The sequence below is a fragment of the Vibrio sp. 2132-1 genome, from assembly GCF_033344315.1.
The window spans coordinates 1-57,671 of sequence record NZ_JAWPON010000019.1 but is presented as its reverse complement, the minus strand read 5'-3'; the positions used below and the strand labels follow the sequence as shown (position 1 = coordinate 57,671).

Annotated in this window: 54 protein-coding genes (1 of these 54 running past the window's edge); 26 read left to right on the top strand and 28 right to left on the bottom strand. The window is 39.8% G+C overall.

The genetic code is table 11. The annotated features are described in order from the left end of the window. The 12 genes from R8N47_RS19280 to R8N47_RS19225 all read left to right on the top strand — a co-directional run. Window positions 1–96: the 3' end of a hypothetical protein gene (locus tag R8N47_RS19280; protein ID WP_025636820.1), read on the top strand. It extends 114 nt beyond the left edge of the window; only the last 96 of its 210 coding nucleotides appear in the window; the start codon falls outside the window, past its left edge; it ends in the stop codon at window positions 94–96. 475 nt (window positions 97–571) lie between these two features. Beyond that, on the top strand, window positions 572–1,162 hold the full coding sequence (locus tag R8N47_RS19275) for a hypothetical protein (protein ID WP_077202324.1): 591 nt from the start codon (window positions 572–574) through the stop codon (window positions 1,160–1,162). Further along, complete coding sequence (locus tag R8N47_RS19270) at window positions 1,159–1,356, top strand: hypothetical protein (RefSeq protein ID WP_025636691.1); 198 nt, start codon at window positions 1,159–1,161, stop codon at window positions 1,354–1,356. Before R8N47_RS19275 ends, R8N47_RS19270 begins: the two co-directional genes overlap by 4 nt. 1,228 nt (window positions 1,357–2,584) lie before the next feature. After that, a complete protein-coding gene (locus R8N47_RS19265) occupies window positions 2,585–3,115 on the top strand; it encodes a hypothetical protein (RefSeq protein ID WP_025636817.1) in 531 nt (176 codons plus the stop codon). A 468-nt stretch (window positions 3,116–3,583) separates the two neighbouring features. Continuing rightward, on the top strand, window positions 3,584–4,765 hold the full coding sequence (locus R8N47_RS19260; protein ID WP_025636717.1) for a DGQHR domain-containing protein: 1,182 nt from the start codon (window positions 3,584–3,586) through the stop codon (window positions 4,763–4,765). Between the two features lie 579 nt (window positions 4,766–5,344). Then, window positions 5,345–5,683, top strand: a complete 339-nt coding sequence (locus R8N47_RS19255; RefSeq protein WP_025636798.1) for a hypothetical protein — start codon at window positions 5,345–5,347, stop codon at window positions 5,681–5,683. A gap of 10 nt (window positions 5,684–5,693) precedes the next feature. Further along, window positions 5,694–6,068: a hypothetical protein gene (locus R8N47_RS19250; protein WP_025636800.1), complete on the top strand. Its 375-nt coding sequence runs from the start codon at window positions 5,694–5,696 to the stop codon at window positions 6,066–6,068. Between the two features lie 540 nt (window positions 6,069–6,608). Then, window positions 6,609–7,049, top strand: coding sequence for a hypothetical protein (locus R8N47_RS19245; RefSeq protein WP_025636794.1), 441 nt, complete (start codon window positions 6,609–6,611; stop codon window positions 7,047–7,049). A 72-nt stretch (window positions 7,050–7,121) separates the two neighbouring features. Beyond that, window positions 7,122–7,367 (top strand): hypothetical protein, encoded by a 246-nt coding sequence (locus R8N47_RS19240; protein WP_025636793.1) that lies wholly within the window; start codon window positions 7,122–7,124, stop codon window positions 7,365–7,367. A gap of 523 nt (window positions 7,368–7,890) precedes the next feature. Further along, the gene (locus R8N47_RS19235) at window positions 7,891–8,316 is read left to right on the top strand and encodes a hypothetical protein (protein WP_025767165.1); all 426 of its coding nucleotides are present in this window, start codon (window positions 7,891–7,893) and stop codon (window positions 8,314–8,316) included. A 1,873-nt stretch (window positions 8,317–10,189) separates the two neighbouring features. Next, window positions 10,190–11,275, top strand: coding sequence for a ParM/StbA family protein (locus R8N47_RS19230; protein ID WP_025634167.1), 1,086 nt, complete (start codon window positions 10,190–10,192; stop codon window positions 11,273–11,275). Between the two features lie 9 nt (window positions 11,276–11,284). Continuing rightward, window positions 11,285–11,941 (top strand): hypothetical protein, encoded by a 657-nt coding sequence (locus R8N47_RS19225; protein WP_025634166.1) that lies wholly within the window; start codon window positions 11,285–11,287, stop codon window positions 11,939–11,941. A gap of 70 nt (window positions 11,942–12,011) precedes the next feature. Here the strand turns inward: R8N47_RS19225 and R8N47_RS19220 are convergent, their stop codons facing one another. Further along, entirely contained in the window at window positions 12,012–12,731 is a 720-nt protein-coding gene (locus R8N47_RS19220; protein ID WP_025634165.1) for a hypothetical protein, read from the bottom strand. A 172-nt stretch (window positions 12,732–12,903) separates the two neighbouring features. Here R8N47_RS19220 and R8N47_RS19215 point away from each other — a divergent pair, with 172 nt between their 5' ends. From R8N47_RS19215 to R8N47_RS19205, 3 genes are read left to right on the top strand one after another with little or no spacing between them, the layout of a single operon-like run. Then, on the top strand, window positions 12,904–15,147 hold the full coding sequence (locus R8N47_RS19215) for a hypothetical protein (RefSeq protein WP_025634164.1): 2,244 nt from the start codon (window positions 12,904–12,906) through the stop codon (window positions 15,145–15,147). Window positions 15,148–15,167: 20 nt separating this feature from the next. Then, window positions 15,168–15,485: a hypothetical protein gene (locus R8N47_RS19210; protein WP_025634163.1), complete on the top strand. Its 318-nt coding sequence runs from the start codon at window positions 15,168–15,170 to the stop codon at window positions 15,483–15,485. Beyond that, complete coding sequence (locus tag R8N47_RS19205) at window positions 15,478–15,921, top strand: hypothetical protein (RefSeq protein ID WP_025634162.1); 444 nt, start codon at window positions 15,478–15,480, stop codon at window positions 15,919–15,921. The genes R8N47_RS19210 and R8N47_RS19205 overlap by 8 nt, the downstream gene beginning before the upstream one ends. 66 nt (window positions 15,922–15,987) lie before the next feature. Here R8N47_RS19205 and R8N47_RS19200 read toward each other — a convergent pair whose 3' ends face one another. Genes R8N47_RS19200 through R8N47_RS19175 form a run of 6 tightly spaced genes read right to left on the bottom strand, consistent with a single transcriptional unit; the run spans window position 15,988 to window position 27,189 of the window. Next, window positions 15,988–16,764, bottom strand: a complete 777-nt coding sequence (locus tag R8N47_RS19200; RefSeq protein WP_025634161.1) for a prepilin peptidase — start codon at window positions 16,762–16,764, stop codon at window positions 15,988–15,990. A 2-nt stretch (window positions 16,765–16,766) separates the two neighbouring features. Further along, on the bottom strand, window positions 16,767–22,931 hold the full coding sequence (locus tag R8N47_RS19195) for a hypothetical protein (RefSeq protein WP_077202327.1): 6,165 nt from the start codon (window positions 22,929–22,931) through the stop codon (window positions 16,767–16,769). Window positions 22,932–22,939: 8 nt separating this feature from the next. Beyond that, entirely contained in the window at window positions 22,940–24,424 is a 1,485-nt protein-coding gene (locus R8N47_RS19190) for a hypothetical protein (protein WP_025634158.1), read from the bottom strand. A gap of 2 nt (window positions 24,425–24,426) precedes the next feature. After that, on the bottom strand, window positions 24,427–25,548 hold the full coding sequence (locus R8N47_RS19185; protein WP_025634156.1) for a hypothetical protein: 1,122 nt from the start codon (window positions 25,546–25,548) through the stop codon (window positions 24,427–24,429). Then, the gene (locus R8N47_RS19180) at window positions 25,538–26,563 is read right to left on the bottom strand and encodes a hypothetical protein (protein WP_025634155.1); all 1,026 of its coding nucleotides are present in this window, start codon (window positions 26,561–26,563) and stop codon (window positions 25,538–25,540) included. Before R8N47_RS19180 ends, R8N47_RS19185 begins: the two co-directional genes overlap by 11 nt. Beyond that, window positions 26,560–27,189, bottom strand: coding sequence for a hypothetical protein (locus R8N47_RS19175; RefSeq protein ID WP_025634154.1), 630 nt, complete (start codon window positions 27,187–27,189; stop codon window positions 26,560–26,562). Before R8N47_RS19175 ends, R8N47_RS19180 begins: the two co-directional genes overlap by 4 nt. Before the next feature lie 72 nt (window positions 27,190–27,261). Here R8N47_RS19175 and R8N47_RS19170 point away from each other — a divergent pair, with 72 nt between their 5' ends. Beyond that, window positions 27,262–27,768, top strand: a complete 507-nt coding sequence (locus R8N47_RS19170) for a hypothetical protein (RefSeq protein WP_025634152.1) — start codon at window positions 27,262–27,264, stop codon at window positions 27,766–27,768. Between the two features lie 90 nt (window positions 27,769–27,858). Here the strand turns inward: R8N47_RS19170 and R8N47_RS19165 are convergent, their stop codons facing one another. From R8N47_RS19165 to R8N47_RS19150, 4 genes are read right to left on the bottom strand one after another with little or no spacing between them, the layout of a single operon-like run. Then, on the bottom strand, window positions 27,859–29,166 hold the full coding sequence (locus R8N47_RS19165; protein WP_025634150.1) for a hypothetical protein: 1,308 nt from the start codon (window positions 29,164–29,166) through the stop codon (window positions 27,859–27,861). 2 nt (window positions 29,167–29,168) lie between these two features. Then, window positions 29,169–30,488 (bottom strand): toprim domain-containing protein, encoded by a 1,320-nt coding sequence (locus R8N47_RS19160; RefSeq protein WP_025634149.1) that lies wholly within the window; start codon window positions 30,486–30,488, stop codon window positions 29,169–29,171. A 1-nt stretch (window position 30,489) separates the two neighbouring features. Next, a complete protein-coding gene (locus tag R8N47_RS19155) occupies window positions 30,490–31,281 on the bottom strand; it encodes a hypothetical protein (RefSeq protein ID WP_025634147.1) in 792 nt (263 codons plus the stop codon). Then, entirely contained in the window at window positions 31,274–31,726 is a 453-nt protein-coding gene (locus R8N47_RS19150) for a hypothetical protein (protein ID WP_203347289.1), read from the bottom strand. The genes R8N47_RS19155 and R8N47_RS19150 overlap by 8 nt, the downstream gene beginning before the upstream one ends. Before the next feature lie 141 nt (window positions 31,727–31,867). Between R8N47_RS19150 and R8N47_RS19145 the strand changes: the two genes are divergently transcribed. From R8N47_RS19145 to R8N47_RS19110, 8 genes are all read left to right on the top strand, one after another. Beyond that, the gene (locus R8N47_RS19145; protein WP_025634145.1) at window positions 31,868–32,191 is read left to right on the top strand and encodes a hypothetical protein; all 324 of its coding nucleotides are present in this window, start codon (window positions 31,868–31,870) and stop codon (window positions 32,189–32,191) included. A gap of 11 nt (window positions 32,192–32,202) precedes the next feature. Then, a complete protein-coding gene (locus tag R8N47_RS19140; protein ID WP_025634143.1) occupies window positions 32,203–33,351 on the top strand; it encodes a hypothetical protein in 1,149 nt (382 codons plus the stop codon). Between the two features lie 2 nt (window positions 33,352–33,353). Further along, window positions 33,354–33,974 (top strand): hypothetical protein, encoded by a 621-nt coding sequence (locus R8N47_RS19135; RefSeq protein ID WP_025634142.1) that lies wholly within the window; start codon window positions 33,354–33,356, stop codon window positions 33,972–33,974. 8 nt (window positions 33,975–33,982) lie between these two features. Further along, complete coding sequence (locus tag R8N47_RS19130) at window positions 33,983–36,544, top strand: DotA/TraY family protein (protein ID WP_025634141.1); 2,562 nt, start codon at window positions 33,983–33,985, stop codon at window positions 36,542–36,544. Window positions 36,545–36,557: 13 nt separating this feature from the next. Next, window positions 36,558–37,556 carry a hypothetical protein gene (locus R8N47_RS19125; RefSeq protein WP_025634139.1) on the top strand — a complete coding sequence of 333 codons (999 nt, stop codon included), beginning with the start codon at window positions 36,558–36,560 and terminating at the stop codon, window positions 37,554–37,556. Then, complete coding sequence (gene rdgC / locus R8N47_RS19120; protein WP_025634137.1) at window positions 37,549–38,562, top strand: recombination-associated protein RdgC; 1,014 nt, start codon at window positions 37,549–37,551, stop codon at window positions 38,560–38,562. Before R8N47_RS19125 ends, rdgC begins: the two co-directional genes overlap by 8 nt. Window positions 38,563–38,644: 82 nt before the next feature. After that, window positions 38,645–39,049 carry a hypothetical protein gene (locus tag R8N47_RS19115; RefSeq protein WP_138058895.1) on the top strand — a complete coding sequence of 135 codons (405 nt, stop codon included), beginning with the start codon at window positions 38,645–38,647 and terminating at the stop codon, window positions 39,047–39,049. Window positions 39,050–39,059: 10 nt separating this feature from the next. Then, window positions 39,060–39,410, top strand: a complete 351-nt coding sequence (locus R8N47_RS19110) for a hypothetical protein (protein WP_025634133.1) — start codon at window positions 39,060–39,062, stop codon at window positions 39,408–39,410. Window positions 39,411–39,598: 188 nt separating this feature from the next. On the opposite strand, the gene R8N47_RS19105 is transcribed toward R8N47_RS19110, so the two are convergent. The 13 genes from R8N47_RS19105 to R8N47_RS19045 form a co-directional block, all read right to left on the bottom strand. Beyond that, the gene (locus R8N47_RS19105; protein ID WP_025634132.1) at window positions 39,599–40,096 is read right to left on the bottom strand and encodes a hypothetical protein; all 498 of its coding nucleotides are present in this window, start codon (window positions 40,094–40,096) and stop codon (window positions 39,599–39,601) included. 64 nt (window positions 40,097–40,160) lie between these two features. Continuing rightward, window positions 40,161–41,576 carry a hypothetical protein gene (locus tag R8N47_RS19100; RefSeq protein WP_139351514.1) on the bottom strand — a complete coding sequence of 472 codons (1,416 nt, stop codon included), beginning with the start codon at window positions 41,574–41,576 and terminating at the stop codon, window positions 40,161–40,163. Window positions 41,577–41,687: 111 nt separating this feature from the next. Further along, window positions 41,688–42,272, bottom strand: a complete 585-nt coding sequence (locus tag R8N47_RS19095) for a hypothetical protein (protein WP_025634129.1) — start codon at window positions 42,270–42,272, stop codon at window positions 41,688–41,690. Between the two features lie 101 nt (window positions 42,273–42,373). Then, window positions 42,374–43,462 carry a hypothetical protein gene (locus tag R8N47_RS19090; RefSeq protein ID WP_025634128.1) on the bottom strand — a complete coding sequence of 363 codons (1,089 nt, stop codon included), beginning with the start codon at window positions 43,460–43,462 and terminating at the stop codon, window positions 42,374–42,376. A gap of 3 nt (window positions 43,463–43,465) precedes the next feature. Further along, window positions 43,466–45,289 (bottom strand): GspE/PulE family protein, encoded by a 1,824-nt coding sequence (locus tag R8N47_RS19085; protein ID WP_025634126.1) that lies wholly within the window; start codon window positions 45,287–45,289, stop codon window positions 43,466–43,468. A gap of 7 nt (window positions 45,290–45,296) precedes the next feature. After that, complete coding sequence (locus R8N47_RS19080) at window positions 45,297–46,037, bottom strand: hypothetical protein (RefSeq protein WP_025634125.1); 741 nt, start codon at window positions 46,035–46,037, stop codon at window positions 45,297–45,299. Then, the gene (locus tag R8N47_RS19075) at window positions 46,027–47,589 is read right to left on the bottom strand and encodes a hypothetical protein (RefSeq protein ID WP_025634123.1); all 1,563 of its coding nucleotides are present in this window, start codon (window positions 47,587–47,589) and stop codon (window positions 46,027–46,029) included. The genes R8N47_RS19080 and R8N47_RS19075 overlap by 11 nt, the downstream gene beginning before the upstream one ends. Before the next feature lie 17 nt (window positions 47,590–47,606). Further along, window positions 47,607–49,244: a hypothetical protein gene (locus tag R8N47_RS19070; RefSeq protein WP_025634122.1), complete on the bottom strand. Its 1,638-nt coding sequence runs from the start codon at window positions 49,242–49,244 to the stop codon at window positions 47,607–47,609. Next, on the bottom strand, window positions 49,244–49,891 hold the full coding sequence (locus tag R8N47_RS19065) for a hypothetical protein (RefSeq protein WP_025634121.1): 648 nt from the start codon (window positions 49,889–49,891) through the stop codon (window positions 49,244–49,246). Before R8N47_RS19065 ends, R8N47_RS19070 begins: the two co-directional genes overlap by 1 nt. A gap of 376 nt (window positions 49,892–50,267) precedes the next feature. Continuing rightward, a complete protein-coding gene (locus tag R8N47_RS19060) occupies window positions 50,268–51,410 on the bottom strand; it encodes an ATPase, T2SS/T4P/T4SS family (RefSeq protein ID WP_025634117.1) in 1,143 nt (380 codons plus the stop codon). An 8-nt stretch (window positions 51,411–51,418) separates the two neighbouring features. Then, window positions 51,419–52,348, bottom strand: a complete 930-nt coding sequence (locus tag R8N47_RS19055; protein ID WP_025634116.1) for a type IV secretory system conjugative DNA transfer family protein — start codon at window positions 52,346–52,348, stop codon at window positions 51,419–51,421. Continuing rightward, the gene (locus tag R8N47_RS19050) at window positions 52,345–52,869 is read right to left on the bottom strand and encodes a hypothetical protein (protein WP_077202328.1); all 525 of its coding nucleotides are present in this window, start codon (window positions 52,867–52,869) and stop codon (window positions 52,345–52,347) included. Before R8N47_RS19050 ends, R8N47_RS19055 begins: the two co-directional genes overlap by 4 nt. Beyond that, complete coding sequence (locus R8N47_RS19045; RefSeq protein WP_162781067.1) at window positions 52,856–53,380, bottom strand: J domain-containing protein; 525 nt, start codon at window positions 53,378–53,380, stop codon at window positions 52,856–52,858. Before R8N47_RS19045 ends, R8N47_RS19050 begins: the two co-directional genes overlap by 14 nt. A gap of 344 nt (window positions 53,381–53,724) precedes the next feature. Here R8N47_RS19045 and R8N47_RS19040 point away from each other — a divergent pair, with 344 nt between their 5' ends. After that, the gene (locus R8N47_RS19040) at window positions 53,725–54,216 is read left to right on the top strand and encodes a hypothetical protein (protein WP_025634112.1); all 492 of its coding nucleotides are present in this window, start codon (window positions 53,725–53,727) and stop codon (window positions 54,214–54,216) included. Here R8N47_RS19040 and R8N47_RS19035 read toward each other — a convergent pair. Both R8N47_RS19035 and R8N47_RS19030 read right to left on the bottom strand, forming a co-directional pair. Next, a complete protein-coding gene (locus R8N47_RS19035) occupies window positions 54,213–54,650 on the bottom strand; it encodes a hypothetical protein (protein WP_025634110.1) in 438 nt (145 codons plus the stop codon). The genes R8N47_RS19040 and R8N47_RS19035 overlap by 4 nt on opposite strands. A gap of 3 nt (window positions 54,651–54,653) precedes the next feature. Continuing rightward, complete coding sequence (locus R8N47_RS19030) at window positions 54,654–55,016, bottom strand: hypothetical protein (protein WP_025634109.1); 363 nt, start codon at window positions 55,014–55,016, stop codon at window positions 54,654–54,656. A 178-nt stretch (window positions 55,017–55,194) separates the two neighbouring features. On the opposite strand from R8N47_RS19030, the gene R8N47_RS19025 reads away from it, so the two are divergent. After that, entirely contained in the window at window positions 55,195–55,917 is a 723-nt protein-coding gene (locus R8N47_RS19025) for a hypothetical protein (RefSeq protein ID WP_025634107.1), read from the top strand. On the opposite strand, the gene R8N47_RS19020 is transcribed toward R8N47_RS19025, so the two are convergent. Together R8N47_RS19020 and R8N47_RS19015 are read right to left on the bottom strand one after the other, a co-directional pair. Continuing rightward, complete coding sequence (locus R8N47_RS19020; protein WP_025634105.1) at window positions 55,914–57,071, bottom strand: tyrosine-type recombinase/integrase; 1,158 nt, start codon at window positions 57,069–57,071, stop codon at window positions 55,914–55,916. The two genes, R8N47_RS19025 and R8N47_RS19020, sit on opposite strands and share 4 nt — an antisense overlap. 308 nt (window positions 57,072–57,379) lie before the next feature. Beyond that, window positions 57,380–57,592, bottom strand: a complete 213-nt coding sequence (locus R8N47_RS19015; protein WP_203347288.1) for a hypothetical protein — start codon at window positions 57,590–57,592, stop codon at window positions 57,380–57,382. Between the last annotated feature and the right edge of the window lie 79 nt (window positions 57,593–57,671).

Below are 57,671 nucleotides of genomic sequence, written 5' to 3'. Positions count from 1 at the left end.
GAGCTTTCAGTATATGACCAACTGGTAGATATTGAGCCAGAAATTGCCACATTGGCTGAAAGCGGTACGGAAGTAATAAACCTAAGTGTTTACTAATTAATGGGTACTTGACCCCAGGTAAGCCGCAATGAGTAAACATTGCGGCTTACCTGCTCTCCACTAACAGGGGTTCCCCCTAGTCGCCACCGAGGCCCACCCGCCGGACTTACCCTTGCAATGCTAGGTCTCGTGCCTCGCCAAGTATTGCCGCTCAAGGCTGTTGTCCACCAGCGCCAGGACATTGCCAACAAACCCCCGTTGTCACCGTCCTAGCAGAATGCTGGTGGCCATTAGAATCGCCTTCGGCGAGCTAAAAGCATTTGTATCGCTTTTCTTAACGGCTTCGCCTAAAAAGCTGACCCTCTGTCGAGCCCCATTGTGTCGCCTTTGTCCGAGGTAAAGTCAATCAATATAGTTAAGTATATTTAACCATATTAGGTGTGTGAATGTGGTATCTTATGGCATGTTTTAGTATAATTTCTTTAATTGCTAATGTAACAATACATTTGAAAAACAATTGCTTGGGGGCAATATGACCAAAACAATAAGCAGCTTATCTATAAGCAAGAGAAAGAAGTACATAACTACCTGCGGAAAGACCATATCGTTGTGCCCTGAAATGCACATCTGTAACTATAATTACATGGATCAATATGGTACTCAGATTGCGAGAAGGAAAGAGCTGTTCCAGAAGAATGAAAATGCATATCTCTATTTTTCATACAATCTGGAACCAGGCAGTCCAGTGTATTACTTTTCGAATGGTTACAATGGGATTCACATCGATGACGTAGACCGGGAGGACTGTCTATTCTTCGGTATTATCCTCACTACTCAGATCATAGAAACGGACCTACTCATCATTTTTTTAATGTCTAAGATGCTGGTCAAAAAGAAAATCAGAGAAGGGACATATGTCTATGGCATTCATGACAAGACACTACCAGGACAGCTAGCACACCACGAAGTCGTATGGGATAAGCGCAAACAACTTTTCAACGATCATTCTGAAGTAATTAAGAAAATAAATGAGATTCATAGCTACCTTACAAGCAAGGAGATATTAGAACTCCATAAGGAGGCCGTTCATCATTCAATCACTGCTAGTAAGGAGAATGTATGAGATTAGTAGGATTAAAGGTATTCAATAAAGATAAAGTATTAAAAGGGAAGGTTACCCAGCAATACACATCCAGTACTGATGATAGGGAGGTGCTACTAATCAACGATGATTATGAGATCTGTATAGAGCAGGTTGATTACATACTCTTCACTCTAAAGCCGGATGAGCGTGGTGAGCATCTAAGAATAAAATAACCTTATGATAGCGGCTCAGGTCCGCTATCGAGCCTTAAGCCAGAAGAAAACATAATATCAGTCTCTTTCAATATCAAAGCTCTCAATAGACTACCAAAATTACATGTGTATAAATGTGGTATTTAACTCGGCCACTTGCTATAATATATAATAGTTGTTAGCAATTGCTTGGGGGCAATATGAAATTTAGAGAAATTGATGGAAAGCAACAGGTTTGTTTCGAACTGGAGGACATTCCAAGTTTTGGCAGTGACATCTGGTTTCAGGTCGAATGCTTAGATGGTCTGTATTGTTTGCTTCTTAGTTACCTACGAAATTGCGGACCAACAAAGCAAGAAGAGACGATAAATAAAAAACGTAGACTCGCATTGCTACACATAAGAAAAGCATGGTGGATAATAAAAAGACAGAGATTACCTTTAGATGTCGTCAAAGGATTTAGTGTGTCAAACAAGTTTGCAAAACTTAAAGGCTTTACAGTTCTAGGATAGATTAAACTACAAGGTAATTGAGTGATGACTGATACAAGTGATCTACGACATGTGTATAGGCTAACACAGCTTGGCAGTGGTACATGTAAGTTTGGCGACTGTGAAGTTTGCAACGAGCATTTTGATACCGGTTACTACCTAGTTCAAATGAGAGTGTATCTGAATAGATTTACCGGGAATGAACATTTGACATATTCAGGGTGTTTTACACTATTTGGTCATAAAGAGTGCTTGATTACTCAAACATGACTATATCGATGATTTTTATCATACGCTAAAAAGAGGCTCCCAAGGGAGCCTCTTTTTATTAGGTGGGTTTGTGAGATTTTAGCTCTCCACTAAGAGGGGTCCCCCCTAGTCGCCACCGAGGCCCACCCGCCGGACTTACCCCTGCATCCCTAAGGCTCGTCCCTCACCAAGTTCTGCCGCTCAAGGCTGTTGTCCACCAGCGCTAGGACGATGCCAACAAACCCCCGTTGTCACCGTCCTAGCAGAATGCTGGTGGCCATATGAATCGCCTTCGGCGAGCAAAAAGAATTTGTATCGCTTTTCTTAACGGCTTCGCCTAAAAAGCTGACCCTCTATCGAGCCCTATTGTGTTGCCTTTGTCCTTCCCAAAGTCAATAAAATATGGGAACAATAATTTATAAAATATTGTGTTATCATATGGTATATTTGTAAGGGTTAGTATATAATAACGCCAGTTTAATCAATTATTTAAATGCTTGGGGGCATGTATGGAATTAAATACTTTTACACATATGGTTACTGGAGAGGAAACTTTTATACCTGCTATGGTATTCATCCCTAACACGAACCAGCGCTTATCAGTGATGTACTGCGAAGAGTTAAAGGCGGTTGTTTGTATCAATGGGGGTTTATTCCTACCAGCTGACACTGAAGCAGCTTGCAATGGAGGCGTTGCTGGTACTCTTCAACTAGCATCGGCTTATGAAGTAGGACAGAAAGAGGACACTAAAAAAACAATCAAGCTAGGCTCATGTGAACCAGGCACAGCAACAGAATTTGGTACTGTTAGTAAGTCAACAAACACAAAACAATATAACGCTATCGTCTTATACAACTCAATAACTGGGAGTATTCATTCAGCGTATGATGACGAAGAAAAGGCAAATAGCGCTTTTGATAAAATCTGGTCATTAACGCAGTTCCCATCAATGAGGCTCAAAAAGCTGACTTACTGGTCAGACATTGGTAAGGCTCATCAATACCTAGAAGGTGTATCAGTAGACTCTTGTTGTGCTTGATATCAACAACCTGCCCAAAGCGGCAGGTTGTTGATTTGCTCTCCACTAACAGGGTTCCCCTAGTCGCCACCGAGGCCCACCCGCCGGACTTACCCCTGCAGCGCTAAGGTTCGTTCCTCACTAAGTGCTGCCGCTCAAGGCTGTTGACCTCCAGCGCTAGGTCGTTGCCAACAAACCCCCGTTGTCACCGACCTAGCAGAATGCTGGTGGTCATAAGATTCGCCTACGGCGAGCTAAAAGCATTTGTATCGCTTTTCTTAACGGCTTCGCCTAAAAAGCTGACCCTCTATCGAGCCCTATTGTGTCGCCTTTGTCGGGGCTAATGTCAATCAAAAAAGGCAACAATAATTATTAAATATTTGGTGTTACAATGTGGTATTTTTTGGGGTGAGGGTGTATAATAAATACATGAAAACAAAGGCATAGTTTTCATGTTAACTGATTTTTAAATAGCTTGGGGGCTAAAATATGTCAATTGATAAAAACTTCGCATACTCACTTCCTTGTACTGTAGGTAAGCAATTCAAACCATTTCATCTAGTGAATGTTCCAGCTTCAGTATTGGTCTCACTACTAAACATCGATAACAAGGGTAGTGTACTTAAACGTAGCCAGCGAGAGGTAAATATGAAGCGAGCGAAAGATTTCGCGAAATACCTTGTGAACAACTATAAGCGTTTTTACATCATCCCAACTATCATTGGTGTGGTTGTGTCGAAGAAAGATAAAAAGCCTGAATTTGAAGAGGTTATGGAAGGAGCGCGAGTTGGTCTACTTCATATATCTATGGATAGTTCCATTAAGCTATTCGATGGCCAACATCGTTCTGTTGGAATCGACTTCGCTCTAGAAATGTTGTGTGATGAACTCGCCGAGTTAGGTTTTGATCTAGAGAACGTAGATGTTCCTATTATGCTATATACGAACTTGACACTTAAAGAGAGGCAGTTGGGCTTTTGTGACATCAACCAAAACTTGGCCAAACCTCAACAAAGTATTTCAGATGCCTTTAATACACGTGACCCTCTTCCATGTTTAGCTCGTTACATAACTGAGAACTGCGTTGCGTTTAAAGACCTGGTTGATATGGAGCACAATACGATCACCAAGAAGTCTGAAAAGTACTTTCCTTTGAAAGCTATCAAAGATATCAACCAAATCCTGCTGGGGTTGAGTAAGGAAGTAAAAGAAATCTCTGATTCAAAGTACCAGCTAGCAAACGAGTTTTGGACTACTGTTTCTAGAGCCATGGGTTGGGGAGGCTTAGCATTCAGCGATACGTCAGCAGAAGAATTCCGTAATACCTGTATTCTAACTCATGTAGCTACACTAAAGGCTGTTGCAGTAGCTGGAAATATCGCAATGAATCACTATGGCTCTCTCGAAGCAGTTCAGTGGGATAAGCTTGAAGAACTTAACTACTCACGCGATCTAGGTACGTCTGACTTTACTGGCCGCATCATAGATGACAAGAGTGGCAATATGTCAGTGAATAAAACTAGCATTGACTTGGCTGCAAATAAACTCCTTACAACCCTGGGTGTACCACTTTCTGAAGCACGGCAAAAGTTAGAGGATCAGTACTTTGGTTCTCAAAGTATGAGCGATGATAGTGGTGACATTAATGGAGCAACAGAACAAGCCGCTTAACCAAGCTTTAATTAGAGAAGCCCTGACTAAGTTCAGGGCTTTTTGTTGCGAGTAAACAATATAACGCATTCACAATTTTCTCTCCACTAACAGGGGTTTCCCCTAGTCGCCACCGAGGCCCACCCGCCGGACTTACCCCTAAGCACTAAGAATCGTTCCTCTTCAAGTGCTTCATTTAATGAAACCCTAGAGCAATCTGATTGCCAAAGAAAAGAATTTGTCATTCAGATTGCTACCCTAGGGTGCAAAAGTTTATCTCGCTCAAGGCTGCTAGACCTCCAGCGCCATAGAAATGCCAACATAAACCCCGTTGTCATTGCTATGGCAGGGTGCTGGTGGTCTAAATGAATCGCCTTCGGCGAGCTAAAAGCATTTGTATCGCTTTTCTTAACGGCTTCGCCTAAAAAGCTGACCCTCTATCGAGCCCTATTGTGTCGCCTTTGTCGGGGCTAATGTCAATCGAAAGGACAATACTTATTTTTCAATACATCGTGTTATTATGTGGTATTTAACTGGGTGGTTTGATATAATAAATACAAGTAAGTTACTGTTTATATTGTTAAATTGCTTGGGGGCATTATGAAGACAGTTATTCAAAACATTGAAAAAGTGACTATTGGTCATATAGTAGGCGGGGTTAAACAGGAGTCAGAAGTACGTCTATTAATCATTGAATCTAAGGACGTTGGCACGTTCGCTACATGTGTAGTAGAGAATGATGAATTTGGTACAAGCTTGTATGAGGTATGTAGCGTCAAAAGTCTAGACAACATTGTTGATGATGTTCAACAAGGCAGAAAGGTCGCGCTTAGTACATGGGAGCCTACCTTAATCCCTAATGTCGAGTATGTAGCGGAGCAGTTTGAGATCGCAGAGCTATTGAGTAACAAACCAAATCACATTAGTTTATTGAAGTAGGGGCACCACTATGAGAACTGAGAAACAGATTGAGCTAATTAGTAAGCACTATAAAGACCAGATCAGTGTATTCAGCGGAGAACCGCATCTAATGGTATGGACAGAAAAAGGAACTGGCTTTGTTTCAGTCAAAGAAATGTCTCAGAATAAATTCGATGAATTCTTGAAGGTTGCCCTTAAGCGTGAAGAAAAAGCTAACAATGAAGTTAAGCTAAAACAGATTTGTGCAGATTTCGGGGTTCTAGAAATACTTCAGTCAACGGCTCAATGGCGGGATTCAATCGAATCATTATTGACCTTGTTTTCTTTTGCGTTACTTCCGACACGCCTTGTGGAGCTAGAGAAGGAGCTTGAAAGAGCAGCGTTGTCATTCGACCATCAATAGATAAATATTGCTCAGATTTACTGGGCAATATTTGCTCTCCACTAACAGGGGTTCCCCCTAGTCGCCACCGAGGCCCACCCGCCGGACTTACCCCTACATCACTAAAGCTCGTGCCTCGCTAAGTGCTGTCATTGAAATTTCATTCAAACCTAAATCACTATGGACGCCAACAAAAATCCGTTGTCATCCATAGTGCAGTGGTAAGGTTTGATGAATTTCAATGTATCGCTCAAGGCTGTTAGACCTCCAGCGCCATAGCAATGCCAACATAAACCCCGTTGTCATTGCTATGGCAGGGTGCTGGTGGTCTAAATGAATCGCCTTCGGCGAGCTAGAAGCTTTTGTATCGCTTTTCTTAACGGCTTCGCCTAAAAAGCTGACCCTCTGTCGAGCCCTATTGTGTCGTCTTTGTCCGGTCTAAAGTCAACTAGAATAGTTAAGTATATTTTACTTTATTGTGTGTTCTAATATGGTATTTATAGTTGCGTTTATTTATAATACATACTCTGAACAAATAAATATCATAGGCTTGGGGGCAGTATGAAATTAGAAGTTATCATCAATAATTACACCATTATTTGCAGTCGTTTATTCGGTTATGTTGGGAAAAACAATGTCGGTTTAGTAGAGGGTAAGTTTATTTCGATTACCTATGAAAAGGTGATCAATGATTCAATATACATGGACTCAGACATAGCTTTTATCTTAGGTACTAACTCGGATATCGACACAAGACATAATATCGTAGAAATCCTAAGTTGCTTATCAGAGGAAGGGCATCGTGGTTCTTCTTTATCAAAAGTAATTTCAATAGGTAAGTTTCTTCTAGGGAAGAAGTTTAATGAACCTAGGTTAAAAGTGATGAAACAGTTTAGGGGAAAGACGGTTTCTACTTATGAATGGGATGTGTCAGGACAACCCTTAATAATCGAACAGACCAATGAGCCAGATTCATTATTATCTAGTTTCAAACTTATCTAGTGATATCTGACATATATCAATTGAACATACTAGCTAATTGAAAAGGAATATATTAAGGGTAGGGGGAACATATTGAATTTAGCAGCATTGTTATTACGCATTTACGCAGTAGCTGACGCTCTAACATTTATTTTTGAGCGTTTGGGTTTCTCAAATGTGGCTGATGCTTTTACAGTATTTGTACTAATTGTTGGGTTTGCAGAGGCTTTCGGTCTAATAGATAAAATTGTAGAAACTATCAAAACGAAAACGAGTACAAAGCAAAGAGTAAAATTGGCGATACTTTTAATTTTAATACTAATAACTATCCAATTGTAACAAGTAAATTTGTTTCAATTGGACGCTCTCCACTAATAGGGGTTCCCCCTAGTCGCCACCGAGGCCCACCCGCCGGACTTACCCCTACATCACTAAAGCTCGTTCCTCGCTAAGTGTTGTCATTGAAATTTCAATCAAACCTAATTCACTATGGACGCCAACAAAAAGACGTTGTCATCCTTAGTGCAGTAATAAGGTTTGATGCATTTCAATGTATCGCTCAAGGCTGCTAGACCTCCAGCGCCATAGCAATGCCAACATAAACCCCGTTGTCATTGCTATGGCAGGGGGCTGGTGGCCTAAATGATCTGCCTTCGGCAGCTAAAAGAAATTTCAACGCTTTTCTTAACGGCTTCGCCTAAAAAGCTAACCCTCTATCGAGCCCTATTGTGTCGTCTTTGTCTGGATAAAAGTCAATAATAATAGTTAAGTATATTTTACTTTTGTTTGTGTTTTAATGTGGTATTTTAATCTGGTTTTGGTATAATGGAAACAGTTGGGAATACTACTGGCGGGACAAAAAATGAAAGTAACAGTTCATAACTTCTACATCACTAACGGCAAGATTATTGGTCAAGTTGGTGATAACGATATGGGTTTAACTCAGGGGAGATTCTTTAGCGCGGAATTTCAGAAAAAAACTCCAAACGCTGTCTACTGTGAACTGGGAATAAAATATGAATTCGGCAAAGCCTCAGAAACACCTATCGGAGACCTTGTGAAAGAAAAGTTGTTCGATCTTCAATTCGAGATTACGCAGGGGTCAATAGTTGCTAAGGCACAAGAGTTACTGAGAGAAACGTTTGGTGTGGAAACTACGCCTTCTGTAATTTCAGAAGTCCAGTACAAAACACGTTTAGTACGTAAATTAGAGTGGTCATTCTTTGGTCGCAAGATCACCATGACAGAGTCAATTGATCACTCTGGATATAGCGAATTATCCATTTAAGCACTTAGGGCTAAAGCCCTAAATGCTTAATTTCCCGCTTCTTGGGGGTCACCCCCGACAGCTCGGCCCCAGCCAACCCGTCATCCCCCGATCACAATGCAATATCAAAGAACTTGACATTGATTATTTCGATCTATATTTTGGCGAAGCCCTTTTAATTATTTTAAATTTAAAAGTATTAAAATATTTTAATTCTAAAGAAGGGTCTGCGTTTTGTTTAACAGACTTGTTTTTCTCCCATATTTGTAAATATCAAAAATTACACTGTCCTTTTGGGCTCCTTTCTATGACCTTTAAGTGTCCGATTACTCTCACTGTGACGTAATGCTTTACTCACTTATTAAATGTCCATCGGGTATATTAGCTTGATTAATGCCATCCAATTGCCATTACAGTCCCACCAAATAGCCACTAATCGGTCAGGACAAAAAAGACCCTTTGCCAGGGCATATCTACAACTGTGAGTAATTAAGTGCTGTGGTGGATTTATCTTAAGTTATCAACTTAAGAGCATGTTTTAGCTTTAGACAGCTCAATGTGTGATGTTGCCAAAGCGATAGGTGCGTCCATTTTTAAGATGTTAAGAGACGTATCTTTTGAAATAATGTGAATATTTTGAGTGAAGGCCAGGGGGATGTTGGGGAGAGCAACTGAGGTCTACTTAGAGCAAGGAGCTCAGAACAATTTACTTTAAAATGAGGTTGGAACCTTAATGATAACCTTCCACCTTTGTATTCAGAAATTGAAAATACTATTTATTATTTGACCTATGTGAATAACGAGGTTGGCAAGCAAATGGCTAGTGTGGCACGTGGGGCCATCGACTGTCATCAACTGACTTAGTGTATAGACAGTCAGAGCCAAGTTGTGTTGTTCCGTTAGAACCTCACAAGCGAATGTTAGCTACAAATCAAAGTATTGAGCTCCCATGATGTTCAGATGATTAGGCAAAGAAAACGTCGGTTGCTTGATTCGGCTCTTGACGTATGTGCTAACGTAGAAGCACCAAACTGGCTTAACTGACTACATAAGCTTCCAATTGTCGAGGGCTTAAATTATATATATTTGCAGCCTAAATCGTCGATTTGACGAAGGCGGTGTTCGCGAACATTTTGCATCACTGTAATACGATTAAAGTCTCGGTCAATCATGGGATTTAGCATCGGTTGAGGTACTCAAAGCTCTGCATGTTCATTAAGTATAAGAGGACATATTAAAATTGCTCTTACACTCTTAGTGTATATTATCTATGTTATGTTAAATTCGCGACGATTGGAATTTTGTACACGTAGTTGTTACCACCTACCAAATATCAATAAGTTAGATACCTCCTTTTGAAAGTTGACTATGTGAAATCTCTTTCCCCTGTGAATTTGAAATTTGTGAGTATTAAACATAATGGCCATTTACCATAAAATAGGTTATCAGAAGATCTATTTAACTAAAGTTAAATAGATCTTCTGATAAAAAATAACTTAGTTTTCGATTACTCTTACTAAGATTCGAAGCAATATTTACTCATTTTATTCTTTGGTAGTTTTACTCTATGTCGTTTTTCAATTAACGTTGATACCTTGCTATTCTGGCAATATTCCCATGTATTTTGTCTAATCACTACATCGACTAGGTCTAAATTTAAACCTAAGTATTTTTGTACATTTGAACTGTCAGAAAATTGTACATATACCATTCGATTCTTTTTCGATATATAGAGAGATGATACTTCTATTTGGTAATTTCTCTCCAAGTTCTCCTTTAACTTCTCTCGCCAGTCTTCAATCAACACCTGCCTCCTAAAGTGAAAATATTTGAGGTTGTCACAGACATGCTATATATTGCATTTATCACTAAAAAACAATAGAGATATTTTACTATGTTTAACGACTGTTCAACACTATTTATTGGGTATGATGACGGTAATGCCCAACATAAGATCTCAGCTGAATCTGTTAAAACCTCCTTTCCTACACACATCCAACGTTCGACTGAACGTTTTGCGGTACTAGATGAAACCTTTTCAGTATCAAGTAATGCTCCTGTTCAAACGAAATTTACTTCTGCTGTTACAGGTAACGCTTACACCATTGGTGAGGTAAAACAACCTATTCCCAGGAACGATGACTTCTCCAATAGTGAAGCAGCTCAGGTTTTACTGCAGCATGGCTTAAATCAATTTGGAGATGAGTTACTCAATAAAAAGTACGTTCTTTGTACTGGAATGCCATTAAGACAGTTCTTTAAAACAGATGGGTCCGTCAACGAAAACAATGTTAAGCAAAAGATGCTCTCTATGCAGAGATCTTTTGATCACTTAGGTACTGACCCGGAATCGAAGCTGCGGAAGTCAAATATTGAAGCTCTACTTGTTCAGCCCGAAGCACTAGCAGCCCTTCGTGTATTCCTATTTAAGAGAGATGATTCAGGGATGTTGGTACATAACCCTGAATACATAGGAAAAACGATCGCAATCGCTGATCCTGGTGGTAAAACAACTGATATAGCTGTGTTTGACGATGGAACTATTGATATGGATCGTTCTGTCACCCAGGACATCGGGTTCAATCAGATTGTCAAAAAAGCATCCAACTACCTTTACGATTTAGGTTTCACCACACCCACACATCAGCAGTGCCGTAAGTTAATTGATGAAGGTATTGTTACAGTTCGGGGGGTTGAAAAAGATCATTCAGAATGGGCAGAGAATGCACGGAAGGAGCTAGCTAGTAAGATTTTTGGCGCAATCACTGATACCTTATCTAAAGCTGTAGATATTGATTTAATCATATTCATTGGAGGTACTATTGCCGCATTGCGTGAAGAAATTACACCTTTAATTGAAGAGTATTACGGTAAAGATAACAACTCATTCCTCATACCAGATGAAGCAGACAAGCTAAACGCTTGGGGCCTTGAGTTGTTTGCAGAGCTTTGGTACCAAAACAACAAAAAGAATAAGTAGGCAAAGGTCATGGGGCGCTTTTCATTAAAAGTGGAAATAAGGATACCAAATGATTACTCAACAGAATGCCGAGAGTTAGCGAATTCAAAATCAATAACTCTCAAATCGTTAGTCGAAGAGTTAATTAGAATTGGGTATTTCATCGAAGAGGGTGAGTTCGATAAGCTTATGTATTATTTTGATAACATCCTCCCTCATGAGATCAGAGACTGGGATTGGTGCCGCAACTTAGGGTTACACATTGATAAAGTAAAGAGAAGAGCTAGCATACACATAACGGATTCTTCTGTGTATCACCAAGGTCTCGTTCATACTTATTTGTCTGCACATTCCGAAAACGATCCCAAGCAAGCTCTTAATGATGTCAACCAACATGCTATCAATATGATGAATTCTGCTATTCATTTCCTTCAAAACCAAAGTAATAAAGAAAGGTTTAAGTGTAATGAGTACAAGACACTCGAAAATGTTGAGCAACATTTGGCTAAAATAGCTTCAAGTATTGAAAAGCTTTCAAACCACCCTATTGGCTTTAGAGCTGTTGAGGGGCAAACTGAACAGCCAGATGCTTTTTCTACGAAAGATGATTATCTTGAAAGTAAAGATGGTGTCTCTGATAGCTTAGCTATTGATAATTTCAACATGGAGTCATTGCTGATAGCTTAAGAAAAATGGGGCTAATGGGGCTTAGCACTGTTTAGTTAAGCCCCACTTTTGAAAGGAGTTGGTAGCGATTTTATTCGTCAAAGAGAGCCTCAATTTGTTCATTGTCTAAGTCCCCTTTCCGACTTTTGAACCTATTAAAACCTTGTTTAACTGTTTCTTTAACTCTTGCTTTAACAGCGTTAAAAAAGTCCTTCCAGTCGATCTTGTAATCTGAGTCCAATGTGTATGCAATAATGCTAGGAATTGAAGATCGTGCAACGCTATCCAGAACAGCCATCTCTTGTGGTGTCGGTTCCGCCTCTTCTAAATGCAATTCAAAAACCTTGATCGTTATGTACCACTTCTCACTATCGTAGTGTACTAAGTCACTATCGAATTTCGAAAGGAGAAATTTAATCTCGTTAGAACTTAGTTTATAGGTAGGGAAACCAACGACAATGTTCATGAATTTTGCAGCCATACCATTGTCTATTATTTTTCTTCCTGGAATCTGGCTAGCACTACCCTTTCTGAGCTCGTTTTTGATGTGTGAAAAACTACAACGCTCTGTGAACTTAGCCCTAAGTTCGACTAGGGTGTGTTTTGCTGCTCTATCTGCAATCGTACTTGCTTCAGTTATACTGATTTTTTTGTTCCTATTTTGTTTTAGCAAAATTGCTGTTTTAAGTCTTCTGGCGTATAAGCCAGGGAAACCTTCTAAGTCACTGTAAGGGTAATCGTATGCTGATTCTAAACATTGTTCATACAGTTCCACCCAAGGGCTTTTTAACTCTTCTAGCTCTACAGTCATTGTGAACTCCACTTTCTATTGTTTATAGTCCATTTATAGCATATATCTAATTTTATTAACACAAAGCTGACTTAACATTTGCTATAATATATAATAGAATTCTTAGCAATATGGTTATTACCGCAATATAATAAATACAAAAGTAGTAAACCTTTGATTTAAGGTGATAAGAATGCCAAAAACCAAAAAGTTACTTATCTCTAGGCTGGCAGACATTGTTCAAAAGATTGAACTACTAGAGAATCCCAAACGCAACGCCCGAATTTTAGAGTTGGCACTAGGGCTAAATGGTGAGGGTCCACATACTCAAGCTCAGATTAAAGAATTTCTTGACGTGGAGTACCCAGAAGCAACTGTTAGTACCGAAAGAATCCGTGTCATCAAGAGTGTACTTGTAGATTCGTTTGGCAAGGAACTAGTTAAATCGTGGGATGAGTTTTTCGAAAATCTGTTTGATTACCTGTACTCTCAGGTCCCAATTGAAATTGGGCTACTTGCCCAACGTTTAGCCGATCCCAAATATCAGAGTTTTAACCCCAAGCTTGGACATCAAGAAGCATTTAGTGAAAAACCATTTAATGTTTTGGGGCTGATGAAAATCCTAGAGTTCAGACCAAAAGTCGACACGAGACAACTCAAAATTAAGAGGCTCTATTTTGAGTTCAATGACACACGTATAAAGGGTCGTGAGAGAAATACTAAAGAGTCTACGCTTTTCCTTATTCCAAACAACTTTAACGTTAAGTTAGAAAACCTTCTTAACCACGCAGAACGAGCTGTAAAGTTCAATGGGATGATACAAGAGCAAATCTTACTACCTCTCATGCCTAAAAAGCTGCCTGTACATAAAAGAGAGGAATTAGCTCACTCTTTGCTTATCTGTCATAAGGATTTCATGTGGCTAGATGAGCGATTAGGCTACTTGACCCTAACTAACTCTTTAGATAATAGGATTACAAGATTTGCAGCTAAGATTTTTAAAGTTGTTGATGAGATTTCAATTGCCCTATTTTCATGCCAAATATCAAGAGCAGTACGGGCCCAAGCTCGCGCATTAAGAAGTGACTCAGATTTAGAGTTTCTACAAGAGCGCTCAAATTTATTGAATAATGTCTCTTATGGTTCTGACATACCTTTCAAAGTGCAAGACGCTTTAATGTATTTCGTTAGAGCGGGATTATGCACGATTGATGAGAGCAATACTCTTCGTCCTACTGAGCTGTTACTGGATAACGTTGATGTTTCTCTTCGTCGTTCAGAAGAAATAATGATGGACGTACTAAAGAATGCACCAAACCAAACGTTAAGTAACTCTGAATTCCGCGAGAAAAGCATAAAAGAGATATCTGAGAGGACAGCAAAGCTGTATGACGAACGTTTTGAAGATTTTATTGCTAAGGACATTATTCTTAAGAAAGACCAGCTCGTGCTTTTTAATAGGGATAGCGTTGACTCTTTAAAGAGATGCACTAGAAGCGCTATTGAATCTCAAAGAAGCATTTATAAAGGCGCTCGACAACCTCTTTATCTAAGACTAATTGAACTTGCCAGTTTATATATTGAACGAGCCAAGAAAGCTAACGCTTCAATTGCATCTAATCGTACACAGTTGAGAAAAGCTAAGGCAGATAAGAAGGTGAAGCTTGAGAAAATCGAATCTCTTGAATCAACCTCTTCTGACTTACGTTTGTTAAAAGCAGAGTGCTCTGATTTCTCGTTAAGAGTTGATAAGTTACAAGAGGAACTGCAACGATTAAACAGAAAAGTTTCTCAGTATGAAAAGGCAGGTGAATCTAGGAGATCTTTGTTGAACTCAGAACTTGAAAGGATTCATATTGCTGAAAGACACATGTCATTCTGCGAGCGATTGCTAACTACAAGAGACTCAATTTATGAAAAATCAATTCAAATCGTTGTCGATGAGCTTTGTTCTACTCTGATGTCACTCAAAAGTAGTGAGGTTGATGAAGAAATACTCAAATCCAAGTCAGACGTTGCTATTAACGATGTTCTCGGCTCAATTCTAAACAGAGTTGAAGGCATCGATTCTGAGTTTTCTAATGATCTCGAGAAGCTTAAATTTACTGATATTCTAATCTACCGTGTGATATCAGATTCGATTTCCTTACTCGATAGACTCGACTCTGAGCTACCAGAACCAAATGATAAATTTTCAGATTTGATATTGAATTTGATTTTGGAGTTACCTGAGGATTCCGATGGTAATAGGAGCACTACGTATAGCGAGTTTAAATCAGCTTTAATCGAAAGAGCTATCGCTGACGAAAGAAACCATGCTGTTGGCCACTTCAACCAACATAATAGCTATAGCCCCCTCTTTGTTCGTGTGAGAAAAGCGGAATACTCGTACGTAGGTACTGAAGCTTCTAAGCATGCTGACTTTGAGTATATATAACTAAGAGATCAGGAGTACAAATGCTAAAGATTTTTAACAAATTTATGATGTTACTTGCCCTATTTGCTACCGTAAGTTTGGTGTCATCAGTTGTTGAAGGAAATGCAGTCTTAGTCTTTATGACGTCGGCATTTGTACTTGGTTTGCTATGCATCATTCATAAGTTCAAAGGTGGAGTACTATCTCCTACCCTCTTAAAGGCCGTTGAGGTTGCAGTGGTAATTGTATCTATTGGATGTTTGCTTACAGCTCCTCCCGGCGAGGGATTTTACGTTTTAGCTTGGTTATGGACGACCGTGTTTTTCACGCTGTATAAAAAGGCCGATACTCATGTCTAATTCATTAAGCAAAAAAGTTAACATACGTGGGCCAAATAACTACCAGTTTTTAAAGTGGATTCTGGATGCTAACGATAATTTTTTGGCACTTAACCACTGCAATGACCCGGATGGTTTTCGTACAACATCTAAAGCAATTCAATCTCAGCTTAATAAAATTGATGAAACGGATGTACAGAAGATTCGGTCTACTTTCATGCAATTATTGGTTTTCTTTCCAGAGTCTAGAGTAGATAAGTTCGTCGGTTTGTTTCATGCTGCGAAATCTCGTGATAAAACTTCAACAACCACAATGGCACTGTCTAAGCTTACCAAAAAAAGGTTTGATTCCTTATGTAAGAGAGTAGCTAAGTCTTCAACGAATGATGAGTTTTTAAATCTGCTACTCGATTTAGCGGAGACAGAATATGGGTTGGATGAAAGTAACATGAGGTAGTGGTTTGGTAGGGCCCATATTACTATTCATATTAGAAAATAAAGCAGCTACGATAGCTGCTTTAATTTAAAAATTAATAGTTAAAAAACTGGGATTGTTGACTATGAATGCTATGTAAGAGCTTATCACTATATATGGCCCCAGTGGATACTGCCCTCTCGTTCCTCTTATGTATGTTATGACGATGAACACAAACATAAAGAGTATTGTGAGCATTGTTATCTCTACGCCAGCCCAAGCCCCTATACCAGCCCCCAGCCTTAAATCACCATTTGCCATTCCAATATTTTTGTAAAGCACTTTATGCATAGTATTGAAAAGGTAAAGAAGCCCATACCCTAATAAAGCACCGCTAAGCGATTCTTCGGAAGATAGATAGCCATACTCTGTACAAGCCAGAACCAAACCAGACCATAAAATGAAATTTGTTAGTTTTTCTGGTAGAAATTGACTCGCTAGGTCAACCAAAAACGCCATTGCTGTTAGGCAAAAGAAAATGAGCATTAAAAGAAACTGCTCAAATGAAGTTGCTATTTGGTATAGAGTCACCGTTGAAGCGGCTACGGTAATTTCTAATACAAATACCTCTTTATAAGTTTGGTTGTTTCCCTTCAGGCCACCAGCAATGCAGGAGAAAGGTACCCAGTATCCAACACTTTTGCATAAGCTAGTGAAGTCAAACCGTCCTTCACGGTTACTTGGTTCTAAAGAGTATTCAGGATAATAGGTGATGAGATCATTTCTGATCTCATCTTCTTCAATTTGTGGCAGTAATCCAGCTATGACATAAGTGATCTTTGCAATGAGACTACCAGTAATTACCAGGAACAGATAAGAAATCATTGTTATCTTGTAATCTCCATAGTTTCTTGCTCTTTGGAGTTCATATCAGAACGCGAACCATCACCTCTTCGCAATGTTGCTCTCCATGGCTTATCTAAATCAATCTCCGTTTTTAAAGGAGTACTAATTTCAGTTAGATTCTCAAATGCTTTAGCTACGAAGTAGCTGTATGGCTCACGTTGATTCTTCTTCGCTGTTCGAGGCATTTCTTTTGCAGCTTGTATTTCACGTTCTGCTACCAAACCAGCTGCTGCAGATTTTAAACTTGAAATCTTTAAGGACTTTTGTGTCCCATCTAGTGGGTCTTCATACAGTAGATTTTGTCTACTACTAGGGTCATTCTCAATAATACCTTTCTCTTTAAGATCGTTAACTACCTTCCTTACTCCAGTTTCGTGCAGTCTGGTAGCAACTTTGTTGTAGTATTTAGATAGTTCACCTGTATTACCCACAGGGCTATTCCATATGCCGAAAAGAGCTTGCCTAAGCGTATCCTCAGGTATTTGACGTTTTTCAATAGCGTCCTTTAGACAAATTCGACTAAAGTATATAGGGTCATTAGCGCCCTTAATTGGGCTTGAAGGCGTGGTAAGATATTCATGTACCTTTGCGTGTAGCTTTTTATCAAGAGCAGAAAATTTCGTCACGTAGCCTTGCTCATTGCGTGTAGATTCGATCATCATCCCCACTCTAGCTTCAGTCGCCAACCAATTGCCTATTTCACTAGCTTTAGATGCATATTCTTGTTTAGCTAAGTTGTCTTCAGGTTTTTTTATTGATACCAATACTTCAAGTGCTTTTTGAGTTAGCTCTTTGGTATCTGATTCTGGAGATGTCTTTGATGCGTATAGGAAGGCTGCTTTCTTTTGTATAGCTGACTGTCCTTTGTCGCCTACAAGTTCATTAGCAAGTTTCACATAAGCTTTTACATCAGGATTATCATCGAAGTCGAAGTCATTAATATTGACCTTTGTTGTCTCCGAGAATGTTTTGGTTACAACCTGGATAGGCTCCTCTGATTGGTTAGTCACTTCTACTTTATGTGGTGTCTCAATTCTACTTTTAACGTCATGGACGTCTATGGCATTTTTGGCTGCACTCTCAGCTATGTTTGTAAGTAGTCCAGTAAGATGGGCCACACTCTCCTTATCTGAGGATTTGAGTGACTGAAGTACTTTTAAAAGTTCCTTTTCTATCTCACTTTGGTGTTGTCCATTTCTGGATTCATCCTTTATCTCGTTTGCAGGAGCTGTATTTTCTATGTCAGGGCTTGTTGTGTCTTTTGACGGTATCGCATCTGAGGATGTCTGTTCACTATTAGGGTTATAGGAAGAGGAAGTACCATCAAGGTCTGGTGCAACATCTAGGTTCGCATTAAAGTTTTGGTTCTCAGAAAGCGCAATTTCCTCAAACATTTCGACTTGCGCCTGGATTGAGTTTGCGGCTCGTTGTTCATTCCAAGCTTTCTGCTTAGATTTATCGAATATAGACGTTAATTGTTCTGTTGTTGGCACATTAACATCTGGAGCTTCTACGTCTACTAAAGGTAAATCGATTTCACTTCTAACATTCAAAGTAGAGGCTTCTACAGTGGTTGTTGATTTCCAATATTTCGAACTATCGGCCCAGGCACCTACCGTCGTAAAGCTTGAAATTCCAACAAAAGTATCTTTTGGTGTGAACTGGTCACTAAAGTTAATACTTGTAGCATTTAGTTCATCTAACACTAGCTGACTTAATGATTTTGCCCCAGTATTAGTTTTTATTACTTGTTCATCGCTGTTTGGTGGTCTTGTTGTAGAGTTGACAAGCACATCTGTCGTTCTATCAATCTTCTCCATAGATTGCTCAGCCAAGGAACGCTCGCCTACCCCTGTAGTTTTCTGATGCTTAAGATCCAGTCCATCGGACTTGGGGTCAACTTGACCCAATTCAATACTTACGTCATTGATTGTCGTATCTATACTGTGTCTTTCTGCTTGACTTACAGATGATGGCTGTTCGTTAGATACGGATTGGACTTCCACTTCTTGGTCAGCTAACTCAAACAAATCTATTGTGCCCTGGTTTTCAACATGTTCTGAGCCAGCAACACTAATGGTTTGCTCTTCCTCATCTATGCCGAAATCATCAAGACCCCATTCAACGTCTTCCATACCTGAAAAATCAGGCATATCGCTCTCTAATGGGTCGATTGTTGAGGGTTTAAACGATGGGGCGTCAAGTTCAGATAATTCATCCAACCAGTCATCTGCATTATCGAGTAATTCTGGGCTATCCGTTTCTGCCTCAACCTCAATGCTCTCTTCCAGGTTATGATTGCCGTGAGTGAGTTCATCGGACCAAGCGTCAGGGTTAGTCAGTTCTTGCTCGTGGTTTACAGGCTCGTTGTCTGTTTCTAGGTCAATAGCATCAACTATATTTTCTTTGAGCTGTTCTAACTGGGCTCCCTCTATTTCAGGTTCCAGTTCATTCATGTCAAGGTTAGCTAATGTGTCAATATCAAAGTTGAAATCATCGACAATGGGTTCTATTTCATGTGTGGTTTCAATAAGATCATGGTCCAAGCCTGTATATTGTTCTCTGAAATCAATATCGAAGCCACCATCGGCAGCAAGCTCTGCGAAGTTGGTACTATCTAAGGTTAATTCATTATCGTTATCTAAACCTTCTGTATGGGCGTTTTCGATGTTGTATAGCTCAATTAAGCTAAGAGTCTTTGTCGGCTCTCCAGTTGATGCATTAACCCAGCTACCCTCTTGGTTCAACATTATCGGGGTATCATTTGATATTGGGAGTTCGTACGTCCCCCAATCTGTTGAATCAATTTGTACTAAGCAGGTTTCTAGTTCTCGAGAAAGTTGACCAGGTTCCTCTTGCAGTGGTGCTTTTGGCTGCAATAGCGGTAAATCCACAGGGTCGATTGTTGTTGATATAGGCGTTTCACCATGCTTTGAAATATAGTAAACGGTTGTAGGTATGGTGAATTTAGTGCCATTCAATGCGTCAATTTTATTCTCTGCAAGAGCCAATGAATCGAACTCATAGTTACCGTTTACAGCTCCATTAGGTGCAAATGATTTAACTGTGTAAGGTTTTGACTGCCGCTCAGCGGGTTCGATATAGAAGTTTTGATCTGCACTAGAAAAAGCAGATGTATCGATATCAATAATGTTTGGTTGAGAGCTGATTCTGTCAAGCTCATAAGCAACTTCATTACTGTCAATTTCTAATTCAGTTACTGGTTCAAGTTCGTTTGTCGTCGTACAATTTATTTTGATTGTCTGATTTGAGTTTTCGAGCTTTGCTTGTATCGACCTTGGGTCCACTAATGTAGACATTACTTCCGATACGCTGAGGCCGAATTCTTCCTCAAATGTCCTTGAAGTAGTTCTGTCTGGCTTACCATCTGCATCAATATCTCGTAATACAAAGTTTTGATCAGTAAGCCACTGATAATTATTGTTACTAAAATATATTGATTCGACTACAGCGTTGATGTCTTGTGCAAGGTCTGCTCTGCTGTTGTATCTCGGTTGTTTCAGCCCTTTGCTACCTCCGATAACAAGCTCACCATCTTCAGAAACTCTTATTGGTCTAGCAAATGTTCCCGTTTCATTCTCAACAAGCAAAACGACATCATGGGCCAATTGAATATCCCTAATATCGTTGTATGTATCTGCGGAAGTAAAAGGTACTTTTGATTCCTCGTCAAAGCATCTGTATGTTGAACCAACATATTCGAGAGCTTTGGTGTAAGCACTATCAAGGTTTTTTTCAGCTTGAGAAAACTTCTCATAAGCTATCTGAACTGCGTGTCCCTTTTCAATTTCTAGGTTTATTAAAATTTCTTTAGCGGTGTCTGCTTTCTCAATAGTTTGCCAATCTCCGTCGATGTGACGTTGTAGCGAATATGACACTATTCGTTCTATATTATGTTCATTAGGAGCTACGTTAGCTTCTTGAACAGGTAGCTCAGAGACTCGGTGATCTATTCGCTCTTGTTCTACGGATACTGCTTTTGGAGTTTCGAATTGCATTCCAACGGGAAAGCTAGTGGTTAGTAGGGTCCCATCGATGCCATATGCATCAAAGATATCAGTGAATTTATCTCTTTCTGCATCCAGAAATTTCCTGGGAGCGACATACTCTTTTGATGGTGTAGTATTGTTGCTTATTACCAGCTCTAACTGGTCTCCCATAACTTCTATAGCTTTATCATATTCAAAAATATCGAATAAATTATTGTAGTCTGTAGCCTTAATTGCAGTGGCTTCTGGAAGTACATCTAACTTTTCCCAATCAACGCTAAAGCTTTTTACCCCAAATTCGTCGTAAGCTTGAAGAGCGACCTTCGCGCCTGTATTCAAATTAAGAGCTCTAATCGAGTGTTCACTCGTAGGGGCTTTTAAAAAACAGTCATTATCTGAGGCGTTTAATAGGGGGTTGTTAGGGTAGTCCTGGCTGTACCGCTTTATTGCGTGAGAGATATTATTAGCAAACATCGCACAAACAACAGCAACATCTAAACCACGTTCCTTAGCGGCGATAAACAAAGACCCTCCATTAGCAAAGCCTTCACTCGTTATGATCGTTGTCTTAGGTGTAATATTGCCGAGTTGAACAAAATTGTTTTTCATGTCGTCATTCATGACTTCAAACATTTTGTTAGTGGGATTTTCTTTGTTCCAGGGAGAGCCATTATGGGCTAAGAACTGTAACCCTCTAGTCTCCTCCACATTAGGGCCCATTTGAATGCTAACCGCTGGTTGGTCGTATAAAGATGTTAGTCTCATCAGACCATGGAGTTCTGGATAGTTTAGTAAGGCCTCCAAATGTTTTTTTTGGATATAAGTGCCTTTTACGGAATCTTTAGTGAGTTCTGGTTTTTCGAAATTGGCATCAATTAAGGTTTTAACCTCGATCTCACGTTTAGCGTTAGCTTCAGCTATCTCTTGCATCTTCTGTTGATGCTTAAGCTCTGCTTCTTTTGCGGAGGCAGCTATTTTATCCGCTAGTTCTTTTTGACGAGTTTCGTGAGCAAGACGAGCTTGCTCAGCTGTTAGGTTTGCCTCGTTACCCAAAGGGGCACAAGGTAGACGTTCGCACCAGCCTTTGAAGTCAGGTTTAAAACTGATAAATGTAGAGTCTCGACCTATAAGCGAAATACCGACGGCAAGTGAGACCGTTGGCGTTATGTCACTCGGATTTTTGTCGTTGTAAAAAACCCTAATCCCAGCTGCAACCGACCATTCTGACTTTTTACCGCCTTTGTGGTGGAATTCCTTAGCGATACCTCCGACTTTTGCACCATTTTCACCAATAGTTGGAGAGTCAGCGTATGAGTTTAGGTCAATGTCAAAATCAACGCGCTTACCACTAGAGCTTGTGTACTTTTGACTATCTGCGTAACTTTGTATCTCACTTAAGTGCTCTTGAAACATATTTTTACCAAGAAGCTGCAGTGATTTAGTGTCTGCTTGATACGTTTCGCTCAACATTAGCTCATAAAGTTCAGCTTTGTGTTGATACATTTGAGCAGGATTAGCTAGTTCATTTTCATGAACCCCGTTATTTAGAGACTTTATGTTTTCTCTAACTAGCTTCTCTAATCTAAAAAGTGAAGAATGATCTATGTACCCAAGTTTAACTGCTTGGCTAGAGAACTCACTTAAAAGTGAATCTTGAGCTTTGTGAGTTTTATCTAAGATTGATGCTGAGTTGTGTTCTGGACTAAACCTACGTTGCCATGCTTCATATGCTTTGTTTTTAGCGGCCACATACTCAGGATTTTTATATACATCGTCTCCGGTAGCCCTGAGCTCACTTGCAATTTTTCCGAGCTTTTTACGCTCTTCAAAGAATTCAGAAATACCATTTTTTGAATAGACTTCAAATCCAGATGTTAGATGGATGGCCAATGCAGCGGCTTTAGCCCAATGAACTTCTGCAAATTCCCTCGAATAAGTTTCATTGAGACTTTTTGACTTTCCATTCACGTAATCGGAAAGCTTTAAACTAGCACCCATTGAGTTCTTGGAGCGTCCGAATGGATGTCCATAATCTCTCAAAATAGTTTTGTTACGGTCTTTTTTAGTGGCATAGACCGTGCCTCGGAGACTTGCTTCTAGTCTTTCTACAATGTTACTAGGTGTATTGTGATTCATAGTTCCCCCTACTCGCTAGTTTCATGTTCAATTTGGATAGGTCTAACGAGTTGCCCAAGTGCATGAGGTTCGCTTTGTCTATAAATAGATTGTTTATACGTGAATTTTTTTAGTGCGCCTGACTCTGTGGCCGAATAAACCCATCCGAACACCATAAAGCCATTTTGTGCTGCAATCAGTGCAGTATTGGCAATGAATTCGCTAGAGATTTCTCCAATTATTAGGAACTGCATACCTGAAGAAGCGTACTGTGAGAGTAAACTATTGATATCACCTGAGAGGTTTGTGTGAACAAGATCTGTTAAGTAGATAGGAAATGAATCTTCATACGCTAGAAATGTATCTCCATTTTCTTCATTCAAATGCTCTCGTACGCTATTGATCATTCCACCAAGTGGATCTTGTTTAATACTCCCGAAGCTTAACTGAACAATTCCCTCTTGAATTTCAGGAGTGCTTGTCTGATTTGTCTCTATCTCAAACTCAGATGTGTACATCATGTCCAAAATTAGGGTATAGCCGCCAGGGATAGGGATTGAGTTTATTTTAATGCCGCATTCAAAGCTTTCATCAGTATGTTCTGATGTAAGCATTTCTATAACCGTGAAACCTGAATACGGGGTTTCATTTAAAGCTTTGGTAGGTATGCCGGATTCTTGCAAAAATAGCTTTAACCCCTGATACATACCTAGAGAAGTCCAATCAAAAGATTCAGTAACCATTTGATTTAGACAGACGACTCTATTGATAGAGCTATCTATAATATTGAAGTGGATCTTGTGTATCAGGTGCTTTTCCGCAAAAGAAAGAAATTCAATACACCCTTCGGCCTGATGTGGTAATTGGTCTTCATATAGCTTTTCATTAACTTTCGAGAATACACTGGAGTCTATCCTAGAAAGGTTACGAACAATCTCACTTTCAGGTGCTATGGCTATATAGTAGTTATTTGCCATGACTTGTTCTTGTATGGCGATCCCTGTACCGGGAGCCGATGATTCGGTGGCTGTTGTAGGTAATAAGCCAGCGCAATCAAGCCAAAAAACGATTTCGTTAGAGTGGTTTTTGCTACTAATATCGAGCTGTAGTTGATAGTAATCATTTTCGCTAGGCAAAAATATTATGGGTTTATTGTTTAGGTTCAGAACAATTGATTTACCATCAGTGCAATAGTCATAGAGGTCCTTATACTTGTAGGCTTCTTTGTTTATTTCTAGTTGATACAAGCCATTGAAGTAAGGTACTCCTGATTTCAAGATAGATAACTTTTCTTTACTCATATTTAGGTGAGGAAACTGAATGCATAGTTCTTCAAGCGTCATATTGTTAAGCAAACCTAAGTCAACGCTATCTTCAATGTATTGATCTAGTAAACCAATGTGCTTTGCGATTCCGAAGTGCGAAAGCTTGCTGGTCTCTTGATGGAATCCTAGAAGAAATTTAAAGTTTGTTGGTACGTTTTCACTTTCCATTAACTCAATAAAATTGCTCATCGTTAACCTCTTCCTAACCCAAGCATGTTGATGGTTGTGTTAATTGTATTTGTAATGTTTTCAACAGTTTTGTGCATGTTTTCCGCAGCTTTCTGGACAATCTTGCTAGTCTGCATACCTACTTCCTGAACGTTTTCTCCAGAAAGTAATTTAGTTGCAGTTTCAAGTGATTTTTTACATTGGGATAGCTTGTCTTGGCCTACGGCTTTGCCTAGTTGGTCAATCGCATTAGGACCAAGGTTGTCCAATCCCTTTTGAACTTTTGAAACACTTTTATTTAGGTCACTAGCTATCTTCTCGAAGTTTTTCTCAGCTTTTTTAAGTGTTGAAGCTGGTGCTCCTTCTGCAATCAGTCCTTTTAGGTCCAGGTAGGACTGTTGAAGATCTCTTGACCTATCAATGACACTGTTGATTTGTTTCAACCCTGGCTGTTCTCCTTTTAATTTGTTGTAGGAGTTTGTTAAGAAAGAAGGCCCACCTTGAGCTTTGGAGCCGTTATGGTTGAGGTTAAATAGGCCATAAGAGTTCCTATTTGTATTTATGTTTTGGTTGTACTGGTCGACCTTCTTGTTTTCTTTATTTTGTACACTATCCTGCTCCCTTCCGTTTTCCTTACTTGGTGGGGTAGTTTTTTTTCTATTATTTGGTTTCTCTTCATCCTGTTTAGGAACGTTTTCATTCTCAACATTACGTTCAATAGTTGCTGGTTGGTCTGGGGATGCAGTTTTTTGTTCTGGGGGTTCTTCTTTTGTTTTTATATGCTTTTCCTCAGCAGGTTCAGTATGCTTCAATACATGCTCTTCAGTTGAAGGTGATCCTTTTCCTACGGAGTGCTCAATAGCTGAATTTTTTAAGCTCGCAGCTACATTTGTAATACCACCAGCATCGATACCAGTACTTTCAATGTTAACGGTAGGTGAAAATGAATACCGTTTTATTGGTGTGTCAGGTGTTATTTCTGATATTGGAGTGAAGTTGATAGTTTCTGGTAAATTGGGAGCTACAGAAGAGGTGCTTAAGCTCTGTCCTTGGCTTGCGAATTCAAAGTCAGGTGTTTCAAGCCTAATAGACTCTAGCGGGATGCTGTTAATAAGGTCTGTTATTGAGTGTTTGTTATAGTCCATTTTCTGCTAACTCCGCTAAAATTTGAGTCTTAAGAGCAAGGTTGGCTTCTCTTGTAAGTAGTGATTCGTAGTAGGCCAAAAGGTATCTTGCTAATCGTGCTGATTGAATTGCATCCATCCGAGCAACACTTTCGCTGGTCGGCCTAGGAGACAGCCCATTAACTGTCTCTACAGGCATTCCTAAGGATTTCATATCGCTAAGCTCTTCCGTTCTGCCTTGCCATATATCTGACTGAATAGAGTTCATATCGCTCAATTGGGAGCGTTTTATATAACTCGATTTCATAGTGGCAATCGCTAAGTCACTTCGAAGGTATCTATTCAGTTTTCTAGTTAATCTGAGTTCATCGTCAGAACCTTTCATGTCTTTTGGGTGAGGGATCGTAGATTGATTTTGAGTTGTTAATAGACCAACTAACTGATCCATAGCTAAACGGTCTTCGTGCGATAACTCACTCAATACTGCTTGCCCAAAGGTGTCATTTAGAAGGATTGTGTATTCTTCGTGAAGGTTAGGTGCGCCAATAGGAGCTCTATGAGATATGCTGGACTTAAGGTTATCAAAGGTTTCTTCGGCTAGTTTTCCAGGAAGTACCTTCTCCCCCTCAATTACTAGTGAACTAGTTAGGCCATCATCATCAAAGAATAGACAGCCTTGTTCATCAAAATTAGCTACATACGCCCTCTCAACAAATTCACAAAGGCCTGGTGTAACTTCCATCTTTGATTGCATTAGCAAATTGTGCGTTTCAGAGTGACTACCTGATACAGTAGCTGTATGGAAAGCTTTGAGGTTGTCGTCGTTTTGGAATGATTTAATCGCGTTATTGATCTCGTTTGCCATTTCTTGAGACTTAGTCAGCGCTCTTTCAGCTGCTGTCATACCATCAGTGGCTGTTTGACTAGCTTTTTGACCTGTTTTGGCTGGATCTACAATCGTCCAAGCTAAGAATGCATGGCTTGTGTACGGAATGAATGCAACTATAGCCACCCCAATTGTAAAGAATTTCTTCATCTTTCCACCCCAATAGAAATGTCTAATGCTGGGTTAACCACTATTTCGTTATCTGGAATTAGATTGTGCTTGTAGGTTGTCTGGTTGATTATCTGGTTTTCAACACGATTACTTAGCATTGATTGCGTGTTAGGTACGGCCAAACCTGACGAAGGTTCGAAGAGATAGTCTGTTCTATCTAATAACAACGGAATCTGATGGGCATTCGGTGAATTGCTGCTACGATGGTGTTCAACAGATCGCTTAATAACACTATGTAGTTCATTCAGCTGTGCAACCCTTAGCCATGTCTTAAAGTTTTCACTAGGTTCGCTTTTATCAAGACGAATACCGTGCATCTCTATTATGGATAGAAGGGACTGTTGCTTTGGCTTGCTCCAATCAATTTCATGGGGGAGTTCGAGCGATGTTATATCCCCATCTTCATCAATAGAAACAATAGGCAGCTGGCAGTCAAACGTAGATGTTCCGTTAAGAGCATTAGCAGCCATGTAAGACGAAAGCATCAACTCATTCGTGTTCCAGTTAACTGCAAATTGAAGGTGTTGCTTTTCATTGATAGTTAGACCTAATGACCTACTAATTGAATCAAAAACATGGTCTTGTAGGCTATCTTCTAACCTCATGTTTGCCTCGTTGCGCGGGGGGTAATAGTTGTATAATATAAGACATTCATCAATTAAAAACAATGGTGTCAAATGGGTGACTATGAGGGAAATGCAGCCTGGATTGCTGCAGTTAGTGGGCGAGCAGACATAGAGCTATACTCTATCTTCAGCCTAGAAATTAAAGAAGTGTCGGAAGGTAGAATAGGACTTTCAAGGAGTATGTCTTCTATGATTGCTTATTCTATTGATTCAAAACACAACCACTATTTAGGTTGGCCACTAGGTGAAGTTTGGGATGCTGTAAAGAAAATTGAGTTTACCGGGTTCAAAGTAGAACCAACACCACTCTCTTTATCAAGTAGTCACGAATTGCAATTGCATTATGAAGTCGAAACGGAGGTGATTGTTTCTGAACGATCTCGCAGAGGGGTTCATAACATGACAAAGAGTGAGAATCGTCAACTTCATATGTGCCTACCTGTTACAGCAAGCGTTGGTAACAAGTTAGAATCTGCCTCTCTAATTACTCTAGTGCCATATGACGGTAATCATGAGTCTGACGATGCGGATGCAATAGTAGTAACTCCCATAGATTAGACTTTTATTATATTGAATAAAAATTTGGCCCAAGATGGGCCAAATAAAGTTTCAGGGTTTGGGATGATCTCTAAAGTTATTATCTAGTTACTAACTTTCCTTTCGTTTTAGTAGATCGAAAATTGTTCTATCACTTCTCATAACTCCGCGAATATAACCCCTTTCACTTGCTGGAGTGTCTTCGTCTCCCCAAACTAGGTAGGGAGTTCCACCTGCGAACATTAAATCGCCCAAAATCTTGAATTCCCTCATTTTAGTTTCACAACTCTTCGAAATGTTACTTGGAAAGTTTCTTAAGCTCTTAGTAGAAAAGAGTTCATTGTATGCGGCTTTATTATCATCAGAGCAGTATCCATTAAGCACTAACTCACCAAAGCTATTAAGGGGCTCTTGGTGAGTACGATATATATACTGATCGACTGTAAAGTTATTCTCGAATGGGTAATCAATAATCCGTTTTCTAGGATAAGGCATGTAACGTACCTTTACACCCTCAGCATTTAAAGAAGGAATTAGAGTATGTAGCTGTTTACATACTGGACAACTAAAATCGGTAGCAACTGTCAAAGTTCCCTTATAAGGGACATCTGCATCATTTTCATAAACAATAAAGCTATCATCATCTATTGCTGGAAGAAGCATCGGAGCGTATGTAGGTCCTAACTTTTGACGCATATGAGGCTCGATGTTCTTTAATTCATCCATGATTGTGTTAGATGTTTTTTCGGAGCTTACGCTTGGAATAGATGACTGAGTTACGGGTTGTTGTTTGCTAGAATCAGAACTTTCTTGATGCTCAAGCTGTTCTTGTTTCGCTTCCATGGCCAACTTTCTTTTGATTAACGCCTGAACTCCTGGAGATTTACGTAAAATCTCGTTTATCTTTTCTTCATGAGAGCTGTTTAAGTTGGTGTTATGTTCAGAAGGTTCAGCTGGAATTGGTTGAGGCTTGGGCTTGGTGTCGCTCAATTTGACTGAAGCTTTATGACTGCTATCTGTGAAAGCAACTATTGCCTTCTCTTTGGTGATTATTGACTGTATCTCATCCTTATGTGCGCCGAATATACGACCAAGGATGTTATCGCCATTGGACAGATCAATCATTTTCCCCTTAATTGCAAAGTTAACATCGCTATCAACAATGAATGTCCCTTTGTTTGTGAAGGCGGCATAAAGGTTAGTGTCTTCCATGATTTTAATTATTTTGTATGTGGTTACACTCATTTTTTCTTCAACGAGTTGTTCAATTGGCAAAGTACTCGAGCCACTTACATAAACCTCACTTGTTGGATTACTCTTTATAGGTGCTTTATCAGTTTTATACTCAGCAAAAGCGTAGAAACTGGCTAAGGCCATTAATGATAGTGCTAAACCTTTCTTTTTATGGAATTTGATCATGATTACCTACTCATCGTTAAATTATCAAACAAGGTGTTGGCCATGTTGTTAGTGATAGTTAGTTCCGTCCCATCTACTTTATGGTTTACTCGTTGGGTGATTGGATTTTGACGCATCTCTATATGTTCTAAGAGAGAAGGGAAAAGACGCTTAGTGATAGAAAACTGAAACTTTAGAGCTTCTTTGTTCAGTTGTGAGTTAATGTAAAAAGCTGAGCTAAGGGAACTACAAAGAGTTGGGCTGGTAGAAGGCTTATATAGGCCAAGTTCATTTAAGCTTTGTAAGATCTGGATATCTGGGGAGCTGCGTTTTAAACCAGGCTGAACTAGTTCTTCAGTTGACAAAATAGGTCCACCAGCATCAGCTAGATACGTCTTTTTATCGCTCAAGCCCAAAGCACTTTTTGTAAATTCAGTTACCATTTCTACTTCTGAATGTTTGCTGTACACGGAACGATGATCAACGACATAAATAGCTGAGTGGGCTTGGTTTCTTTCTGTTAATGCCGCAAATCTTTCCATGTCTATAGCTACACAAAGCTCGCTTAGGGTATCTTCTACGGAGTTCTCTGCACTTGGATACCAATAATTCTCGGTCACACGCCCGTATGAAAGCTTTCCAGATTGATATAAGTCTTGAAGATTATTTGCGATATCACAGACAGGCGTATCGTAGTGTATTGCTACGTTCTGGTAGATGTTTAAGGTTGATGGCGGTTTCGTTGGAACTTCAACTAATTCAGACTCGGCTGACTTTAGGGAAGTGTTGTAAGTTAGGGCTTTAACGGAACTTTCATCATCTAAGAATGTAGCTACATTAAGAGTAGGTGTATCCATTAAATGGCTTGCAACCATTAACTTATGAATACTCGTTGGTCCAATACCCTGATTAATACCATAATTGGCTACTTTAAGATTTAATAGTCGTTCTGTATGTGCTTGTGCTACAACGTCTAGGTTTATTGGCCTAACCTTACTCAGTGCTGTTTTTATGCCTAAAGGTGATAACTCACTCAGATCGGCTTTCACAAGTGAACGACCATATTGATTTGCTATGGTTTGCAATTGGTAGGCGATGTACTCTCCTTGTTCGTCAGCATCTGTCATAGCGATAACATTGTCTGAGCGTTGAATTTGAGTAGACAGATACTGGTATACGTCAGAGTTCCTTGGGGACCACTTTAGAGAAGGGTCTCCGACCTTAAAATCGAAAACTCTCCCCATAGTAAATCCGCAAGTAAACTCTTCTTGAATACCTAGTGCACCTAGAGCCAAGTTAACTTGCTTCGATTTAAGGCTGCTTTCAACAAGTATTAAATTCACATTACCACCCTTTTTTCACATCCCATTTTGGTTTGGTAGATTGGTTGGTATCTCTTGATGAACTAGGAAGGTTTTGTTCAGATTGAGGGTAAACGGCTTGTCTGCTTGTACCGTTTCTACAAGGTATTAAGTTACCTTCAGAGTCAAAGAAACTGTCTAACTCTGAGCATATTGGCAAAGTTGGGTCTTTCTCAGGGTCATAAGGTTCTGGGTCTGGTTCAGTTACCTCTCCTTCATCATCCTTACAGTATGTAATTCCATTTTGTGTATAACATTCTCTGTCTCCATGATCAGGGTCTTCTATGTCTATAATGTCACCGCCACCATTCCCATCAGACGCACATTCGTACGAAACCAGTTTTCCCTTGTCGTCATAGACAGGGCAAAATTTACTTTGCATCTCAATTTGATCATCGAAGATGCCTTCCATCAAATTATCTAGGTCGAGGTCTACACTATCTGGAATCGCATCAAGTACAGGGCCAAGTGCGTCGTCAATGCCTTGCTGCCCAATATCCTGAATGGTATCGCATAGAGCTCCTTGTAAACCATCGAGGCTAAACGAAGGTAGACCTGGCAAACTAAAAGAGAAATCACACCCTTGAGTCGGGTCTATATAAGCAAATGGGTTTCCCATCTTAGGATTGCTTGTATCTACGTCACATATACCAGCTGAAGGTGCTGGCAATGAGACTTTTTGTCGACATACCCTTGCTGCTTCACTCTTAAAGGGAGTGACAGTTGCAATGACTGAAGCTAGAAGTGCAAAACGAATAATTTTATTATTATCCATCCTTAGTATTCTCCTGAATTAATCTTTTGTGAGTTGCCAGTGCCAATCGAGTTGCATCCTCACTCATATATTGCTTGTCGAATTCGATTAGAAAGTTGAAGAGGTTTAATCTTGTGTGAAGAATTTTGGCAAACTTATACCGGTTTCGGTTTTCTATACTTTGACTCGCTAGAGTTTGGTTCGCGTGGATAGAGACAATGTAATTCCATTTGTGATCGTTTTGACTAAAAGCCCCCAGCCAACCAAAAGCAGCTAAAGACGTTTTTAGCGGTAAGCACCCCAAAATTACGAGTAACCGATCGGCTTGCTCTTGCACATCCTGATTCAATGGGAAATTTGCTAATTGAGGTAGGTTTTCAGCAATGCGATTAAGTTCTCTTAATGATGGAGACTGATCCTCAACAACCCAGCTTTCTCTGGCCTCAAAGGATGAAATGCTGCTCATTACTTTTGGCTCAACCTCTTGCCAGTATTCATCTATCCATTTTTTATCGAACGTTAGTCTAATCATAGGTGACTTTTGGGTTTTGCTGATGTTGTTTTTTATTGTAATATGACATTAGTTTCGAGTCTATTAGAGGTTGAAATGAAATTCAATAACTCAATTATCGGCCCATTGGTCGACCCACAAATGCATATCTTAAGAAACCACCCTGCCTCGAATCGCGAGGTTGGACTAAACGATGCAAAGTTCGAACATATGTGTCTGCAAATTGGTGTTTCAGAATACGCATTGAATACGGATAGGGCGTTGAAGACTGGTCATTCTATTGAACATACACAAGTGCCTGAACTCGACTTCTCCGAACTATTCAACGAAGCAACTCCATCCAAACCATCAAATGATGGAAACTCACCGTCTCAACCAACTCAAGACCTATCATTTGATATTGGTGGGTTTGATTTATAGAGAGCACGCTAATGTTTAAGAAAACGTTATTAAGTTTATCCCTGGCGGTCTTATTGCCAGGGACAGCAAACGCCGTAATCTGTACAGACCCAACAGGCTTAGGTCAGATAATCAGCCAAAGTGCTCAAGATGCGATGTTATGGGCTGAAGAAAAGGGTTTAAAGATTTCTGAAATGACAATGACAGAACTAATGGAGGAATGGAAAGCATCTCAAGATACGATGCGCGAACTCGCATCAACACAGGCCATTTCTAACAGTGTTTCGGAAACTTCTAACCTTGAGCTTCAAGCAAAGATGGAACCCTCACCATTGATGTGTGATGGCATAGCAGCGGTGTCTGCACTTTATGAAGCTACAGATGACTTTTATTGCGAAGCCCAGACAAATAGCCTTGATTTTGCTGTGCAGCTTTCAGATGAAATTGATTGTGAAGGAGATAGATGTGAAACAGGGCTGCAATCATTAGCAGATGAGTCTGTATCACTTTTAGAGGGCGTTACGCATGGAGATACTGTTGAACTCGATTTATTAAATATAAAAGGTGTTTTACCCGGCATGGGTGAAGGTGGCTACTCCAAATCAACTGATGAGAAAGAGCGCACTGACACCATGCTTAAAGTACTTTTTAGCTCCGGTGAAATAAATAAAATGCCCCGCGGTGAGAATAACCAAGTTATCAATGAAAACTCGGGTGCAGATGCAAAGATGGCTTACAACCGATGGCTTAAACGTCATCTAAGAACTACAGCTGGATTTAATACAGCTCTTAGAGTTAACGGGCTCACCAACCCTCGTGATGAAAATGGGCGCCCTATTCAATCTATTCTTGAGCAAATAAAGGCTGATATTGATTTCTATAACTCTCCTGAGCAAATAAAGCTCTACGGAAATGGTGGTGACAAGTCTTGTTATTCACGCAAAGCCGCAATGGTAAATACCCAGCGTGAAATGGATGATTGGTTAAACACACCAGCTGGTCAAGCTTGCAAGGCTAATTTTACCACTGTGGAACAAGTCCAAAGAATGAACGCTCAAATTGATGCAAGGGTCCTTGCTCTGCTGGGTCATATACTGGATTCCCAGTTATCAAGCGAATTCAATTTAGGCTTACAAACTCAACTGCTAAATGAAATAGCTGGAAATGCAAGGAAATACTAATTATGGCTGTAGAGGTCACTGACGTTCTAGAGCGGTTTCTGACGCATGAATTTGTCATTTTAGTTGATGGAATAATCCTAGTAGCTCAGGGGCTGGGTTTATATCTATTTGTCCAGGGTGTCTATTTATGGCTTGCCCTCATGAGGACAAGAACGTCGTCCCCCATGGTTAGCCAAATGTATGGAAGTCCTCCCTCACCTAAATTGATAATGGCAGTTTTTATAGCTTCAGCATTTATGTGGAAATTTGGAGAAGGAATAGCTGCTTGGGGGAGTCTATTTTGGCATGGTTCAGGATTAGATTTTAGCACTCCCTATTCTGCGGCAATGTTTGATGACATAAGTCAGCGAGCTACTAACCTAGTCAATGTTTCTACCGTAGGAACGGGGATGCAAACTCGTTCTATTGCTATACGAGCTTGTTTTGCGGTCATGTCTATTTACGGAGTTATATCTTACTTCAGAGGTGTGATGGGAATAACTCTCTTAGCCAATCCACAGATGTCAGGACAAATTAAGTTTAGTCATATTGTTGTTCATATGGGGTTCGGAATTTTCCTTGTGTACATCGATTTCTTCTATCAATCACTGAGCAACACTATCACAGCTGCAACCATGAACTGAGGTCCCCTATGGCAACTTGTGCAGATTTTACTCTTACTTGTATAGAGGCTCATGTTCAGACAGGGTCGACAACAAACTTTTTAGCAATTTTATTCGGTGGTTGGGTACATCACCTTTTTGGTAATCAGAGTGTAGAAGCGACATTGACGCCTTTAATGGTCATGTTGGGGGGGCTCAATTTCTTAGCCCTACTCTATGGATCAATAAATGTCATATATAACTCTGGTCACATCATGATGAATGCTGCTGCTACAGGTCATGTCTTTGGGAAAATGTCACCATACGTTCCATTAAGAATTGCAATAGCGTTGGGGTCATTGGCGCCTATGATTCATGCTGCTGGTTCCTTTGTATCGGTAGGACAAGCTTCTGGGATGTATGTAATCGTCCATGGTGCGGGAGCAGCTGATGTATTCTGGAAAGCTGGAGTAAATGATTATGTGAATCATACTGGAGCGCAAATAGCGTCTACGAATGTAGGTGAAGTGTTCTCAGTTGGAGAAACTATGGTTTCTATGCTTTCTTGTGCTGAGTTGTTTGAAAGCTCAAATGATAGAAAATTCACTTTAAAATCGATTAATTCAAATGGGACATCTAGCATATTCCCAACCGACTCATTTCCATCATTTTCACGAATCAGCTCAATGTACCCTAATTCAAGCGGGTCTTCTTCTTCTCTTAATTATGTCGATGAGCCTATAGGAAAGAATGGGGCTGAAAATACTGGCGCTATTTTAGAATTTCGTGGAGGAGCCTGTGGTTCAATCAGGTTTGATTTCGCCCGTAAACCTACTGCTAGCTCATCAGTGGAGCAAAAGCTTGCATATTACTCGAACTACTACGGTACAGAGGCTACGTTCACTTTCATGTCAGAATTACACACGCTTGTATCGAGTATGTTATCGCGGCTGAAGAACGCAGATTTATCAAAATATGTAACGGCAATGCGAAGAAGTGATGACTCTTATTATCGTGAATATTTACTCAATGAATTAGGCTCTAAAGAGTTAGCTGAAAACCTATTCAAAGCGCACGTTGATTTAGCAATGTGTAAGTCTAAAGTTGTAGAGCGCGGTTATATGGGGGAGTTATCTCAGTCTTGGCAGGGTCAATATGAAGCAAGTCGTTGCGGTAGTTCTAAAGCGAATATCAGCATATCAGGCTCATCCTCGCTGGTCGAAGAATTAACAGAAGGGGGCTGGATGATGGCTCCTCTAGCGTTTAGCCGTATGAATGGAATGATGCAATTAGCTTCATCTGGAGTAGGTTTTTCATTAGACAATGTAATGAGTACAAATATACCGGAAAGAACCAGTTTCTGCCGTTCTGTATTCTCATGGATTCCAAGTATAAACCTTTTCGATTCATCTCTTGATGATGAAATAGATGAAGCAAACGAATGTAAGACGTATTGGCTGGCAAGCAATTTTCCAAAGTTCACTTGGGACTTAACTGAACAACTTGCAATGAGTGGAGACATAAAATCAGATTGGCCTGAGGCGCAGAAGTTGAATAACTGGTCCGCACTAATGGCCGTTCACTCGACAAATGAAAACGCAAAAGCAGCGGCGACTGGCAACGAGTCTGCAATAGTATCTGTTGCTTCCGGAATATTAAGCTCAGCTCTAAGCCTTGGTAATTATAATGGTAATCTGGCATCTGCAATAGAAACGCCAGGGATGAGCGGCATTGACTATGATGGAGCTCTATTCGACGTTACAGGGTCTACAAATGCTTTGGCGTTATTATCTACGTTAGGTGAAGCGCTTAAGAACATTTGGTACATCGTTGTATTGGCAACTGAAGGCGCAGATGTCATCAAAGGTGCCCTCGAGAGTTCTGCTTTGTCAGCTCCATTCGCTATACCTTTGGCCTTCTTCGTTAAAACAGTCGCTCCACTGGTTGTATCTAGCCTTATCGGTGCTTTTATTCTAGGTAATGTATTGCCAATGGTGCCAATAATTACATTCCTATTTGTTGTTACCGCTTTTTTCATCATTTGTGCCGAAGCTCTGGCAGGCATTGCCCTGGGCAGTGCTTTATTAGCCTCTGCTGCAGGTGAAGGGCTAATGGCTGTTCATGGTCTAAGAATGGCAGCTCTCTACGGAGCCATATTCCTGAGGCCGACTCTTCATGTAATTGGATTAATGCTTGGTTTTGCAATGTGTAACCTCAGCTTAGCTTTCCTTAATAGCGTTTGGTGGAAGTCCATTGGAGTTAACCTACCCTCCTCTTGGGATCTTTTTGATTTAGTGATGCTTACAGGAGGATATCCAATCGTTCTATTTGGTTTACTTGTTTATTGTCTAAAAGCTCCGAACTTATTTGCCAACAATTTAATGTCTTGGGTTGCTACAGATGCTATTGGTCAATTTGGTGATTCTGATCAGTACCTATCAGCAACGAATGGTACCTTCAACAAAATGTCTGATGCTTTTAATGGTTCACTTCAAAAACAACAACCTCAACAGGATCAGCAAGGCAATGGTAATAATGGCAGTGGTAATAACGGAAATGGAAACACAGGAAATGGTGAAAAGTCTGAACGACCACCAAGTGCAAGCAAATAGGACTATGTAATCTATGATACTTTCAACTTTTTTTAAAAACGCCACAAGCAAGACCCCAAATGATTGGACATGGAATATGTTTAGACTGAGGTTTTGGACTGAGTGGGTTCATATAACCCCTATAGATAGAGCTCTGGAGAGTATTCATAATGAATACAGGCTCCCTGGAGGCCTACTAAATGAAATAAAGTCTGCAAGAGATTATCAGCAATCTTTTGACCCTTTAACGTCCCTGCCTTATCTAGACTCATACACCGAAGTCAATAGAGAGTACCTACTGAAACATGGTTATAGCTTGTTTGAATCGAGTGTGTTTTCAGAGGCTAATGGAAGTGTTCCTGATTTTAAGAAAGACAGTAATCGTTTGTTGGTTCTAAAACACGAGGAGCGTCCCAGTGATTCTAATGAGCAGCTAGCAAACGATATGCTTGAAATTAGCCCTCATCTACCTCAGTTGACAGCCTCTGAATCAGCGAACCGTTTGATTTTAAAAAAAGGGGAAGATGGACGGTATGATTTAACCATTCAGCGTACCGAAGTGAAGCCAACTACGTACATGGAACTTGTTAGAGCTGTCCCCGCCCATATGAAAATGGTTCCGTTCATGGAGACCCCCGTACACTTCAATCTTGTACCTTTCGATGAGGTTGTTAAAGCTGGTTTCGACATGAATGATGAACAGGTTGAAGGCAAAGCCAGAAACCTACAGCTGTCTATTTGGCTAACGCTATTTTTCGTATTGGCTTTTTGCTTCTTCGCTGTAAACAGTGTTGCCAAATTCATTATTGTAACGATAGTAACCTCGGAGGTTCAATTTAGTTACCTAATGACATCCATGTATTTGACCTTGCTAAGTGCATTTACTTCCTTTATCTATTTTCATTACCTGCATTTATATTGGCAATATGACACCAATCGCTTTGGTTCTGTGTATTCATTTTTAGTTGCCATCAAAAAAGATCCTATGCGTTTACTGCCACTTTCCAATAAAGCCGAGGTAAATCATGTTTAAAACCTTTGTGATTTACAAGTTACCTGAAGACTTCAACTTGGACCCAAATCTGCACTCTGAAATGTTTGAGAAACTGAAAGCGAAGCCTTTGACTGGTGCGATTAAGACTAAATATGGCTGGGCTGAGTTACTGCAATCAAATAAACCTTACATTAAGCTAGAAAACGATTACATTTTTCGTATAGAAAAGCGCTTTAGGTCTGTTGCATCTAGTACATTGGACGAAGCTGTCAGGCAGAAAATGATTCAGCTTGCACAAGATTCCCCCAGGACATGGGGAGTAAATGCCAAGGTTTCTTCACAAGATGTCAAGAATTTACGTGAAATGTGTGAAAACCTTCTTATACCGAAATCGCTTACACGTTTCAAAGATATCATTGTTTGGTTTAATACTGAGCTAAAGTTTCTTTTTATCGGTTCAAGTGGAAACAAAGAAGTTGAAGCGATTATTGATTTATTCAAGCTTACATTCAAAACATTTCCTGCGAGCCCGCTAACAGTTAATAATGATGTTTCGAGTGTATTTACTAGTTGGCTTAGCAGCCTGGAGTTACCGCCTACGTTGGCAATTAAAAATGGTGATATTGCATTTGAGAATAGAGCGAACGGTGCGAACAAGGTGAGATACAGTAACCAGGATATTGAGTCAGATGAAATCAATGCTAATTTACTAGCGCAAAAGCGCCCACTTCAACTATCTTGCGAATGGAACGCCACTTTAGGGTTTACTGTTAATAACGAATTAAAGTTTTCTAAGATCAAGCAACTAGGGCTGTTAAAAGAGAAAATAAAAACGGCCAATAAGGAAATGGAGATCAATAATCCCGCCCAGGAGATGGAAGCAAAAAGAGTTAAAGATATGACCTCCTACACTTTAACTCGACTGTCAATATTGAACCTTATAAAAGAAATCTTACCTTCATTAAATAGCTCAACTGGATTCGCTGGTGGTGCACAATCGAATACATCTGAGCTAATAGAGGGATTTGTTGAAAGCATTGATTGATGTATAAGGGCCATGATCTCGTGTTTATCGTGAAGAACGCCACGTAGATGAGCTGAAAACAAGAAACGTAATTTAAGGGGAAATGATGAAATTGAAAAGCATATTAACATTAGCTATCGCACTGCCTCTTTTGAGTGCTTGTGACCTTGTAGATGATTATAACGAAATGGTCAATGAGCAAATGGCTGATATTACTATCTACATCTCACCTGTAGCTGAGCTACAGATTGATGATAGTGAAATTGGTTATGTTCATGGATTCGAAGAGTGCCCCAACGAGTCCGTAAATTGGTTGTTTGGGTACTCTCATTCAGTTGGAGGCAATAATTGCATCAAAATAGATCCTGAAAATGAAAACATCAAAGTGCGAGTTATAAACGACCAAGTTAACTTAATTGAAACATGGAATGTATCTAGGGTTGGTGATGCCGTTTCACTAACTAGACCAAACGGCTTCAAAGTCCGTGAACCATCTAACCAGTCGTAGGGGGAAAAGGATGCCTAAGCCTCGCGGTAGGTTTATCGGCCACAAGCAGTTTGCTGTCGATCCCAATTGGGTTAAAAGCCAACAAGAGATTCGAGCTATCAAAGAGCGAAAGCGTTTTGTTGAGTGGTCGAAAAACTGGATTACGGTAACTCGACTAAAAACAGATCGATTGTGGACAGATTCAGCTATCAAGAAGTGGCTTGGCGAGCCAAAAAACCAAGCAAAATACAAAGTATTTGCTGTGGAAGATGTTAGAAAAGCTGAACGGAAAAAAGCGTTTAAAGAGTGGTTAGCACCTCGACTAGATAAAAAGCTGGCAACTAATCCACACTTTAAAATCAAGAAAATTGGAACTGTATAACGACCAAGGGGAAAATATGGTTATGTATAGCACTCAAGCTATAGAGAACATTAGAAAGTCATTCAATCTCTAGCAAACTATTGGACAGAGCCGATTAAGGGCAACCTGTCAGACCTAGTCACATCGAGATAAAGAAACTCACAGATTGCATTCAGACTAATTCAGATAATGGCTCTTTTTTCATTGTCTTAATCGAGGTTCATTGTCTTCAAAAGCCTGTTTACTGCATAGTAGATGTAAAGCCCTAGTTGACTCCCTAAAAAGAACCACCACCAGACCAAGTACAAATCAATTACATCGAATTTACCAAACAATACCTGCTCGAAATCTAACATTGATTCTGTAAGTGGTCTTTGTGCACCCGGCAAGCCTAGCCTATCAAATGGTACATCACTAAACTCAAGATAACTTAGTAACCAAACGGGCATATATAGAAACACTTCTGTATCAGCAATTGATACTGCTATAGCACGTAGATACTCATATCCTTTGTATAGTATTAAAAGGCCACCAAGGCCGATTAGATAGTGATTGGGTTTAAGGAGTTTCTCTGTTACGTATGATAAAGGGATTAGGACCGTCCTTACGAGCTTGCCCATTACGTAGTGAACGACTCCTGTAGTTACATAAAAAAGTAGAGCCGGAGTACGAAGAATTCCAAAGAAGATAGCAAGAAGTAGGTTCATAGGGCATACCTTAAGCTTAGTCTATAATATATTATAGTTTGGTATGCCCTGGAAGGGAAGATATTTAAGGGTAATAGCAATAGATAGTTGCTAGTGCTCGGTTTTCTCTAGGTGTTTCCCAAAGTTTAGTTTTGAAATTATACGAGTAAAGGCGGACAAGAAATTGTGAGCCAGATGCATTTTTTGTAACACCGATTCGGTTTAATGAATAGTCAGATACGACTACACCGTTCGCTGAGTGGTAACGCTTACTATCTTGCCAGTCTACAACAATTCTATTTGCCGCATAACCTGCACCATCACCACAATTTACACCTTTAATTGCACCAACTCCGTTTATTGTAGCGGAACCTTGGTGAACATATTTACTTGTTAGGTTTGAGAGAGCTACACCCCCTCTCGATGTCAAACGAATGTCTCTTGTTCGAGAAACGCCATTTGGGTCAAAAAACATTGAGGGGTCATTGAAATCAACAACGGCTCCAGGGACATAAAGAGAGCCATTCTCTAGAGTTGATATGTTTGAACCAGTACCGATTGCCAAGCCCCCTGCGAAATTATTCATTTGCGATGAGTTGGTTTGGTTGATTCTATTCCGTACTGTAGCTTGGTCTATTGTTGCTGAGCCTATACTAGCTGTATTTATATCGCCGTTATTGATGTCAGCTCTATTAATATCAGCACGATCAATGTCAGCGTTATCGTAATCAAGGTCAGTGCCGCGAACACTAGTTAAGTTTGCAGAATTGGAGCGTAACGTGTCAATAGTACCGGAGTTCGCGTCTATGGAATTAACGTTGAGGTTGTTGAGGTTGCTGGTTCCATTCAAATCGAGTCTAAATACAGGGTTTTCTCGGTCCACAATGCTAGATACTTCAAGGCGGTCCATATTATCGACATCCTGTCCATTCCAGTCGATTGTAGCTAACGGTGAGTTTGTACCATGGATACTCAGGTCATCAGAGAAGCTTGTGCCCCAAGTGATATCCATAGTAATGATACCTGTATCAAAGTCGCAATCCACTTGCGAGATTGAGGTGCCTGAATTTAGGTTTGCCAAACCTCCACCAGCAATTCGGGCTATAGTACATGAACGTTTGACTCCGTTTTCACCAGAGAAGTCAAATCCCCGAGTTTCAGCAGTATTTGAGACAGTTAATTTGAGTTCGACCTGGGTTCCATCATTTGTAACTTCAGTTTTGTATTGCATGTTATCCCCAATTCTAGGGGAATCTTCGAAGTCACAGAATAGGAACTCAGATGTTTGGGTACCACCACAGGTGTTTGGCTTCAACCACATTGTTCCAATGTGCTCAGCACCGTTTTGGAAGGGTTGGCCCGGCTGATTCCATTGGGCTAATGAGCCACTTTGTCTTGAGGCATTCTTGATAGCATGAAGCAGCGTTGCTATACGCTGCCCTTGAAGTTGGTCTACTTGAGATTCGTATTGATCACTTTTCATCATGAGGTAAGTGGACATGATGATACTTAAAGCGACAGTAGAGGCCAATATGCCAAGTTGAAGGAAAAAGCCTCTTTGTCTTTTGATTGAGGTTCTAGGCAGCATATTGGCCACTCTTATTAATAATGATTAACGGTTGATGAATGTGATTGCTACTTCATCGCCAGATGCACACTGTGTTTTAAGAGTGTCATTACCATCAATTCGCGTACCTTCAACCTGGATCTCAACGAAGTTTTGGAATACACGACCAACGAGTAGGTTACACTGATCTGTTTCTACATTTGAGAAAGTGAAAGTGAAGAATTTACCTGTACCAGTAGTTGTAATCCCATCACGGTTAGTCGCGGTGTCTACGCTTCCACAGGTCAAGCCATTATCAGAAAAAGGTGTGGTAAATTCATCTTGGGTTGCACTTAACCAGCTTGAAGGCCAGATGTTTTTGTCGTAACAGTCAGTGTTGTTAACAGATGCGTATGAACCAAAGCCACCCACTGTACGTCGTAGTTCGTCCGATGCTTGTAGTAGAGCTGACTCAGCATCGTCAACAAGTTTACCCGCACCTGAATCCCCCATAGTTGTAGCAATACCGACAACCATAATGCCCACGAATGCCAGGACTAATTGAAGCTCTGTAGATAGAAATGCACCTTTACGTTTTGCATGAACGCGGTTTAGTTTCTTTGAATATTGTTTTTTTGGTTTAAATAACATAGCTATTTTCCTCTTTGAAAGCTATTGGATTTTATACATGATTGGCATATATCAATCAAGTGGAATATGGTTTTCACAATTTGTTAATTTTATTATCAAACTTAGTTAAGGGTTTGACCAATTGAAGAAATAGAAAGGCCAACTATGGCGTTTACAGTTAAAACTGCCATCATGCAACCGAGCATGATCCCTGTCGTAAGCTTTTTTACTAGCATTTCAGTGTTAGCAAATACTTCTTCGGTGATATCGTCTAGTTTATTAGTAAAGTCAGAGGTTGTAGCATACGACTCAATCTCAATTCTTGGTTCTCTACTAAAGAAATCACAGGCGAGTGCTTGCCCTTCACTCTTTCCTCCAATCATATTAAGACGCATTTTTTGGCACCAATGTTTTACATATGGCGTTGAGTGGGAACCAACAAGCTTTAGTGCTTCTGAAGAGGGCATCCCGACTTTCAAAAGAGCATTGAATGTTTGTAGGGTTATAGCGGAATTAATCGCGTCAACAACATTCCAAGGTGGTAATTTAGTTAATCTCCGATTAATTTGATTGGGTAAACTCCAAACTACCCAGGTCCCGTATATCACCAATGTGCCTGTAATAAATGGGCTTAGCTCGTATACAGTTTTTGTAAACTCTCTTGCAAATGTCATAATAGGAGTTGGTTTTATATTAAGCCCCTTAAACAGCACAGCATAGATGTATAAGTGTGCAAGACTACAAATCAACATAATCAAACCAACACCTATAATTGGACCGACTATTCCTAAAAAGCCAGCACCTCTCATTTGTTGTTTTCTTTGTAATTGGCTGACACATATGCGTATTACTTTGTATGCTGCAGTTTTCTTCTCGATTGCGTAAGCAACTCCAATAGTGGTTTTATCAAAGAATGGTGCGAGCATGTATGAGATAACTGGTCTGTATCGGTACCGGTCTGCAAGATATTTTACGAACTTTGTTTCTTGGGATTTTGGTTGTTGGGACTTATATGCTTCATAGAGGGAGTCCAATACATTTACGATTGAATCACCATCTGCTAAACGTGATGCAATTTTCTCTAGAAGTTGAGACTTTCTCTTTGAGCCCACACGAAAGTTTGTATACTTTAGCTTTAAGGTATCAATGAAGTCATCACTAAGGTATTGACTCTTTATTCTGAGCAACTTTTGGTTAATATCGTTTTCCATTAATTAAACCTCTGGGTGGTAGAGAGAAACATTTAGCTCTTCACGATCTAATCGAGAGACCACAAGTTGATCGATTTCACGTTCTATCATCTCAGGGTCCAATACCCCTTTGCACATTTTATAAATTGCGTGCTCTAACTTAGTAAAACCACCAGTGTTTAGCCAATGAGCTTTAGCCAAATCATCTTCGTTTTTAGCCCATAGGTTTCTGATTGTTTGATCTGGCGCCAAGACTTCAGCTACAGGTGTTCGTCCAACACGGCCATCTACAGAATAATTACACTCTTCACACCCACCTTGCTTTGCGAAACGTATGTTCGGCAGGTACTCAAGTAACTCTAGGGAAGATAAGCTTTGTATTAATGAATAAACTAATGGAGAGTTATTCGGAAGCTCATCATAACTTCGACTACAGGACGGGCACACGGTTCGTACTAAAGACTGAGCAATGATGACAGTTAGGGTGTTTGATGATTGATAGACTGATCTAGCTACTCCGAAACCGTCCAAGCGACCTGGTACATCACAAGAAGATGCGGCATGTATTGTTGAGAAACATACATGGCCAGTTCGGGCAGATTCAATTGCAAATTTTGCTGAATTGTAGCAACGTATTTCTCCTGTACCCATGATATCTGGGTCTAGTCGCATGAAGCTTTCGGAAATTCGTTCAAACTGCTTGGTTAATGTGTTCATTTCATTATCAGAAGCGCTAGAGTTATCTTCTAAGTTAACTTGTGAAACGCCCTCTAAGTTCATCTCGATAGGGTTTTCGGCAGTAACAAACTTCCGAGTAGATTTGTACAGGTCTTGTAAGTAATCGATAACTGAATACATGGACTGGGTCTTACCAGAACCTGTAACACCAGCAAACAGTATATTTCCTTGTTTTTTACTGGAGTGTTTTTTAATCAACAGCGTTTGAACTGGGTGATATCCAGCTTTATCTAGCTTTCTTATAGAGGATTTCTCCCCTTTACTGGTAATCCTGCATACTAGATCTCCACCGCCCTCAGTTTCTCTTGGTGCAAATTCAACACGCATTTCAATTTGAGTATTGTTATACGTGTAGATAAATTTACCAGATTGAGGTTCTTTCCAGCTTAGGTTGTTACCTTGGATGCTAGAGCCGGATGCTTCATCCCCACCGATGATGTTGTAAGCAACATCAACCGTCTCGTAAAGCCTATCGTATGTATATTCTTTGAAATCAATTAAATCGCCATCTACACGTATACGTACTAACGTGTTGCCAGGTATATTAGATACTTCAAAGTGAATGTCTGACGTTGCAGGGTGTGATTCTAAAACAGACGCAGTGATCGCTTTAAAACTTCTGCCCTCATCATCTTTAGATTGGTTTTCTTCAGAGCCCATGAAGATGACATCAGCAAGTAATAGGATTAGGTCTTCTGAGCACTTAAGATTAATGACTTTTGTATGAGTATGATCGGTATATCCCAAATCATCTCTGATAGTCGCTCGAACTTGTGTGATTGACTTTGAAAAGTCTTCTGTCATTAAGACGGTAAGGTAGTTGTATCCTTCATCCATACCTTGAATATGGCCATCCGAAATAAGGAATTTTTTACCATAAGCTGGATGTGCCACTTTGTCCTTGTCAATGATACCACCTAAGGCCCAAGGAAGTTGTTCTCTAGTGTCGTATGTTAAGTCGTTAAAGAAGTGTGAACTAGAGCTACTACGACTACCAAAGTATTTTATTAAATCACCAGAAATTGAATCTGACAAAATGTCGTATTCGTTTGCGCTGGATTCTACAATGCTGGTTGCAGGTCTATACTCTGCTAAGTTAGTACTAGTCATGAAATTCTCACTTGAACATTAAACCTTGAGAGGGAGAGTCATTAATTAATGTAGGCGCCGGGGCTCCAAACATACTTGATTCTGAAAGCTCCCCAATCTTCTGCTCGATAATACGGTCTCGGAATGTTTGCGCTTTCTTAAAGCGGTCAATTGCTTCGTCAGAGGTTTTAACCGTGATATGTCGTGCTCTTGATTTGTCCATTTTGTGAGTTGAATAATCGAAAGGCATGACTACAGCGCCTTGAAATGACAGTGAATCTACATACCAGTCCCCAAAGCTCTCCCCTTCTTTTAAAGTTTGGATAGCCCCCTTATGCCAAAACTCACCTTTCAACTGACCAGCTATCTCATAAATATCTGTAACGAAGATTTGTTTTTCCATTTCGTTTAGCAGAGCATTAACTTCAGCTTCTCGTTGAGCTCTACGCTTTGTCCTAGTCTCCTCCTGGAATTTTGCTAAACGCTCTTCATCCGATGCCTTCTCTTTTTTCGGTTCAGGCCCACCGTTTAGTAATTTGTTATTTTCTATCAAAAGCTGCTGATACTGATTGTCAAGCATTAACATCTTATTAGCATGCTCTTTTTGGGCTCGTATCAACTCATTTTGCGAGAGTGATTTGTTTTCCTCTATAGAGAGGCTTCGTTGTTTTTGGATGTCTTGGTAAGTCTGCCCGGATTGATCATTTGCAAAAGTTGTAAAGCTCAACAATTGGGTCGCGATGCATAGGGTAATAGTATTAATTTTCACGTAATGAAACCTCTTTGTCTTGTTGATTAAGAATGCTACTTTCGTGTATGTACTGCATCTTAAGAACGATCTCTTCTGTTTCCAGATTTATCGAAATGCTCTGTATAATCATGCTTTTAAATTTGTCGATATCGTTAGCTAGTTGGTCCAAATAGTTAAATGCCCAACCAAACCCACTTAACGAAAGTTGTACATTCACAACGGTGTAATCTATTTGTGGGTTTCTTACTTCAGTGGAATATGTTTCGTTTTTAAAAGGGATCTCCCTTTCTGTTTTGCGGTTTGCTGAAATCGCTCCGTACAGTCTTCCTTGTGTCTTCTCTGCTTGTTGCTGAATGAAGGTTAGTAAGTCTAGGTAGTGGCCGTGAGTTTCCTTTATGAAGATAAAAGCGTCACTTTCATCAAAATAATGGTCTGGTTTAGGAAGCGGTACTATTTGAGACGTAGTAATCTCTTCTCCAGAGAGTGAATAAGTGATAGTTCCATCGAATTCGATGTTGTCTCTAAAATTGGCAACCGTTGTCCCTCCGTTTTTCCACAAAACGGTCGTCTCATGAAAAAACTCTTGGTCTGCTGGTTTGTCTACTGTTGATGAGTCTCTAGTAATGATTCCTTTGGTAACGAGATCGACAGTCATTGGGAACCATCCACCAACATCAACAGGAAGAGAGTTAATATAGGCTTTAAGGTTCAAAATGACCTTTTTAGGATCTGATGCGGTTAAACGTTGAGTAAGCCATTTTGCTTCCTCTTTAGTTGCATTTGCCTTGTCTATTCTCTCGATTTTTTTATGATTCAAATCGTTTTCAGCTTGCTTAGCTAGAGTACTGCTTGATGCTTTCTTCACCATTGAATCTATGTCAGGAATTACATACTCTTGCTTGGAGTTAGATTTATATACCTGCACACCTATCAAAAATATAATTCCAAGAGCCACAAATACGATGTGGGATGGTTTTATCTTTGATAGGGGGTTTGTGTTGAGTAGCTGCTCAATTGTTTGAATTTGAGCGAACTTTTCATTAGGTACAGCTTCACATATGACGTCATATGAGTGCTGTTGGTACTCTGAACGTGACTCTTCAAATAGTTCTGAGATATTTTCTGTTATCTCATTAGGGACTACATAGCGTAATTTTACGTGATGAAGATCGTACATTTGATAATGGTCGAAGATCTGTTGGATAACTTCTTCCACCGTTTCAAATACCAAATCATTCTCACCACCAGCTGGGCACTTATCAATTACCAAAAGATACCAATATTTACCGGATGGTAGCTTTTGTATGAAGAAAGCATTCGGGTGATCGACACAAATAGCGCGAGCGACGATTGCCGCCGCGCTGTAGTATTTTGTCGTTATGCTTTGAGCGAAACCGATTGTTGATTTTGGTGCATCATCAATTGTTGACCCTTCAACAATTACTGCATTTGTAGCGTCGTATTTGTTAACCAGATTTTTGATATGGATGGTCTTATCGGATTCTGAAACCTCGTACCAATCTAAACCGATGTAGTGCCTATCAAATCCAAGTTCTTCTAGTGACTGCATAAAAGGACCTAATTGGGTTAAACTTTTTCGATATGAGGCGTGATAATTACTAGCATCACTGAGCGTGTTTTAGCATTAGAGTCATTGCCACCAAACATCCATAGCAAATCGCCTAGAACTGACTGGTTTTGGCCATTGTCAATCACTTGCTCGAACCCAGTCATAACCATTGTTTCGCCTGAACGGATATTTCTAGCGCTAACCATGGCAGTAACAGTTCTGTCTGTTAGTTGAAGTTGTGTATTACCAACTTCTAGTGGGTCAATTGCATTTAAGGTACTTACATCAGTTACGATACGGACAGCAATTGTTCCATCTGAGTTAACACGTGGTGAAGCTAAGAAAACAATACCGTTTGTTGTTGTATCTGTGCTTGCAGATTGTGTTACAACATCACCAGATACACTTTGGTCGATTTTATCCGCATATTTCTTTTCATTTACGAACTGGACTGGAATAACATCATTGTTTGGTACAGTTGTCGTAATTGACTTTTTAAGCGAAAGAGATTTAGTCCCCTGAAGAGCCTTCAATGCCATTTCAGTGCCTTTGAAGCTACCATCACCGATACTCAGCCCTAAACCACCTAACTTAGCTGCATCACCAACTGGAACTCCATCGATTTTAAGTTCGAAGTCATTCTTAGCGTATTTAATAGATTGCTCAATGCCGTAATTTGATTCGTCTGTAGTGATCAGTTCCCATAGCTCTATATCGAGCCTGATCATCTTTCCAGCAGTAGAATTTGACTCATCAATAAAGTTCTCAACAATTCGCAGCTTTCGAGGTGTGTCAGTTACAGCAACCATACTTAGTGCAGGTAACACTTCTACTTTTGCATCTTCAGAAGCAATGGATTTAATCCCCTTGAGGAGTTGGTCCATTGGTTTCCCTAGGTCACGGTCAAATGAATATGAGTGAGAACTCGAAGTTTGAGAGCTTGTCCCCTCGCCTTGCTGACCACCGCTAGTAGACGAATTGATACTTGATTTTAAAGTTGTACTACCAGCATATTGGTCGATCCGAAAGTGTCTAGTTTCTTGTCGGTAAAAGGATACACGACCATCAGATTGGTATTTCCACCATAGGTTGGTTTTTGCTGCGATAGCATCCAACACTTGCTTTAAAGCAACGTGCTTTTCAAAGTTCAGGGAAATAGACACTTTTGCGCCATCTAATAGTGACCCTTTGTTCGTATCTGTATAAAGTGCCGAAACGTCTAAATCATCACCAGTAGAATCACTTGTACCACCGCTTGCTTTGGAACTTCCAGAGTCTTGGTTAAGATACTTGATAGCGTCGCTAGTAAAGCTAATGTAAACCCCATACGAGGCATACTTATTGTTCAAATAGTCAATCGTGTCGCTAAGGGGTTTAGAGCGATATGACATGAATTTACTCGGGGTAAGAAAAATCTCTGGAAGGTCTTGCCTTTCTTTTAACTTGAAAGGTTCCCCAAGAATAACGTAATTATTGTCTTCGCTGTAGACGCTCTGATCTATACCGGGTTTAAGTCTGTGTTTTTGAATCGTCTCAGTGGCAGCGTCTGCCTGTGCTGTCGCAACTCTATTGGCATCTTTACCAGGAGTACTACAACCACTGACAAGCGCGATAATGGTTAGTGTGAGAGCTTTAAGTTTCAATGTGTTGTTCATTACTGGTAAGTCCCTTTTTCAGTAGAACCGCCTTTTAGGATATGAGCAGCACCAATTTCAGGGCTGTAACTAATCCACAGTGGTTCTTTTGTTTTTAACGTCTCCTTAAGCACTCTATCTAAGACTCCGTCTCTTCCTGTTAGGTCACCAATCAATACCGAACGTGATTTAACAGGGAAGTCGTATTTAGAGCCCCAAATAATGTCGATATTGGACTTTGTATTCCAAACCTCAAAGTTCTCTTTGAGTGACAGTTTAGGGTCTAATGTCCAGAGTTTTGGTGTTCGTGTCTGAAGGTACGTAAGGTGTTCACGATTTTTGGATGCAGCCAACACTCGTTCTTGTTCATTTAGAACAATATAAATACCGGAATTTAGTTCCTGTATCTTAGCAACAGCACTGCGCCAATTAGGTGAAGGTACCCAGGCTAATTGGTGGGAAGAGATGCCTGGTCCAATATTTACCCGCCAACCAGCTGGTGCTAAAGCATTCAGTATTTCGTGAGCAGGTAATTTATTTTGGTAACCGACTTTAGATTGGATGTCGTTTAAACCATAAGCGGTATCTGACTCGTATTCAGTAAATACAACCCCCGCTTGCGCGCTACTCATCACGAGTAAAGGTAAAATTAATCTTAATTTCATCATAGTAACCCCTATTATTTTGATAAATATACGTCATTTTCGGATAACAAACAACAAACGAAGCTGTAAGGTAACCTACGAATAAGAACAATTTCTTATCGGTTATCTGGCTTCCAAATTTCGTTTTTTCGATATGGCAAGTTGTTGCCTTGGTTGTATTTTGACAGGAGGTGTATAAAAAACTCTAATGGTGTCCTTTTGGTAAGAGAGATTAAAGACATTAATACATAGAAAACACACATGGCTTTAAGGTAGTTCCAGCTGAACATTATTGGCAATGTCAAAACCGGGACGATAGTAGACCCGTCCATAAGTAGGAAAAGTGGTCTTTTCATCGCATTTTGTACCGCTTTTCTATCCAGCTTCGGTTTATATTCCATTATTCTGATTCCATAAGGAGATATTCTGGCCCAATTTCACTGTTGTGATATAGGTTTGCGATTTGTTGAGAAAAGGTAAGCTCTTGTTCCTTTAGGTGCCTTCTTACTACTACAGATATCTCTGTGTCAGATTTACACTTCAGCATTTCTTCTCTGATTTCTTCAGTTAGATATAGGGTTTCTCTAACAGCAATCCTTTCACCGTCGAGAGTTCTAACTAGTATCTGAGCGACAATGCCAGAGAGTTGACTAATAAAACCAGCTAATACAGCCAGCTTATTCTCTCCATCTATCATATTGTAGATGCGGCTCATCGCTGTCTCGCAAGAGTTTGCATGTATTGTAGCCATCAAGAAGTTGCCAGTGTTAGAAGCGTTAAATGCGTTTTCGATTGATTCTTTACTTCGTATTTCGCCCTGAACGATGATATCTGGACGAAGACGAAGAGCAGCTTCAAGGCCTTGATTAAAACTTTGAACATCGGAGTCTGTTTCAACTGAACCTACTTCATGAACTGAAATACTGTTACCAGGAGCAATCTTTACTCCCTCATAATTAATTTCAGGTGGGTCCTCAAAAACTAAGATATGCTTACCAAGGCTGGGAGTTTTTAGCACTGAAGTTACAATTCCGGCCATAGTAGTTGTTTTGCCTGTGCCTACCCCTCCCACAAACATAAGAATACCTTTACGGTTATGCTTTACAAGATTGACTAGCTCCGGCTCTATACCCAAAGATTCTGCGTCCTTTGGTGTTTTAGGGTTCAACCTACCAACCATCTTATAGGTCTTTCCATATTCAAGTGACCTTGAGGTAATAGCTGCAATGCGGAAACTCCTAATCTGAGATTGATCATTGGGGTTTTTGGTAACGAATGCAAAAAACGTAGGAGTAGCTGCATTAACATTGTTAATCAGCGATTTTTTGGTGCCGAGCATATATTCAAGAATATTACGGCATGCGTTAGGTTGCATTTGTTTATCAGTGATTTCCCTGATTTGCCCGTTTACATCGATTCTGATTCGATAGTTACAGTCTATTAAAATGTCTGAAGCACCGTACTCAATTGCTTTCCATATGACAGTTTCGATATCTACTTGTGTCATTTCGCTTGAAACAGGTATTAATGGAATATCATTCATGGTAGGTGTCACTCTTCAACGAGAATGGATTTAATTTGGTCGTGAGTAAGGCCTTCAGTTTCTACTTTAGAAACAGCATCCCTACGTACAGAGCCCCTAGGGTCTTTTATTACTGGTGAAGAATAGAGATCAGAGTTTGTCTGCCAAACTGCCTCACCACTCAAAGATATGAACTGAGTGCCTAAACCTAATTGGTCTCCTTGTACCGTAATTCCTACATTTTCAATAATCATATCTGGCTTTTCTATATATCCGGACTCAACTAAATTCACGTAACGGATCATGGCTGTTGCGTCAATAAAAGCATTAATTACACGAGTTCTCATCTCAGCAATTGCTTGTTCTGAGCCCATGGCCCATCCCTCATCAAGAGCTGAGTTGAAGATCTCCAATTCTTCTGAATTTCTAGGTAAAAGTTCGTCAATTAATGTGGTCGGAGTAAGTGAATTTTTGTCGTAGAGATAGTCAGACCAATGCGGTTTCCTCAACACAGGCTTAGGTTGTTCTCTCAATCGATAGACAAGATTATCGGTCCTGATAATCGTAGCTTTTGTGTCTCGCGTTATCGCGGCATGAGCTTCTACTTTGTCTACCATACCTGGACGAAGGTACTTGGCTTCACCTGAACTTAGATTTGCAGAAGCGTTAATGAGATGCTCGAAAGGTAGCAAGCGGTCAAAGAGGTGAGACTTGCTATCCACTACATCTGTTAAGCGCTCCATCGTAGCTATATAACCATTCGCACTGCCAACTTCTTCAGCTCTTTCGCGGATCGACTCAATTCTGAGTGCCTCTTCACCATCGCTTACTAGTTGTTGTCTAACCTTTACATCTTTTAGTTCACTTAAGCTGTAATAGGTGCGCTTAGATTCATCTGCCAAAGTGGTAACACTGAAAAATAGACTAGCAATTAAACAAATAGCAGTATTGGTTCTCACGCTTTTGTCTCCAAGTATTTAACGACAATCGTCTTAAGTCGGTTATCGACCATGATGTCTACCTGGGCACCCTTTTCAGAGTCAATAATCTTTATTGCGTCGTTTATTGGTTGATCCTTCAGTTTAATACTTACAAACACGCCACCAGGTGGTTTTTGGCCATAAGTAAATACTCGATCAGAACCATAACCTACTGTCTCAGCAATACCTTTTACGGCAGTTTCGACTTCACAATCACAATTCCAGTCAACAACCTTTTCAAAACCAGGTAACAGCATTGTAGAGAGCATGCGCTCCTGCCTTCTCTGCTCAGGGCCTTTAAGTGCTTGTGCATGTGCACTTCTCGTTTTTGCTAACAATCGGAGCTCGTCAAGCATTTCAACTGCATATGGCTCAAGATCGCCAAAAGCCCTTTCTTCAGGGCTCTTTTCTAAGTGCCTTAAATCTTTGACTTCATTAGTTGCGCACCCAAGAAGTAGAGTAGAAGCGAATGCTATGCTAGAAAGCTTAAAGACGTTCATTTTGTTTCCTCTTCGTTGCATTGATGCAAAGTGTTTTAGCTGTATTCAGATTTGAAACAGTGATGATTGATTCATCCGTACTGATGTTTTGGTTAATGTCTGGGTGGTAATACCTAACTTTTTGATGGAAGGCTTTCTTGATTTCAGAAATATTGAGGGACGTAATAGGTAGCCCTAATAATTTGAAAGCCTGAACTTCTTCTTCAGAGAAGTTAAATGGGTTTTGTTCATTCAGAGTCGGAGAACTTTGAGATCTACTCGCATTAGAGGGTCTTTCCATCTGAGAGGAAATTGAGTTTGTATAACCAAACCCACGTATCTTCGCTTGTGCTTCCTTTCTTCTAACCGATTGTTGTTGTTGCCGTTGCATAAAGTACAAATATGCGATGCCAAATAAGGCACTCGTGAAAACACCGAATGTATAACTCGCGGACAAATAATATGTAGCAGCGAAAGAAGTGATGAGTATGGAAGCCAAACCCAATATTTTTTCTTTAATTAGTTCGAACACAATAAGATGTCTAATAGCAAATAATAGCATAAATCTATGCCATTTTTGTCTAAAATACAATAGCAAAAGCTGCTAGCATAGGCTTATTATTGAGTCAAATGTTAGTTTCAATTTGCTAGTCTCAGAAGTGATATCGGTTCAATAGACTAATTACTCAACAAATTGTAGAAATATTTGCGTAATGCGACCTACAAATAGGGATATAGCTCACACATATGCAACAAATGATGAAAATTTATTTAAGTTTCACTCTTCATGGGTAAAAATTAGACATAACGGCAGTTAATGTTTAGATACAAGTCACATGATTATTTGCGTCTATTCTCAAAAATAAGAAAGTATTTATGGATAAGAATCATTACAGCGAACTGTTCTCCGACATATTCGCTACAAAACAGAATGAAGGTGGTGCGGCATATTTAATCAATCGTGAGGCTAATCTTGAATTAGTTTCACGGTTAGGTATTAATCATCGTGACGTTAGGCTTAATTCAAAAGAAAGCTATGTTTCAGACCGTAGCGCTAGGCTTTTAGAGAAAAAGTTAAAGGTAGCTCGAGGTTGGCTAGACGCAGAACATGAAATTATTAGCCAAACTCAACTTCTAACAATTAGAGCCAACAATGTTTCGGCGCTTATTGTTTCTCCTGGCTTTACTAAACAGTCAAAGCACTTTCTCTCTAAAATAGTTTCATCTACACCTATGAGCGGATATCAATTTTTGTTTGATGAAATCACTTTCGAAGAGCAGTCCTATTACTTACGTAAAATGGAAGAGTTCTTGGAAATTGAAAGAGCATGTCTTGATGATGAGGCATTTATGGAAGGGCTCTACTAGCGAGAAAAGTCGAAGTCATTATCAGGACGCTGTTGTTTGATACCAATGGCGTCCTTTTCATTTACTGGTCCAGTTATACAAGATTCTAGCCTCTGATTTATTGTTTGTTGACTAGGTTCAAGTACATTAGCTTTCTCAACACTCTTCAAGCTAATATGGTCAAATCTCCTGCCAAACTTTGTCTCAAATTCATTCAGAAAGAAATTGATATCTTGTACAGCATTTGGATTAACTTGCCATTTTGTTAGCAAACTTGGCAAATTTGTAAAACTGGTATTATCGAATTCACTTCTTCGAGCTGGTGGTATTGCACTTAGTCTGATTTGTAGAATGGTGCCGATCATTCTATTTTGTAGTTGGAGAATATCTTGTTGTTTTTGAAAGTTCTGACTTGAGAACTTTTCAACTGACACTTTGAGTTTTTCTAAATCCATTTTTTAGCCTAACTCAAGCTGTGCAAAGGCAAGTGGTCTAACAGATGACTGAAGAATAGCCTTCTTGAACCAGGTCATTGTCATATGATAGTCATAGTTACAAGACACGATTTTTTCAGCGTAGTGGTCATGAGGATAATTCATAGCGATTGACTTAAGGATTTCATAGTCAAATATTTCTAACTTTAGATCTTCAAATCGTTGATCTAAAGAGTTTTTAATTTCAGGTAGAGGTAGCTCATCACCGCTTTGAATTTTCTTTATGATTTTCTTGTCGTTTTCAAGAACATTTAAGAGCAAGTACTCTGAAATAGAAAGCACATAGCTTGTAAAATTTGGTAATGTCTTTAGAGAGATTGGGTTCATATATTTTTTGTTTTAAGCTTGTGCCCATCGGTTCTATTGATGGCAAAGGTAACTCCTCTTTGCTTCACCAGGAACCAGTCCAGTCTTTATAAATCTTGCTTATGTATCAATATAAGATATACATAAACAAGGGTATTTGCCATTTTTTTGACAACTAACGTACTACTTTGGGGGCGATATGAGTGTAAATTCATGGGAATTTCAACCAGACAACGAGTTTTCTGACATAACAGATGATCTGAATCATCAGGATGTAGTATCAGAAAAAACCTCAGATCGAATTGTTAATGTACACGATAAACACCTAAGCCCACAAAGTACAACTTTGCCAAGCAATGATGTCTGTTTGAACGCCTTTAATCAACAAAAGCAGGACGTTCGTCTATCTGAAGTTGGCGGCAAGTCACAATCAGTGCAACCTTCTGCCACAAAATCAAACGCTTACTTCCACCCAAATAGTCAAATTAATCTCTATAACAAGTCATTAAATTGTGCAGCGGTGATTCGATTAGGAAACATAGCTAACAACCTAATTTCAATTGTTGTAGACATTTGCCCAGAACATAACGGTCGCTCAAGTGATTGGAACAACAAAATCTCAGTTGCCTTTTCTCACACTGAACTTATTCAAGCTTATTCCCTATTTCTTCAAAACCTTAAATGCCTTGATTTCAAGTTAAAGTTTCACCAACAACAAACTGGGCCATTGTCTATAGGATTTAAAGAGAGCTCGATTTATGTAAGCACAATCATCTCCGGTAAAACAATAAGCCTTACAGGAAACATCGCCCAAAAGATAAAGTTTATGGCCCAATTAGAAGTGGCTACTAAACACTACTTCGCTACTGCGTTTCCAGATTTGGACCAAGAACGAATTCTGCGTCAGATAGCTTTGATTTAGTGTTTTTGTAGTTCGATATTTGAAGCTTCTAGGTGACCGGTAGCTCTCAGATATCTTTTAACAGTACCCATATTTGTCCAATCACCAATAGACATAAGGTCGACTGCATTCATCTTATGAACGACATGCCCATCAACTACCGCTCCACAACGTCCCGAATGCCCTGACCAACAACGACCTTTAAATACACTTTGTCGTTCATATGCTTTACGGAACAATCTAAGTACGGATACACCATTCATAGGTTTTAATGGGTCCTTAAGCTGTCCATTTTTCAGAATCCAACCAAAAATATAATATTCCTGATCTTCGACTGGACTTGAAGGGGTTACATGGTTGTAAAGCTCAACTCCTTTTTCTACAAGTTCAATATATTTCTTCACGATCCCTGCATACCTGCCAATGATAGACTTTTTGGGTGGCGCTGCAGATGTCTTAGATTTTGTCCTCACTATAGTGACAGTGTCACCAGAAATGATGACGTTTTTACGTTTTAAAGTAAAGATCTCTTCTTCTCGAAGAGCAGTAGAGTATGCAATGGTCATGTATGCTAGGTCTTTGAAAAGCTTTGGCCCAGCTTGTTCAAGTGTCCCAACTATTTCGATCTGTCTGTTCAAATCGCTTGCTCTGAATGGTGAAGCAACTTTTTGCTCTACCTTTGATAAATCAGATTCTGCCATATCCTTTTTTACACCCCTGAAAAAGTCTTTTATAAGCTTGTCTTCAGTTACGTTGGCGAATCCTAGTTGATTCAAAAATATGGCTATGAGGTTCTTTCGGCTCATTAGAGTCGCATAAGACACTTTCTGTTCATTTTTTAGGTGTAGTATCCAGTAGTAAAACATTCTTGGATGTATAGGAAATGCGTAGGCTAATTCAATATACTCAGTAAATCTTATCCAAGAGCGAACAGCGGAAAACATGTTTTTTTGTGTTGCCTTCGAAAAACCACCACGTGTAGCCTCGAATATGGCCATGTTATCTAGTATTGTCTTTAGGTTTGGGTGATCAGGATCAATTGCACCGTCAAGTTCAGGCAAAGGGATTTTAAATCGTGAAAGATTTTCTTTTTCTTTGTTATTGCCTAGTTCTAATGCCTTAATCTTTTCTAATCCGGATGCAGGAATTGGTAAATTTTGCTTAGTAATCTCCACGTTCACCTCCAAAAATAAAGTGTTACGCTGTCACCTGTAACGCTAACCTTAACGGCCAAAAAGTGTAATATAACTCAAATTATACTACACTTTATAATCATGTCTATTTATACAGTGTTATTTGTTTGTTGAGTTTATATGAATTATTCGAAGATTAGCTTAACGAAAACAAAGCGAGCTACTAAAGTAAAACCCACATAATAACCCATGGTTCTACATAGTCTGCTAGACTGCGTAAGGGAATATTACTTGAATATAGATAAAAAAAAGGCAACATTTAAAGTTGCCTTGTGCTGTTAGGTTTGAAATCAGTTGCTTACTGAAGTCAATTGACCATTGGATAAGTCTTCCAGTGGTGGATAATCAGGAAGTCCATAGTCAGATCGTAACCAAGTTAATTTCTGGTAGGTTTGTTCAATCCACTCTGGCTTTAGCTGTTGAACTTCTATGATCTTCTTCTTGTAACTCGGATCTGTTTTAGCTGGTAGGTATTCTAAATAGAAACTGTCGCATTTTTCCATTAAGGGGTTCTAGGGATTTTCCCCTCTAAAAAGACATAATCCTCTGTAGACCACACCAATAAATGGCTGCGGAGGTGGT

Bases quoted from the DNA above. Each gene is read 5' to 3' on its own strand.
- R8N47_RS19275 (WP_077202324.1), top strand. From the start codon at position 572: ATGACCAAAACAATAAGCAGCTTATCTATAAGCAAGAGAAAGAAGTAC.
- R8N47_RS19270 (WP_025636691.1), top strand. From the start codon at position 1,159: ATGAGATTAGTAGGATTAAAGGTATTCAATAAAGATAAAGTATTAAAA.
- R8N47_RS19265 (WP_025636817.1), top strand. From the start codon at position 2,585: ATGGAATTAAATACTTTTACACATATGGTTACTGGAGAGGAAACTTTT.
- R8N47_RS19260 (WP_025636717.1), top strand. From the start codon at position 3,584: ATGTCAATTGATAAAAACTTCGCATACTCACTTCCTTGTACTGTAGGT.
- R8N47_RS19255 (WP_025636798.1), top strand. From the start codon at position 5,345: ATGAAGACAGTTATTCAAAACATTGAAAAAGTGACTATTGGTCATATA.
- R8N47_RS19250 (WP_025636800.1), top strand. From the start codon at position 5,694: ATGAGAACTGAGAAACAGATTGAGCTAATTAGTAAGCACTATAAAGAC.
- R8N47_RS19245 (WP_025636794.1), top strand. From the start codon at position 6,609: ATGAAATTAGAAGTTATCATCAATAATTACACCATTATTTGCAGTCGT.
- R8N47_RS19235 (WP_025767165.1), top strand. From the start codon at position 7,891: ATGAAAGTAACAGTTCATAACTTCTACATCACTAACGGCAAGATTATT.
- R8N47_RS19230 (WP_025634167.1), top strand. From the start codon at position 10,190: ATGTTTAACGACTGTTCAACACTATTTATTGGGTATGATGACGGTAAT.
- R8N47_RS19225 (WP_025634166.1), top strand. From the start codon at position 11,285: ATGGGGCGCTTTTCATTAAAAGTGGAAATAAGGATACCAAATGATTAC.
- R8N47_RS19220 (WP_025634165.1), bottom strand. From the start codon at position 12,731: ATGACTGTAGAGCTAGAAGAGTTAAAAAGCCCTTGGGTGGAACTGTAT.
- R8N47_RS19215 (WP_025634164.1), top strand. From the start codon at position 12,904: ATGCCAAAAACCAAAAAGTTACTTATCTCTAGGCTGGCAGACATTGTT.
- R8N47_RS19210 (WP_025634163.1), top strand. From the start codon at position 15,168: ATGCTAAAGATTTTTAACAAATTTATGATGTTACTTGCCCTATTTGCT.
- R8N47_RS19205 (WP_025634162.1), top strand. From the start codon at position 15,478: ATGTCTAATTCATTAAGCAAAAAAGTTAACATACGTGGGCCAAATAAC.
- R8N47_RS19200 (WP_025634161.1), bottom strand. From the start codon at position 16,764: ATGATTTCTTATCTGTTCCTGGTAATTACTGGTAGTCTCATTGCAAAG.
- R8N47_RS19195 (WP_077202327.1), bottom strand. From the start codon at position 22,931: ATGAATCACAATACACCTAGTAACATTGTAGAAAGACTAGAAGCAAGT.
- R8N47_RS19190 (WP_025634158.1), bottom strand. From the start codon at position 24,424: ATGAGCAATTTTATTGAGTTAATGGAAAGTGAAAACGTACCAACAAAC.
- R8N47_RS19185 (WP_025634156.1), bottom strand. From the start codon at position 25,548: ATGGACTATAACAAACACTCAATAACAGACCTTATTAACAGCATCCCG.
- R8N47_RS19180 (WP_025634155.1), bottom strand. From the start codon at position 26,563: ATGAAGAAATTCTTTACAATTGGGGTGGCTATAGTTGCATTCATTCCG.
- R8N47_RS19175 (WP_025634154.1), bottom strand. From the start codon at position 27,189: ATGAGGTTAGAAGATAGCCTACAAGACCATGTTTTTGATTCAATTAGT.
- R8N47_RS19170 (WP_025634152.1), top strand. From the start codon at position 27,262: ATGGGTGACTATGAGGGAAATGCAGCCTGGATTGCTGCAGTTAGTGGG.
- R8N47_RS19165 (WP_025634150.1), bottom strand. From the start codon at position 29,166: ATGATCAAATTCCATAAAAAGAAAGGTTTAGCACTATCATTAATGGCC.
- R8N47_RS19155 (WP_025634147.1), bottom strand. From the start codon at position 31,281: ATGGATAATAATAAAATTATTCGTTTTGCACTTCTAGCTTCAGTCATT.
- R8N47_RS19150 (WP_203347289.1), bottom strand. From the start codon at position 31,726: ATGAGCAGCATTTCATCCTTTGAGGCCAGAGAAAGCTGGGTTGTTGAG.
- R8N47_RS19145 (WP_025634145.1), top strand. From the start codon at position 31,868: ATGAAATTCAATAACTCAATTATCGGCCCATTGGTCGACCCACAAATG.
- R8N47_RS19140 (WP_025634143.1), top strand. From the start codon at position 32,203: ATGTTTAAGAAAACGTTATTAAGTTTATCCCTGGCGGTCTTATTGCCA.
- R8N47_RS19135 (WP_025634142.1), top strand. From the start codon at position 33,354: ATGGCTGTAGAGGTCACTGACGTTCTAGAGCGGTTTCTGACGCATGAA.
- R8N47_RS19130 (WP_025634141.1), top strand. From the start codon at position 33,983: ATGGCAACTTGTGCAGATTTTACTCTTACTTGTATAGAGGCTCATGTT.
- R8N47_RS19125 (WP_025634139.1), top strand. From the start codon at position 36,558: ATGATACTTTCAACTTTTTTTAAAAACGCCACAAGCAAGACCCCAAAT.
- rdgC (WP_025634137.1), top strand. From the start codon at position 37,549: ATGTTTAAAACCTTTGTGATTTACAAGTTACCTGAAGACTTCAACTTG.
- R8N47_RS19115 (WP_138058895.1), top strand. From the start codon at position 38,645: ATGATGAAATTGAAAAGCATATTAACATTAGCTATCGCACTGCCTCTT.
- R8N47_RS19110 (WP_025634133.1), top strand. From the start codon at position 39,060: ATGCCTAAGCCTCGCGGTAGGTTTATCGGCCACAAGCAGTTTGCTGTC.
- R8N47_RS19105 (WP_025634132.1), bottom strand. From the start codon at position 40,096: ATGAACCTACTTCTTGCTATCTTCTTTGGAATTCTTCGTACTCCGGCT.
- R8N47_RS19100 (WP_139351514.1), bottom strand. From the start codon at position 41,576: ATGTCCACTTACCTCATGATGAAAAGTGATCAATACGAATCTCAAGTA.
- R8N47_RS19095 (WP_025634129.1), bottom strand. From the start codon at position 42,272: ATGTTATTTAAACCAAAAAAACAATATTCAAAGAAACTAAACCGCGTT.
- R8N47_RS19090 (WP_025634128.1), bottom strand. From the start codon at position 43,462: ATGGAAAACGATATTAACCAAAAGTTGCTCAGAATAAAGAGTCAATAC.
- R8N47_RS19085 (WP_025634126.1), bottom strand. From the start codon at position 45,289: ATGACTAGTACTAACTTAGCAGAGTATAGACCTGCAACCAGCATTGTA.
- R8N47_RS19075 (WP_025634123.1), bottom strand. From the start codon at position 47,589: ATGCAGTCACTAGAAGAACTTGGATTTGATAGGCACTACATCGGTTTA.
- R8N47_RS19070 (WP_025634122.1), bottom strand. From the start codon at position 49,244: ATGAACAACACATTGAAACTTAAAGCTCTCACACTAACCATTATCGCG.
- R8N47_RS19065 (WP_025634121.1), bottom strand. From the start codon at position 49,891: ATGATGAAATTAAGATTAATTTTACCTTTACTCGTGATGAGTAGCGCG.
- R8N47_RS19060 (WP_025634117.1), bottom strand. From the start codon at position 51,410: ATGAATGATATTCCATTAATACCTGTTTCAAGCGAAATGACACAAGTA.
- R8N47_RS19050 (WP_077202328.1), bottom strand. From the start codon at position 52,869: ATGAACGTCTTTAAGCTTTCTAGCATAGCATTCGCTTCTACTCTACTT.
- R8N47_RS19040 (WP_025634112.1), top strand. From the start codon at position 53,725: ATGGATAAGAATCATTACAGCGAACTGTTCTCCGACATATTCGCTACA.
- R8N47_RS19035 (WP_025634110.1), bottom strand. From the start codon at position 54,650: ATGGATTTAGAAAAACTCAAAGTGTCAGTTGAAAAGTTCTCAAGTCAG.
- R8N47_RS19030 (WP_025634109.1), bottom strand. From the start codon at position 55,016: ATGAACCCAATCTCTCTAAAGACATTACCAAATTTTACAAGCTATGTG.
- R8N47_RS19025 (WP_025634107.1), top strand. From the start codon at position 55,195: ATGAGTGTAAATTCATGGGAATTTCAACCAGACAACGAGTTTTCTGAC.
- R8N47_RS19015 (WP_203347288.1), bottom strand. From the start codon at position 57,592: ATGGAAAAATGCGACAGTTTCTATTTAGAATACCTACCAGCTAAAACA.